Annotated in this window: 56 protein-coding genes, 1 tRNA gene and 1 pseudogene (2 of these 58 only partly in view); 38 read left to right on the forward strand and 20 right to left on the reverse strand. The window is 52.5% G+C overall.

The window, feature by feature from the left end; genetic code table 11:
- The 14 genes from traD to JQN59_RS20405 all read left to right on the forward strand — a co-directional run.
- A protein-coding gene (gene traD / locus JQN59_RS20340) for a type IV conjugative transfer system coupling protein TraD (protein WP_149607548.1) crosses the window boundary here: on the forward strand, positions 1–1,164 show its 3' portion. It extends 855 nt beyond the left edge of the window; the window shows 1,164 of its 2,019 coding nt (coding positions 856–2,019); its start codon lies off the left edge, out of view; its stop codon occupies positions 1,162–1,164.
- Entirely contained in the window at positions 1,161–1,793 is a 633-nt protein-coding gene (locus JQN59_RS20345; protein WP_149607547.1) for a DUF4400 domain-containing protein, read from the forward strand. Before traD ends, JQN59_RS20345 begins: the two co-directional genes overlap by 4 nt.
- A 211-nt stretch (positions 1,794–2,004) precedes the next feature.
- Positions 2,005–2,193 carry a hypothetical protein gene (locus tag JQN59_RS20350; protein ID WP_064151388.1) on the forward strand — a complete coding sequence of 63 codons (189 nt, stop codon included), beginning with the start codon at positions 2,005–2,007 and terminating at the stop codon, positions 2,191–2,193.
- A gap of 20 nt (positions 2,194–2,213) precedes the next feature.
- Positions 2,214–3,818, forward strand: a complete 1,605-nt coding sequence (locus tag JQN59_RS20355; protein ID WP_149607546.1) for an anti-phage dCTP deaminase — start codon at positions 2,214–2,216, stop codon at positions 3,816–3,818.
- Between the two features lie 175 nt (positions 3,819–3,993).
- Complete coding sequence (locus JQN59_RS20360; protein WP_149607545.1) at positions 3,994–4,302, forward strand: integrative conjugative element protein, RAQPRD family; 309 nt, start codon at positions 3,994–3,996, stop codon at positions 4,300–4,302.
- Positions 4,295–4,528: a TIGR03758 family integrating conjugative element protein gene (locus tag JQN59_RS20365; RefSeq protein WP_049106822.1), complete on the forward strand. Its 234-nt coding sequence runs from the start codon at positions 4,295–4,297 to the stop codon at positions 4,526–4,528. Before JQN59_RS20360 ends, JQN59_RS20365 begins: the two co-directional genes overlap by 8 nt.
- Before the next feature lie 9 nt (positions 4,529–4,537).
- On the forward strand, positions 4,538–4,855 hold the full coding sequence (locus tag JQN59_RS20370; protein WP_032214526.1) for a TIGR03745 family integrating conjugative element membrane protein: 318 nt from the start codon (positions 4,538–4,540) through the stop codon (positions 4,853–4,855).
- A gap of 46 nt (positions 4,856–4,901) precedes the next feature.
- Positions 4,902–5,210 carry a TIGR03750 family conjugal transfer protein gene (locus tag JQN59_RS20375; RefSeq protein WP_239484201.1) on the forward strand — a complete coding sequence of 103 codons (309 nt, stop codon included), beginning with the start codon at positions 4,902–4,904 and terminating at the stop codon, positions 5,208–5,210.
- The gene (locus tag JQN59_RS20380; RefSeq protein WP_149607543.1) at positions 5,207–5,866 is read left to right on the forward strand and encodes a PFL_4703 family integrating conjugative element protein; all 660 of its coding nucleotides are present in this window, start codon (positions 5,207–5,209) and stop codon (positions 5,864–5,866) included. Before JQN59_RS20375 ends, JQN59_RS20380 begins: the two co-directional genes overlap by 4 nt.
- Positions 5,863–6,630 (forward strand): TIGR03749 family integrating conjugative element protein, encoded by a 768-nt coding sequence (locus JQN59_RS20385; RefSeq protein WP_149607542.1) that lies wholly within the window; start codon positions 5,863–5,865, stop codon positions 6,628–6,630. Before JQN59_RS20380 ends, JQN59_RS20385 begins: the two co-directional genes overlap by 4 nt.
- Entirely contained in the window at positions 6,627–7,922 is a 1,296-nt protein-coding gene (locus JQN59_RS20390) for a TIGR03752 family integrating conjugative element protein (protein WP_149607541.1), read from the forward strand. Before JQN59_RS20385 ends, JQN59_RS20390 begins: the two co-directional genes overlap by 4 nt.
- Positions 7,919–8,278 (forward strand): TIGR03751 family conjugal transfer lipoprotein, encoded by a 360-nt coding sequence (locus tag JQN59_RS20395; protein ID WP_149607540.1) that lies wholly within the window; start codon positions 7,919–7,921, stop codon positions 8,276–8,278. Before JQN59_RS20390 ends, JQN59_RS20395 begins: the two co-directional genes overlap by 4 nt.
- Positions 8,275–10,914 carry a conjugative transfer ATPase gene (locus JQN59_RS20400; RefSeq protein WP_149607539.1) on the forward strand — a complete coding sequence of 880 codons (2,640 nt, stop codon included), beginning with the start codon at positions 8,275–8,277 and terminating at the stop codon, positions 10,912–10,914. The genes JQN59_RS20395 and JQN59_RS20400 overlap by 4 nt, the downstream gene beginning before the upstream one ends.
- Positions 10,915–11,045: 131 nt before the next feature.
- On the forward strand, positions 11,046–12,314 hold the full coding sequence (locus tag JQN59_RS20405) for a phospholipase D-like domain-containing protein (protein ID WP_149607538.1): 1,269 nt from the start codon (positions 11,046–11,048) through the stop codon (positions 12,312–12,314).
- 72 nt (positions 12,315–12,386) lie between these two features.
- On the opposite strand, the gene JQN59_RS20410 is transcribed toward JQN59_RS20405, so the two are convergent.
- A complete protein-coding gene (locus JQN59_RS20410) occupies positions 12,387–12,686 on the reverse strand; it encodes a helix-turn-helix transcriptional regulator (RefSeq protein ID WP_149607537.1) in 300 nt (99 codons plus the stop codon).
- A 171-nt stretch (positions 12,687–12,857) separates the two neighbouring features.
- On the opposite strand from JQN59_RS20410, the gene JQN59_RS20415 reads away from it, so the two are divergent.
- The 6 genes from JQN59_RS20415 (at position 12,858) to JQN59_RS20440 (ending at position 17,918) form a co-directional block, all read left to right on the forward strand.
- Complete coding sequence (locus tag JQN59_RS20415; RefSeq protein ID WP_149607536.1) at positions 12,858–13,133, forward strand: helix-turn-helix domain-containing protein; 276 nt, start codon at positions 12,858–12,860, stop codon at positions 13,131–13,133.
- 111 nt (positions 13,134–13,244) lie between these two features.
- Positions 13,245–13,766: a PTS glucitol/sorbitol transporter subunit IIC gene (gene srlA / locus JQN59_RS20420; protein WP_149607535.1), complete on the forward strand. Its 522-nt coding sequence runs from the start codon at positions 13,245–13,247 to the stop codon at positions 13,764–13,766.
- Positions 13,763–14,137, forward strand: a complete 375-nt coding sequence (locus tag JQN59_RS20425) for a PTS glucitol/sorbitol transporter subunit IIA (protein ID WP_088144763.1) — start codon at positions 13,763–13,765, stop codon at positions 14,135–14,137. Before srlA ends, JQN59_RS20425 begins: the two co-directional genes overlap by 4 nt.
- Positions 14,134–15,114 (forward strand): PTS glucitol/sorbitol transporter subunit IIB, encoded by a 981-nt coding sequence (srlE, locus tag JQN59_RS20430; RefSeq protein WP_149607534.1) that lies wholly within the window; start codon positions 14,134–14,136, stop codon positions 15,112–15,114. Before JQN59_RS20425 ends, srlE begins: the two co-directional genes overlap by 4 nt.
- Positions 15,115–15,124: 10 nt before the next feature.
- Positions 15,125–16,138, forward strand: a complete 1,014-nt coding sequence (locus tag JQN59_RS20435; RefSeq protein WP_149607641.1) for a Gfo/Idh/MocA family protein — start codon at positions 15,125–15,127, stop codon at positions 16,136–16,138.
- A 265-nt stretch (positions 16,139–16,403) separates the two neighbouring features.
- On the forward strand, positions 16,404–17,918 hold the full coding sequence (locus JQN59_RS20440; protein ID WP_149607533.1) for a hypothetical protein: 1,515 nt from the start codon (positions 16,404–16,406) through the stop codon (positions 17,916–17,918).
- A 117-nt stretch (positions 17,919–18,035) separates the two neighbouring features.
- Here JQN59_RS20440 and JQN59_RS20445 read toward each other — a convergent pair whose 3' ends face one another.
- The 5 genes from JQN59_RS20445 to JQN59_RS20465 all read right to left on the reverse strand — a co-directional run bounded on the left by JQN59_RS20445 (position 18,036) and on the right by JQN59_RS20465 (position 23,801).
- Positions 18,036–18,989 carry a fimbrial protein gene (locus JQN59_RS20445; RefSeq protein WP_149607532.1) on the reverse strand — a complete coding sequence of 318 codons (954 nt, stop codon included), beginning with the start codon at positions 18,987–18,989 and terminating at the stop codon, positions 18,036–18,038.
- The gene (locus JQN59_RS20450) at positions 18,986–21,508 is read right to left on the reverse strand and encodes a fimbria/pilus outer membrane usher protein (protein WP_149607531.1); all 2,523 of its coding nucleotides are present in this window, start codon (positions 21,506–21,508) and stop codon (positions 18,986–18,988) included. The genes JQN59_RS20445 and JQN59_RS20450 overlap by 4 nt, the downstream gene beginning before the upstream one ends.
- An 11-nt stretch (positions 21,509–21,519) precedes the next feature.
- On the reverse strand, positions 21,520–22,200 hold the full coding sequence (locus JQN59_RS20455) for a fimbrial biogenesis chaperone (RefSeq protein ID WP_149607530.1): 681 nt from the start codon (positions 22,198–22,200) through the stop codon (positions 21,520–21,522).
- Between the two features lie 103 nt (positions 22,201–22,303).
- The gene (locus tag JQN59_RS20460) at positions 22,304–22,828 is read right to left on the reverse strand and encodes a fimbrial protein (RefSeq protein ID WP_149607529.1); all 525 of its coding nucleotides are present in this window, start codon (positions 22,826–22,828) and stop codon (positions 22,304–22,306) included.
- 382 nt (positions 22,829–23,210) lie between these two features.
- Positions 23,211–23,801: a tyrosine-type DNA invertase gene (locus JQN59_RS20465; RefSeq protein WP_149607528.1), complete on the reverse strand. Its 591-nt coding sequence runs from the start codon at positions 23,799–23,801 to the stop codon at positions 23,211–23,213.
- A 211-nt stretch (positions 23,802–24,012) separates the two neighbouring features.
- Between JQN59_RS20465 and JQN59_RS20470 the strand changes: the two genes are divergently transcribed.
- The 4 genes from JQN59_RS20470 (at position 24,013) to JQN59_RS20485 (ending at position 28,786) form a co-directional block, all read left to right on the forward strand.
- Positions 24,013–24,945, forward strand: coding sequence for a TIGR03756 family integrating conjugative element protein (locus tag JQN59_RS20470; RefSeq protein ID WP_239484202.1), 933 nt, complete (start codon positions 24,013–24,015; stop codon positions 24,943–24,945).
- Between the two features lie 11 nt (positions 24,946–24,956).
- Complete coding sequence (locus JQN59_RS20475) at positions 24,957–26,318, forward strand: integrating conjugative element protein (RefSeq protein ID WP_149607527.1); 1,362 nt, start codon at positions 24,957–24,959, stop codon at positions 26,316–26,318.
- Positions 26,315–27,817, forward strand: coding sequence for a conjugal transfer protein TraG N-terminal domain-containing protein (locus JQN59_RS20480; RefSeq protein WP_149607526.1), 1,503 nt, complete (start codon positions 26,315–26,317; stop codon positions 27,815–27,817). Before JQN59_RS20475 ends, JQN59_RS20480 begins: the two co-directional genes overlap by 4 nt.
- 96 nt (positions 27,818–27,913) lie before the next feature.
- The gene (locus JQN59_RS20485) at positions 27,914–28,786 is read left to right on the forward strand and encodes a phosphorothioated DNA-binding restriction endonuclease (RefSeq protein WP_149607525.1); all 873 of its coding nucleotides are present in this window, start codon (positions 27,914–27,916) and stop codon (positions 28,784–28,786) included.
- 37 nt (positions 28,787–28,823) lie between these two features.
- Here the strand turns inward: JQN59_RS20485 and glgS are convergent, their stop codons facing one another.
- Positions 28,824–29,024, reverse strand: a complete 201-nt coding sequence (gene glgS, locus JQN59_RS20490) for a cell surface composition regulator GlgS (protein ID WP_188110094.1) — start codon at positions 29,022–29,024, stop codon at positions 28,824–28,826.
- Positions 29,025–29,357: 333 nt separating this feature from the next.
- On the opposite strand from glgS, the gene JQN59_RS20495 reads away from it, so the two are divergent.
- From JQN59_RS20495 to JQN59_RS20505, 3 genes are all read left to right on the forward strand, one after another.
- Positions 29,358–29,648 (forward strand): hypothetical protein, encoded by a 291-nt coding sequence (locus tag JQN59_RS20495; protein ID WP_149607523.1) that lies wholly within the window; start codon positions 29,358–29,360, stop codon positions 29,646–29,648.
- 64 nt (positions 29,649–29,712) lie between these two features.
- Entirely contained in the window at positions 29,713–30,618 is a 906-nt protein-coding gene (locus JQN59_RS20500) for an ArdC family protein (protein ID WP_149607522.1), read from the forward strand.
- Between the two features lie 65 nt (positions 30,619–30,683).
- Complete coding sequence (locus JQN59_RS20505; RefSeq protein WP_149607521.1) at positions 30,684–31,055, forward strand: hypothetical protein; 372 nt, start codon at positions 30,684–30,686, stop codon at positions 31,053–31,055.
- 177 nt (positions 31,056–31,232) lie between these two features.
- Here the strand turns inward: JQN59_RS20505 and JQN59_RS20510 are convergent, their stop codons facing one another.
- On the reverse strand, positions 31,233–32,135 hold the full coding sequence (locus JQN59_RS20510; protein WP_149607520.1) for an endonuclease/exonuclease/phosphatase family protein: 903 nt from the start codon (positions 32,133–32,135) through the stop codon (positions 31,233–31,235).
- Positions 32,136–32,500: 365 nt separating this feature from the next.
- Between JQN59_RS20510 and mobH the strand changes: the two genes are divergently transcribed.
- The 3 genes from mobH to mcrC all read left to right on the forward strand — a co-directional run bounded on the left by mobH (position 32,501) and on the right by mcrC (position 36,681).
- Positions 32,501–34,093, forward strand: a complete 1,593-nt coding sequence (mobH, locus tag JQN59_RS20515; RefSeq protein ID WP_149607519.1) for a MobH family relaxase — start codon at positions 32,501–32,503, stop codon at positions 34,091–34,093.
- 157 nt (positions 34,094–34,250) lie between these two features.
- Positions 34,251–35,639: an MrcB family domain-containing protein gene (locus tag JQN59_RS20520; RefSeq protein WP_239484203.1), complete on the forward strand. Its 1,389-nt coding sequence runs from the start codon at positions 34,251–34,253 to the stop codon at positions 35,637–35,639.
- On the forward strand, positions 35,632–36,681 hold the full coding sequence (gene mcrC, locus JQN59_RS20525; RefSeq protein WP_149607518.1) for a 5-methylcytosine-specific restriction endonuclease system specificity protein McrC: 1,050 nt from the start codon (positions 35,632–35,634) through the stop codon (positions 36,679–36,681). The genes JQN59_RS20520 and mcrC overlap by 8 nt, the downstream gene beginning before the upstream one ends.
- A gap of 6 nt (positions 36,682–36,687) precedes the next feature.
- Here mcrC and JQN59_RS20530 read toward each other — a convergent pair whose 3' ends face one another.
- Together JQN59_RS20530 and JQN59_RS20535 are read right to left on the reverse strand one after the other, a co-directional pair.
- Positions 36,688–37,335 (reverse strand): HNH endonuclease, encoded by a 648-nt coding sequence (locus JQN59_RS20530; protein WP_149607517.1) that lies wholly within the window; start codon positions 37,333–37,335, stop codon positions 36,688–36,690.
- Positions 37,336–37,446: 111 nt separating this feature from the next.
- Positions 37,447–37,713, reverse strand: coding sequence for a hypothetical protein (locus JQN59_RS20535; RefSeq protein WP_149607516.1), 267 nt, complete (start codon positions 37,711–37,713; stop codon positions 37,447–37,449).
- Between the two features lie 337 nt (positions 37,714–38,050).
- Here JQN59_RS20535 and fic point away from each other — a divergent pair, with 337 nt between their 5' ends.
- Positions 38,051–39,127 carry a protein adenylyltransferase Fic gene (gene fic / locus JQN59_RS20540; RefSeq protein WP_149607515.1) on the forward strand — a complete coding sequence of 359 codons (1,077 nt, stop codon included), beginning with the start codon at positions 38,051–38,053 and terminating at the stop codon, positions 39,125–39,127.
- A 510-nt stretch (positions 39,128–39,637) separates the two neighbouring features.
- On the opposite strand, the gene JQN59_RS20545 is transcribed toward fic, so the two are convergent.
- From JQN59_RS20545 to JQN59_RS20565, 5 genes are all read right to left on the reverse strand, one after another.
- Positions 39,638–40,093, reverse strand: a complete 456-nt coding sequence (locus JQN59_RS20545) for a hypothetical protein (RefSeq protein ID WP_149607514.1) — start codon at positions 40,091–40,093, stop codon at positions 39,638–39,640.
- A gap of 131 nt (positions 40,094–40,224) precedes the next feature.
- Positions 40,225–40,773 (reverse strand): 3'-5' exonuclease, encoded by a 549-nt coding sequence (locus JQN59_RS20550; RefSeq protein WP_149607513.1) that lies wholly within the window; start codon positions 40,771–40,773, stop codon positions 40,225–40,227.
- 100 nt (positions 40,774–40,873) lie between these two features.
- Positions 40,874–41,770 (reverse strand): ATP-binding protein, encoded by an 897-nt coding sequence (locus JQN59_RS20555; protein WP_149607512.1) that lies wholly within the window; start codon positions 41,768–41,770, stop codon positions 40,874–40,876.
- Complete coding sequence (locus tag JQN59_RS20560) at positions 41,770–42,258, reverse strand: HORMA-1 domain-containing protein (protein ID WP_149607511.1); 489 nt, start codon at positions 42,256–42,258, stop codon at positions 41,770–41,772. The genes JQN59_RS20555 and JQN59_RS20560 overlap by 1 nt, the downstream gene beginning before the upstream one ends.
- Complete coding sequence (locus JQN59_RS20565; protein WP_239484204.1) at positions 42,255–43,235, reverse strand: CBASS oligonucleotide cyclase; 981 nt, start codon at positions 43,233–43,235, stop codon at positions 42,255–42,257. The genes JQN59_RS20560 and JQN59_RS20565 overlap by 4 nt, the downstream gene beginning before the upstream one ends.
- Before the next feature lie 134 nt (positions 43,236–43,369).
- On the opposite strand from JQN59_RS20565, the gene JQN59_RS20570 reads away from it, so the two are divergent.
- A complete protein-coding gene (locus JQN59_RS20570) occupies positions 43,370–44,269 on the forward strand; it encodes a helix-turn-helix transcriptional regulator (protein WP_149607509.1) in 900 nt (299 codons plus the stop codon).
- 29 nt (positions 44,270–44,298) lie between these two features.
- Entirely contained in the window at positions 44,299–45,816 is a 1,518-nt protein-coding gene (locus JQN59_RS20575; protein WP_149607508.1) for a phosphorylase family protein, read from the forward strand.
- Between the two features lie 749 nt (positions 45,817–46,565).
- On the opposite strand, the pseudogene JQN59_RS20580 reads toward JQN59_RS20575, so the two are convergent.
- Both JQN59_RS20580 and JQN59_RS20585 read right to left on the reverse strand, forming a co-directional pair.
- Positions 46,566–47,813: pseudogene (locus JQN59_RS20580) on the reverse strand (tyrosine-type recombinase/integrase); the annotation flags it as partial.
- A 222-nt stretch (positions 47,814–48,035) separates the two neighbouring features.
- Positions 48,036–48,120, reverse strand: a tRNA-Leu gene (locus JQN59_RS20585).
- Between the two features lie 220 nt (positions 48,121–48,340).
- Between JQN59_RS20585 and ahr the strand changes: the two genes are divergently transcribed.
- Together ahr and JQN59_RS20595 are read left to right on the forward strand one after the other, a co-directional pair.
- On the forward strand, positions 48,341–49,360 hold the full coding sequence (gene ahr / locus JQN59_RS20590) for an NADPH-dependent aldehyde reductase Ahr (protein WP_048236253.1): 1,020 nt from the start codon (positions 48,341–48,343) through the stop codon (positions 49,358–49,360).
- Positions 49,361–49,507: 147 nt separating this feature from the next.
- Positions 49,508–51,010: a helicase HerA-like C-terminal domain-containing protein gene (locus JQN59_RS20595; protein WP_149607506.1), complete on the forward strand. Its 1,503-nt coding sequence runs from the start codon at positions 49,508–49,510 to the stop codon at positions 51,008–51,010.
- A 103-nt stretch (positions 51,011–51,113) separates the two neighbouring features.
- Here the strand turns inward: JQN59_RS20595 and lptG are convergent, their stop codons facing one another.
- The 3 genes from lptG to JQN59_RS27020 form a co-directional block, all read right to left on the reverse strand.
- Positions 51,114–52,196: an LPS export ABC transporter permease LptG gene (gene lptG, locus JQN59_RS20600; protein WP_008786067.1), complete on the reverse strand. Its 1,083-nt coding sequence runs from the start codon at positions 52,194–52,196 to the stop codon at positions 51,114–51,116.
- The gene (lptF, locus tag JQN59_RS20605) at positions 52,196–53,296 is read right to left on the reverse strand and encodes an LPS export ABC transporter permease LptF (protein WP_032942200.1); all 1,101 of its coding nucleotides are present in this window, start codon (positions 53,294–53,296) and stop codon (positions 52,196–52,198) included. Before lptF ends, lptG begins: the two co-directional genes overlap by 1 nt.
- A 62-nt stretch (positions 53,297–53,358) precedes the next feature.
- Positions 53,359–53,409: a hypothetical protein gene (locus JQN59_RS27020; protein WP_212723231.1), complete on the reverse strand. Its 51-nt coding sequence runs from the start codon at positions 53,407–53,409 to the stop codon at positions 53,359–53,361.
- A gap of 153 nt (positions 53,410–53,562) precedes the next feature.
- Between JQN59_RS27020 and pepA the strand changes: the two genes are divergently transcribed.
- The 3 genes from pepA to JQN59_RS20620 form a co-directional block, all read left to right on the forward strand.
- Positions 53,563–55,074 (forward strand): leucyl aminopeptidase, encoded by a 1,512-nt coding sequence (pepA, locus tag JQN59_RS20610; protein ID WP_003025870.1) that lies wholly within the window; start codon positions 53,563–53,565, stop codon positions 55,072–55,074.
- A gap of 119 nt (positions 55,075–55,193) precedes the next feature.
- Positions 55,194–55,637, forward strand: a complete 444-nt coding sequence (gene holC, locus JQN59_RS20615) for a DNA polymerase III subunit chi (protein ID WP_003830256.1) — start codon at positions 55,194–55,196, stop codon at positions 55,635–55,637.
- Positions 55,637–57,178 carry the 5' portion of a valine--tRNA ligase gene (locus JQN59_RS20620; protein ID WP_149607505.1) on the forward strand. Its footprint extends 1,314 nt past the window's final position, so the window shows 1,542 of its 2,856 coding nt (coding positions 1–1,542); the start codon lies at positions 55,637–55,639; its stop codon lies beyond the right edge, outside the window. Before holC ends, JQN59_RS20620 begins: the two co-directional genes overlap by 1 nt.

Here is a 57,178-nt window from a genome sequence, read left to right on the forward strand (position 1 = left end):
GCCTTCCGCGAGTTCGCCTGGCGCTTTGTGAATATCATCGCCCGCGCCCTCGTGGCGCTCGGACAGCGTCCCGACTATCAGTTAATTTCCCGCCATGTCGTCAATATCGACGCCCTGTTTATCGACTATGCCCGCATCGTGCTGCCGCGTCACAACGCGCGGGCGTGGGAAGTGGTGGCGCAACTGGCGGAGCGCGTTAACGACAAAAACACGCCGCGCCATATGCTGGGCCGCGATCCTCACGTGGTGGCGCTGGAGCAGTACCTCAACGCGGAGAAATTATACGATCCGATCCTCGACGGCCTGCTCTCGGCGGTGCGCTATGACAAAACCTACTTCGACAAAATTGTCGCCTCGCTGCTGCCGCTGCTGGAAAAGCTGACGACCGGCACGCTCGCCGCCCTGCTCGCCCCGGACTATCACGATCTGGACGACGAGCGACCGATCCTCGACTGGCAGCAGGCGATCCGCCAGAAGGCGGTAGTCTATGTCGGGCTGGACGCGCTCTCCGATGCGGTGGTCGCTGCCGCCGTCGGCAACTCAATGTTTGCTGACCTGGTGAGCGTCGCCGGACATCTCTACAAGTTTGGTCTGAATGATGGACTGCCCGGCAACAGTGAAAAACCGCCGCCTATCAACCTGCATTGCGATGAGTTTAATGAACTGATGGGCGAGGAGTTTATTCCGCTGGTCAACAAGGGCGGCGGCGCAGGTATTCAGGTCACTGCCTACACGCAGACGCTGAGTGATATTCAGGCCCGCATCGGCAGCGCGCCGAAGGCAGGCCAGGTGGTAGGTAACTTCAACAATCTGATTATGCTGCGGGTGCGCGAAACCGCCACCGCCGAACTGCTGACAAAGCAACTGCCACAGGTCGAAGTGCGCAGCCGCCAGGTGAGTTCCGGCGTCACCGACACGCCGGGCGGCATCAACAGCTTTACCAGCAATACCCGCGAGCAGGTAACCACCAGTAATGTGCCGCTACTCGATACCGCCGCGCTGATCCAGCTTCCCAAAGGCCAGGCCTTTGCCCTGCTTGAAGGCGGTCAGCTATGGAAAATCCGTCTGCCGCTGCCCGTAGCGGATAAACACTACCCACTACCGGAGTCCGTCGCGCAACTGGCGGCATGGATGCAGGCGCGCCAGCAGGGGCAGGTGGAATGAGTGAGCAGCGAACGCCTCCGTCACGCCCACCACAGGGACCGATTGGCTGGCTGCTGTCGCTGACCGGGCGGCTCATCGGGCTGGTTATTGGCGCGCTGGTGCTACGGGTCGTGCTGGAACTGGCGGGGCTCTATTTCTGGTGGCCGCATGAGGGAAGCGAGCATGTTTTCCAGGTGATGAGGCGGGAGCAGGTGGAACTGGTTAGTGCTTTGCAATCGCATCCATCGGGGAATGACATTGTGATACTGCTGGAAAAAGGGGCAACTCGCGTACTTATGGTCAACAGGCTCCTGCAAAAACCGCTCACCGCCCTGGCTTACACGCTGCTGAGTTTTATGTTGCGCCTGACATGGCTTGCCGCCATGCTCCCACTGATTTGCCTGTGTGTTGTAATCGGGCTGACCGAAGGTCTGGTACAACGGGATTTGAGGCGGTTTGGCTCCGGGCTCGAATCTACATTCCTTCACCGTTATGTCATCAGGTCCGGCAGTTCGGTCGCCACAACGCTTTGGGTGTGTTATCTGGCGCAGCCGCTGTTCCTGCCTGCAATGCTGATTTTACTGCCCACCGCTTTATGGTCCGGGATAACGGTATGGATGGCAGCAGGGAGTTTTAAACGGTGGTTATAAACACAATAAAACACTAAAAAATTCATATTGTTATATAAAAACACATTAATATATGCATCAACTGTTGTACTTAGTTGGAACCAAATGCACAACGATGAACTAATGGAATGGACAAAGGATGATTATAGGATTATAGGTGTAATAGATTACAGTGTAATCCTTGACATAAACTTGGGGATTTGTACTATGCACTGCGCTTACAGGAGGAAGTATGTCAGTTGAAAATGAAGGTGTTGTGTATGTCAATTTTAAATCGGTCTCGCAAAGTTCTGATCGTGAGAAAACGATTTTTGAAGGATATGAGACCACTACCCATTCAACGATAGTAACTATCGAAGAATATGAAAGAAAAAAAATTATAGATGAATTAGTAGAGCGGGCTGAAAGTATAATTTGGTAAATAATTTGGTGTAATCGCAAATGACGAACACAGCAATAGCGGAAAAAGAATCAAAAAACCAGTCGATGGATGATGATTCGACAAAGAAAAAATCCATTGATTTCATAAAATCCAGACAGTCAAAAACCCTTATAATTGGCATATGTGGCACTGTTGGTTCCGGTTTTAGGTCACTCGTCGAGACTGTAAAGGAAGAATTAGATATTTATGATTATGATACTCATACCATTAGAGTTAGTGATATAATCACAGATCTTTCTAAGAAACACTCGAAACTTGATGAACTAATTATTAGCAATGCTGCAGAGCGTTATCTAAAATTACAAAAGCAAGGTAACTTAATCAGGGAAACAATAGAAACCACTTATTTATCTCAAGCGGTAATTAGCGAAATAACCAGAATAAAAGCTGAAATAAAGGTAAAAAAAAGTATTCTTCCTGAAAAAAAAGATATTGGTAAAGTTGCATTTATTATTGACCAATTAAAACATCCTCATGAAGTTGAGCTACTTCGATTAATATATCCACATAATTTTTATCTGTTTGGTATGCTTAGAAGTGAAAGCGAACGAATTATAAACTTAAGAGATGAGGGTATATCAACAAATGATATTTACAAGATAATTACTGAGGATAAGAAGTCCGAGAAAAAAACCGGCCAGCAAACTGAAAAAACGATATTAGATTCCGATTTTTTTATCAACAATAATTCAGGTAATAAGTCATTACAAAAACAAGCAATTTCGCGATGCATTGCATTGATTCATGGTAAGAATGGCATAACTCCTACACGTGATGAGAAAGGCATGTATACTGCTTTTTCTGCTTCTCTAACATCTGCCTGTCTTTCAAGACAAGTCGGAGCAGCTATTTTAAACGATGATGGCGATATTATAGCCACAGGACGTAATGATGTCCCTAAATCTTTTGGTGGGCTATATTATGAAACGGGAAACATTGCTGACGATCATCGCTGCATTCATAAGGGAGGCCATTGTTTCAACGATGAACATAAAAATAAAATCAGAGAGAAGTTTGAATCAATTTTAAAAAATTATAACATTTTTACTAACGAAGATCCGAGATCTTCTGAAGATGAACTACCTCGTATGCCCAAAGCGGTCTCATCTAGCGAAATTGCTGACCTATTATTTAATGAAACGCCGGTGTCTTCTATAATAGAATACTCACGAGCGATCCATGCAGAAATGGATGCAATTACTTCTCTAGCAAGAAACCCTAGTGAAAGTACAAAAGGCAAAATTTTATATTCTACAACATATCCCTGCCATAATTGTGCACGGCATATTGTGGCATCAGGAATTAAAAAGGTTGTTTTTATAGAACCTTATGAAAAAAGCTTAGCATTAAGATTACATAACGATGCTATTAGTGAATTAAATGAAGCAGATAAAGTAAACTTTTTGTTATTTGAAGGTGTATCACCAAGACGATATCAAAAATTCTTCTTGGCCACTGGAGATAGAAAAGACGAAAATGGAAAAGCTAGACAATTAACATCTAAATATGGAAATCATATAGACATCCAATTTCTTGATGCTCCAGATGATTATGAATTGAAAATTCATGAAGATTTCACGAAAAGTTTTTCGTCATCTGATTAACTTATGATCCATGGCTCGCAAACGTGTTGACGCGAGCCAGAATAAAATGCAACCCATTGTTTTAATTGAACTTCAACATACCAATCAAGCATCTTTTATTATTGAATAATAATTTACAGATCCCATCTGATTGAATTTTTCTTATTATCACTCCGGTATTCACGGAGTGATATAAATGAACAGAATTACACTACTAAATGTATCTATTCTTCTTCTCCAAGGAGTTGCAATCGCCTCCCCGGAATCCACCCAGCTAGCCCTCGCGCTAAAGCAACTCGACGGCGTGAAAACCTCGCTGGAACGCGCCCAAACCAGTGCCAGTACCGATCCACAGTCGCGCTACCTCTTCGACTACTTACAGGCACAGCAGGACATCGCCACCGTTGAGCAGGGCATCCGCCGTTACCTTGCCCCGGAGAGGGCGCAGCCGCGCGCTATTCAGCCCCTGATCACCAGCTACCAGCGGGAGCATCCCGATGACTGACTCGCAACTCGCCGCCTTTCAGGCCGCCAGCCTGAGCAAACCGGAGACCGTCAGCCTGCTCATACTCGGCCTGTTTACCAGCGTCCTGCTGCTGTGGTGCGCCTGGACGCTAATGGTCGCCTGGCAGGGTGTCTGCCGTCAGCGCCTGAGCTGGCAGAGTTTTGGCGCGGTGGCGGCCCGTTCACTGTTACTGGTGCTGGTCAGTTTCTGGCTGGTACTGAGCTGAGGAGGTATCATGCGCTGGCTTCTGTTACTGCTGTTCGCCGCATTTAACGCCCTCGCCGACCTGCCGACGATGGAAGATCCGTCGCGCGGCCAGGGCCAGGGCATTATGGAGACGCTGCAAAACTACGGTTTTGATATTGTGGTGCTGCTGGCGCTGGCCATCTGCGCCGTCGGTTTTCTGGTGGTGGCGAACAACTGCATTGCCACCTACTCGGAGATCCAGAGCGGACGCAAGCAGTGGAAAGATCTGGGCTCGATGGCGGGCGTCGGCAGCATTCTTCTGGTGGTCATCATCTGGCTGCTCAACCAGGCTTCGGACGTGCTGTGATATGGCGACTATCCCCTTTCTCCCCGACCGCCTCAACCGCGAACCCGTGGTCTGGCGCGGCCTGACCACCAGCGAGCTGTTTCTGGCGCTGGCGAGCGGTCTTGGCGGCGGCTGCGCGTTCGGCATAATGCTGGCCCTGATAACCCACTACTGGCCGTTGATCCCCGGTTCGGCACTGACAGGTGCGGCATTACTGATTCAGGGTGGCGGGCGCATTCTGGCCCGCGCCAAACGCGGCAAGCCCGACAGTTGGCTACCCCTAGCAATCCTCGCCTGGCTGGAACGTCATCATCTTCGGGGGGCACACCTGGTCCTGCACAGCACCGTGTGGGTGGTACGCAGGAGTCCGCGATGAGCCGCTTTCGCCATGCGCTGGCCGAACGCGATAACCATATTCTGACGCTGCGGGCGGTGATTGTTCTGCTGTGCCTGTGTCTCGCGGGCGTTGGCTACGGCTGGTACAGCGCCCCGCAAAAGCTCACCCTCTGGTTCCCGCCGGACCTGCGCAGCGGCAGCACCCGCCCGTGGTGGGAAGTGCCGCCCGCCAGCGTCTACGCCTTCACCTTCTATATCTTCCAGCAGCTTAACCGCTGGCCGGATAACGGCGAGGAGGACTATTCCCGCAACCTTCGTTCGCTGCGTGCCTACCTGACGCCCGCCTGTTACACCCGGCTGGAGCACGATTTTCAGGTGCGGCGCAACGGTGGTGAACTGCGCGAGCGTACGCGAGGCGTGTATGAGCTTCCCGGCCACGGCTACAGCAGCCCGGTGCATGACGGTGATAAACGCCCCTTCCCCCGCGTTGAGACATTAAGCCGGGACGCCTGGCAGGTAACGCTGGACTTGGCAGTTGAAGAGTATTACCAGAACGAACCGGTGAAAAAGGCGCTGGTGCGCTACCCGTTGCAGGTGGTGCGTTATGCCATTGATGCGGAGAAAAATCCGTGGGGACTGGCGATCGACTGCATCGACGCCGCACCGCAGCGTCTGGTGGCGGAGGAAAAAGAATGAAGTACATCTTCTTTGCTTGGTTATTCAGTCTCCCGGCCTTCGCCACGGAAGTGGTGCAGTGGGAAAACATTCCCCTCCCCGTCACGCTGCATATCGGGCAGGAGCGGATTGTCGACGTGGGGAAAGCGGTACGCATCGGCTATCCCGCCACGCTGGAAGGCAAAGTGCGTCTGCAAAGCGCGGGTGGTAAGGTCTTCCTGCTGGCAAATACGGCGTTCCCGTCCACCCGCATTCAACTACGAGATACCGGCAGTGGTGAACTGATCCTGCTGGATATTCAGGCCATCCAAAGCACTTCGCCACTTGAACACGTGCAAATTAGCTATGCGCCGCAGACGCCTACCACAGCAAAAACGTCCGTCCCGGTGACAGCATCAACCGAGCCCCTGCCCGTCCTGCTGGTGCGCTATGCCGCGCAGAATCTGTATGCGCCACTGCGCACCGTTGAAGCCCTGCCCGGCGTCACGCCAGCCCCCGTTCGACTGACGAAGCGCATCACCACCTTACTACCACAGCAGCCTGTTACCGCGACTCCACTGGCAGCATGGCAGGTCAACGCCACCACCGTCACCGCTATTCGTCTGCAAAACCAGAGCGGGCAGCGCATCACGCTCGTTCCCCGCGAACTTCAGGGGCAGTTGACCGCCGCCGCGTTCCAGCATGACTGGCTCGGCCCGCGCGGTCTGGCAGAAGATACCACGGTGGTGTACCTGGTGACGGAAGGCCCTGTTTCCCGCGCCCTGCTGCCGGAGCCGAAACCATGATGCCGCGCCAGAGCCTCCTGCTGAAAATCCTGCTGCCTGTGATTATGCTGGTAACGGTATGGCTGCTGCTGCGCCCGGCCAGCAAAAACACCGCAGAGAAATCCCCGTCCCGCAGCGTGGCAGCATTAACGCCGCAGGAACTGCGCGATCTGGGTATCGATGGCGACACGCCTGCTGATACCGTCGCCACGCTAGTCGGCCAGATGAAGCAGTACCGCCAGCAGCTTCAGACGATTCAGAACGATAACGAAAGCCAGCAGGCCCGCGAAAAGCGGCTGAAAGCGCAACAAACCACGCTGGTATCGGAGTTGCGCGGGGATATGCGCAGGCAGCAGGATCAGATGCGCGACGAACTGCTGAAAAGCCAGCAGGGATTGCTGGATAAGCTCGATCGCCTGATGGCGAAACGCCCGGACGATATCCCGCCAGGTCTGGGGCTGACGCCCGGCGAACTACCTGCCGACGTTCAACCCGATATCCGCTGGCTGGAGCCGCTGGATGCGCTCCAGCCTGTGGATGAAAAGCTGCTGCGCGTCCCCCTGAAGGCAGCGGACAAACCGCCACCGAAACCTGATGTGAAGGTCTACACCCTGCCGCAGAACGCCACGCTGACCGGATCGGTGGCGATGACGGCGCTGATTGGCCGCGTGCCGCTTAACGGCACCGTCAGCGATCCCTACCCGTTCAAACTGCTGATTGGCGAGGACAACCTCACCGCCAATGGCATTGAGCTGCCGGACGTGGCGGGCGCGGTGGTCTCCGGCATCGCCTCGGGTGACTGGACGCTCTCCTGCGTGCGCGGGCAAATCACCTCCATGACCTTTGTGTTTCACGACGGCACCATCCGCACCGTCCCGCAGGGCGGCAAATCCGGCAATAAACAGCAGGAGATCGGCTGGCTCTCGGATAACCAGGGGCTGCCGTGCATTCCCGGCGAGCGCAAAAGCAATGCGAAGGAGTACCTGACCTCGCAGTTCCTGCTGGCGGGTTCCGGCGCGGCGGCGCAGGCCTTCGCCAATGGCGAAAGCACCACCGTGGTGGAGGACGGCAGCATCACCAGCGCAGTGACGGGCAACAACGGTCAGTACGTGCTCGGCCAGGCCATCGGCGGCGGATTAAAAGAGACCGCCGACTGGATGAAACAGCACTACGGCCAAATGTTCGATGCGGTGTACGTGCCTCCAGGCCACAAGGTGGCGGTGCATCTCACCGAACTGCTGACTATCGACTACGAGCCGGAAGGCCGCAAAGTGAAATATCAGCAGGCCAGCACGCCGGGGGGACTGGAATGATACGCGCTATATTGATGCTTATGTTTTTGCTGGCCGGATGCAGCACCTCGCAGGAAGAACTGATGCCGGTCGACCCCGATGCCAGTATGCTCTCACTGTGGCAGCAGCAAAGCGGCGGCAGCGCGACTCTGCTGGATGCGCGCGCCCGGTTGCGCCGCCCGCCGGATGGTCCGGTGTCGCAACCCGAAGCGGATACCATCCGTAGCCAGTTTCCGCGCCTGCCCAATCCGGATATGGTGTTGTACGTTTTCCCGCACCTTAACGGCAACACCCCGGTGCCTGGTTACAGCACCGTCTTCCCCTTCTATACCCGTCCGCAGTATGCATTACCGGGCGAACGCCTGACGCCGCCATGAGTGAACAGGCGCTGAATGCCAGCTACCGCAAGGGCCCGTCATTTGTCGACTGGCTGCCGTGGGTGGAATTTTTACCGGATTCACAGACGCTGCTGCTGGAAGATGGCCGTTCGGTGGGAGCAGTGTTCGAACTGACGCCTGTTGGCACCGAAGGCCGCTCGACGACGTTTCTGGAACAGGTCCGCGATACCGTCACTGACGCATTGCAGGATGCCTTTGATGAGCACGAACGTGCGCCGTGGGTGGTGCAGTTTTTCTGCCAGGATGAGGACGACAGCGAGGCATGGCTGGAGACGCTGGCGACTTACGCCGCGCCGGAGATCCGCGATTCCGCCTTTACCCGTGAATGGCTCACACAGATGGCAAACCATATGGCGAATCTCACCCGCGATGAGGGGTTGTTTCTCGATAACACCGTTACCCGTACCCGCTGGCGGGCGACGTGGCGGCGCACGCGGATGGTGGTGTACCGCTGGCTGCCCGGCCTCTCGCCGGATGAACCGTCGCCGGAAGAAACGCTGAATAATATCTGCGAGCGTCTCACCGCCGGGCTAAAAGCGGCGGGCATCAGCGCAGTCCGTCAGAATGAGCAGGACATTCACCGCTGGCTGGTGCGCTGGTTTAACCCCTCGCCGCCCGTTGAAGATAAAAAATCCTTCTGGCGACAACTGGATTTACCGGAAGCTGAATCCCTGCCCGTTATCACCGATTTCGCCGAACGCCTGCTGACAAGCGAACCGCGCTCAGATGCGGAGAACGGCGTCTGGTGGCTGGATAACCGCCCGCATAAAGTGGTGGTCGTCGACCGCCTGCGCAAAGCGCCGCCACCCGGCCTGCTGACCGGAGAAACCCCGCGTGGCGACGGTATCAACGCCCTGTTTGATCTGCTGCCATCGGGAACCATCATGAACCTGACGGTGGTGGTATATCCGCAGGACAAGCTGGAGCAGCATATCAGCCATCTCTCCGACCGGGCGATTGGCGACAACACCGATTCCGAATACACCCGCCGCGACTGTCACGAGGTGCGCAGCTATCTGAAAGACGGCCATAAGCTCTACCGCAGCACGCTGGCGTTTTACCTGCATGCGCCCGACACCGACACCCTGTTTCGCCAGCAGCGCCAGCTACACAGCCTGTTGCTGAATGCCGGACTGGTACCCGTACAGGAGCAACACGAAGTCGCACCACTCAGCCACTGGCTGCGGTGGCTGCCGATGTGCTTCGATCCCCTGCGCGATCCGCGCGGGCTGTATACCCGGCTCAACTTCGTTCAGCATATTGCCGGGCTGCTACCGGTGTACGGACGGGAAACCGGCACCGGACATCCGGGGATTTGCTACTTCAACCGCGGCGGCGCGCCGCTGTGCTTCGATCCGCTGAATAAGCTGGATCGTGCCCAAAACGGCCACCTTTTACTTCTTGGGCCAACCGGAGCGGGCAAATCCGCCACCCTGAACGCCAAAATCGCGCAACTGATGGCGCTGCATCGCCCGCGCCTGTTTATCATCGAGGCCGGAAACTCATTTGGCCTGATGGCCGACTACGCCGCCGCCCACGGCCTGACGGTGAATAAAATCAGCCTGCGCCCCGGATCCGGCGTCACTCTGCCCCTGTTCGCCGATGCGTGGCGACTGGTGGAACAGGCGGTCACTGATGCCGAACCGCCGGAGGACGAAGAGAGCGAGGGCGACAACCAACGCGACGTGCTGGGCGAAATGGAAATCACCGCCCGGCTGATGATCACCGGAGGCGAAGCGAAAGAAGATGCGCGCCTCACCCGGCCTGACCGGGCGATGATCCGCCAGGCCATTATCGCCGCTGCCCACGCCTGTTATGAGGAAAAACGCCAGACGCTGACCCAGGATATCCGTGATGCGCTGTTCGCCCTTTCGCGCGATACCAGCCTGCCGGAAGCCCGTCGCCAGCGAGCCTACGAGATGGCGGAATCCATCAATCTGTTCTGCGCCGGGTTTGAAGGTGAACTGTTTAACCACGAGGGCCAGATGTGGCCGGAGGCGGATATCACCCTTGTGGATCTCGCCACCTTTGCCCGTGAGGGTTACGAAGCCCAGCTTGCCATCAGCTATATCTCGCTGATTAACCATATCAACAACCTCGGCGAGCGCGACCAGCATCTGGCACGCCCTATCGTCAACATCACCGATGAGGCGCATATCATTACCGTCAATCCGCTGCTGGCGCGCTTCCTCACCAAGGGCTCGAAGATGTGGCGCAAACTCGGTATCTGGCTGTGGCTGGCGACCCAAAACCTGGCGGATTTTCCCGACGAGGCGAAGAAGCTGCTCAATATGATCGAGTGGTGGGAACTGCTGGTGATGCCGCCGGAAGAGATCGAGCAGGTATGCCGGTTTAAGGCGCTGACCGAAGAACAACGACAACTATTGCGCTCAGCGGTGAAATCGCCGGGGCAGTATACCGAGGGTGTCGTGCTGTCGCCGCGCGTGGAAGCGCTGTTCCGGGTGGTGCCGCCAGCGCTCTATCTGGCGCTGGCAATGACCGAGAAGCATGAGAAGGCCGAGCGGATGCGGATTATGCGGGAAACGGGGTGTAGTGAGGTGGAGGCGGCGGTGATTACAGGCATTAAATTGATTGAACCCAGCATTGATAATTGATTCTTATCCTCATTCTACATCACATATTATCATCATCATCCATATCTTCTATTGTATAAGAATAAAACTTCAAATAGATTATGTAATTACGATTACAGAGATAATTCTAAAAGATTTAGTAAGGGAGTGGCATGACAGACCTATATACTAACAGAAATTCGCAGCAGGATTTTGTTAAACATGGATTTACGCATCATATCCAAAACAATATGGATGTATTTATTGCTTCTGCTTTCTTTACCGAATTTGATATAATTGAAAATCTCCTAGAAAAAGGATGTCATATTAGGATTGTTGTAAGATTAGGCTTCCCTACATCGCCATTTGCTTTAGAGAAGCTACTGTTACATAAAAACATTGAGGCAAGATTTTTCACTAACAATTCGTTCCATCCTAAACTTTATATTTTTGGAGACAGAACATTATTAGTAGGCTCTGCCAATTTGACCAGCGCAGCACTCCTTACAAATCAAGAAATAATGGTTAGTTTAAATTCAGAAGATCATAGATTCGAAGAACTAACAACACTTTTTTCGCATTATTGGGAATCTGCACATGTACTTAGCAAAGAAGCGATAAGAGATTATAAAAATATTTACAACAAACATTCAAAGCTATCATCTCAGATAAAAAATTTCGACAATGAAGTCTTAGATAAAATAGGGGATATAAACTATTCAAATATCAATCGAGGGAAAAAATACATCTCGCAAAGTTCTATTTTTCTAGAATCTTATCGAAAGTCATATCAAACATCTGTATATGCGTTTAAATGCATCGAAGAAATATACTCCTCTTTTGCAAGAAAAGTGACAGAGAAACAGATTCCTTTACGACTTGAAATTGATTCGTTTTTTAGTTTTGTGCGCGATTTTCATGCAACTCAAGAAACCTGGGCAGCTCAGCCAATAGGATGGACTGATATGCAACAATCACATCTCCGCACATTAATAGATGAATGGTTATCCACTCCATGGGAGCATTTTGAAGAAAGAATTGTGCCCATAAACTACCCTCTCATTTACAAAGTATTCAACTCACCACAATCAATTGAACAAAGCGATATCGACGAAATAGTTGAAGCACTATGTGTACTCCACTCTTTCCATGATCGCTTACGATTCTATAAAGGTGGGTTAGATACATTAATAGAAGAATTTTCAACAAGCAATGAAATTGCACAAATCAAAAAGACAATTACATACTTATTATATGGGAAAGGAGACATTATTAAAAGAATGTCTGACTGCATCTACAATGAAGAGTATAAGCTTAATGCTTTTGGACAATCTAATGTTCAAGAGCTAATTGGATGGATAAATAAAGAAAACTTACCTGTTATCAATGGTCGAACAACTAAAGTGCTTCGCTATTTTGGTTTTGATATACGCCAACTTTGACGGACTAATAATAAATCTACCCTTGTGATATTATCAAGCGAGGGTAGCCATTTAAAGGCATTGTAGAGCTTATTACGCTGTAATGCTGTTTTTAGCATAAGCAATAACATCTGCACGCTTTTGTTCTGACGCTGACCACAGGATTAACATCAGTTCCGCCAAATCATCCTCAACCGTATAGAAATAGCAGGCCGGAACGTTCAATACCTCGGCAAATTTACAAGCCAAGGAAAAATCAGGTGCATGCGTTCCCCGCTCATACTGATTCATCCTTGGGCTGGCCGTGGCTTCGTCAATCCCTGCGAGTATACCTAAACGTTCCTGTGATAAACCTGCCCTAATCCGCGCTTCTTTTAGACGATGCGTCAACATGAGATCCCCCTTCCATTTCCAGTAAACAGGGGAATTTTCAGTGTTGCTTTGACAAATATTACTAAGTTATCCTTAGTATCGATGTTTTAGATCTCCTTTTAACAACTTATTACAGCAAACCTAAAGGGCCACAATTTTTAACCTAAATAACAATTAGTTGAGGTAAATGGAATGGCTAAAAAAGACTGGCACCCCGCCGACATCATCGCCGCCTTACACAAGCGCGGCACCAGTCTGTCGAAACTCTCGCGGGAAGCGGGACTGGCGTCGTCAACGCTGGCGAATGCCCTGACGCGCCCGTGGCCGAAAGGTGAGTGGCTGATTGCCATCGCGCTAGAGCTTCATCCGTCCGAGATCTGGCCCGGCCGTTACCTCAATTCCAGTAACAAACGTGAACCCCGAAAACCGCTTTACCTCATGACAACAACAGAAAACTCCGGGACATAACGACCCGCGCTGTGAGTGGCAGGACGCATTAACCAACACACCTGACAGGAGAGTTGTTTATGCACACCGAACCACAACCCAACACCATCGCACTGAGTACAGGAGGCCGCCATGTTTCTGGTCTCCCTGGCTGAAGGCTTTATCCACCTGTTCCAGGCAGCAGGCAAGATCTTCCTCGACATGATGACCGGGCTTATTCCGATGCTTATCTGCCTGCTGCTGGCCATCAACTTCCTGATGAAGCTGGTCGGCACCATACGGATGGAGAAGGTCGCCGCCCTGCTCGGCCGTTCACGCATCCTCACCTACGGCGTGCTGCCGGTACTCAGCTGGTTCTTTATGAGCAGCCCCGGCGCGCTCACTTTAGGCAAACTGTTGCCGGAGAAGAGCAAACCCGGCTATGAGGATGCGCTCGGCACCACCGCCCATCCGCTCACCAGCCTGTTTCCCCACGTGGTGCCGTCAGAGCTGTTTGTCTGGCTCGGCGTCGCTGCCGGGATTAAGGCGCTCGGCCTGCCCGTCACTTCACTGGCGCTGCGCTATATCGCTGCCGCCATGCTGATTGGTTTAATCCGCGGGATTATCACCGAGTACCTGTTCCTGCGCCTCAGCAAACGGGGGAACGAACCATGATGACCTACTGCGCACGTATCGTCGCTATCGGCCTGTTTGTCGCCGACGGCCTCACCGACAAAATGCTCATCACCTTCGACAGCAACGGGCCGAAGGACTGTCTGGACTACTCCCTGTCACTGGAACCGACCATGCGGGAAGAAAATCTGTTCATTCTGCCGGGCGATACCCTGCTACTGGCCGGATACAGCTACCTCATTACGGCTGTGGGCAGAGAAGCACAGCAGTCGCTGTTTGAGCTCGGCCATCTGACGATGAAATTTGACGGCAGCCTGAATGCCTTCCATCCCGGTGTGGTCCATCTGTCCGGCCCGGTGCCATTACTCCCGGCCCTGCATGGAGAACTGATGATTGCGGAGGGACGGCCATGAAAACGGTGCTCATTCCTCCCGGCCCCGGCGGTTACGGCAAGGGGCTGTGGCTGCCCACAGGCAGCGGCAAAAAGGTGCTGTCACTGACCGGACGCGAGATTCATCCGGTAGCGATAGAAATCGGCGCACTCACCGAGTCGGAAATCGTCAACGGCTTCGCCGATATCCCACCGGATAACGACATCCTGTGCGTGGTGATTAACTGCGCCGGGTCCCTGCGCTGCGGCCTGTACCCGCAGAAGGGTATTCCGACCATCAACGTGCTCCCCACCTGGCGCGCCGGGCCGCTGGCGCAGTTTATTAGCGAGGATAACTACGTCTCCGGCGTGACGATGGAGCAACTGGTTCTGGTCGATACCGCCGAAGCCCCGGACGGCGAGCCAGAGGCCATTCCGGAGCCTGCACCACGGGTTATCAGCACGCCACCACCTGCGCATGGCGCGGAGAAACTGGTGCGCATGGTCGAACAGACCGGTACCGCGGTCGGTCACGTTATCGCCCTGCTGTTCGCCGCCAGCCGTGAGGCGGTGGACGTGTCGCTGCGCAACGTTATCCCGTTTATGGCCTTTGTCTCACTGCTGATTGCCCTGGTGCAGGAAACCGCGCTCGGCAGCCTGATAGCCCACGCCCTGACGCCGCTGGCGAACTCGCTGTTGGGACTGGTGCTGCTGTCGCTCATCTGCGGCATTCCGTTCCTCTCTCCGGTGCTCGGCCCGGGTGCGGCCATCTCGCAGGTAATTGGCGTGATGATTGGTACGCAGATTGGCGCAGGGGCAATATCCCCGGCCTTCGCCCTGCCCGCGCTGTTTGCCATCAACGTGCAGGTCGGCTGCGACTTCGTGCCGGTGGGGCTCTCCATGCAGGAGGCAAAACCGGAGACCATCGCGAAAGGTGTCCCCGCCTTTCTGCTCTCGCGTCAGTTAACCGGACCACTGGCCGTCATCATCGGCTGGCTGTTTTCCCTGGGCTTATTCTGAGGACTCAATGATGAACAAAATCAGAGCCGCCGTGGTCGGCGCAGGTATCTACGGCAAACACCATATGAATACGTACCGCCAGAATCCGGACACGGTGCTGGTCGCCATCTGCGATACCGACGCCGAACGCTGCGACGACCTCGCCATGGCCTACGGCGTGATGGGTTACACCCGGCTGGATGTCCTGTTGCAGGAGGAATACATCGATGTGCTCTCGGTGGCGACGCCGGACCCGTACCACACCGAATCCATCCTCACCGCCCTGCGCCACGGCAAACATGTGCTGGCGGAAAAACCGCTCGCCACCTCAGTACGCGAATGTGAGCTTATCGTGGAGATGGCGCAGCAGCGCGGTCTGTTGGTCGGCGTCGATTTTCATAAGCGCTGGGACCCGGCGGTGATGCGCATTAAAACCGAACTGGAAAGACCGGAGAGCGGGCGCATCCTGCGCGGGCATATCAGCATGGACGACGTGATTAGTGTCCCGACGGCGTGGCTGAACTGGGCGGGCGCAAGCTCCCCGGTGTGGTTTCTCGGCTCACACTGCTTTGACCTGGTCCGCCACCTTTCCGGTCAGGAAGTGGTGTCGGTGTATGCCGTCGGGCAGAAGCGTCTGATGGCTGAACGCAGCCTCGACACCTTCGACAGCGTGCAGAGCCTGCTGACGATGGCCGACGGCAGTTCGTGGGTGGTGGAAAACTCGTGGGTACTGCCGGAAGGCTTTCCGAAGGACAACGACGGGCGTATCGATATCCTCTGCGAGGCAACCTATATCCGCAGTACCTCGCAGCACCGGGGGCTGGAAATCATCACGCCGGGGATGACGCTCACGCCCAACAGCTATTTCATCAACTACCGCAACGGCGTTGCCAGCGGTTTTGGTATCGACCCGATCAATGACTTTGTGCACTCCGTCAGACATAAAGCCCCCTACCCGGTCACCGCAGTGGACGGACTGGCGGTAAGCCGGATCTGCGAGGCGGTGCACAAAAGCCTGGAAAGCGGCCAGCCCGTCTGTTTATAACCAACACAGCCACGGTCATTTCACTGTGGCTGTTCTGCCTCAGCCAGCTCATCGCATAGCCGCACATTATTCGACGCCCCAAATTAACACCTTAAAAATCAATTAAATAAAATTTCTTCTATTTTACTGGCGAACCGTTAAGCCCTGATTATACTTAGTCCACGAGCCCAAAATACTGTACATATAAACAGTATAATTGAGTTCAATATTGGGCCTGAACCAGAGCACAGGGCGGCCCGTTATACAGATAAAATCGAGGAGATACATGATGAATCCTGCAGTGAATACCTGGCTGGCCGCCGAAAAAGCCGCCATCACTCATTTTGACTCTTCCCAGTCCGACTCGCTGCCCTTCTCTGTCCCGGCTGGCGACAGTACCGTGCACTCGTCAATCCCGCTCGCCCCGGTATTACCACAGGCCATTAACGGGCCGATCAACATTATGACGCTGGCCTCGCCATCCCCGGATTACATGTGGGGCGTCACCTGGTCCGGCATTACCTACATCAGCACCAGCAACGGTGCTTTTACGCCACTGGCGCGCCTGCCCATCCCCGGCATCACCCAGTTCCCGCTCGAGCTGCTGACCACGCTGCTCACCCAGCCGCTGAATACCCTGAGCGTGGTGGAGGGCATCACCTCGCAGCTGTCGCCAGCCACGCCAGCCGGCGGCATCAACAGCGCCTATTGCCTGGTGGACAACACCAACACGATGTTCGCCAACTACGGCACGAAGGTGTACGCCGTCGGGCTGAATGTCCCCGGCCTGCCGCTGCTGGGGATTGGTATTAAGCGCACGCTGGATACGTCGTCGTTTATCCCGGCAGGCGAGGCCATCACCGGCCTGGTGCTGACCTACGATGGCAACCTTGTCGTGATCGGCACCCGCTCGGTTTCCGTGGTGGCGCGCTCCTTCTCCGGCCCGGTGCATACCATTGCGCTGGGCGTGGATGAATACGTTTCCAACTCGGCGGCGGTGGATGAAAACGGCGGCATTTATGTGGTTTCCGACAAGAAGATGCGTAAGGTTGTCTGGACGGGCACCACGTTGTCCGACAATCCGGCGGACGGCGCATGGGTCTCTGATTATCCCACCGGCGATACCTATCCGACCCTTTTTGGCTCCGGTTCAGGCGCCACGCCAACGCTGATGGGATTTGGCAGCGGCGCGGATAAACTGGTGGTGATCACCGACGGCAAAAAGCGCATGAGCCTGGTCGCCTTCTGGCGCGACGCCATTCCGGCTGGATTTACCAACCGTATCGCGGGGATTATCCCGGTCACCTGCGGCCTGCCGCTGTCGACCGAGTACATTCAGAGCGATCAGTCAGTCGCCGTGCAGGACTATGGCGCATTTGTCGTCAATAATGTCGGCGCGGATCCCAGCTCCGGCAACCGTCTGACCGATGCGCTGGCGCGCGGCCCGCTGCTTGACTCGCCGCTGGGCGTGGAGCGTTTTGAGTGGAACCCGGTCAGCCACAGCTGGAGCTCAACGTGGACCAGGGCGGATATCTGTTCCAACACCATGATCCCGGCGATAAGCTCGGCCAGCAATACCGTCTATACCAATGGCTATTTCCGTGGCGATGGCGGCTGGAAAGTGGTGGGAATGAACTGGCTGACAGGGGCAACCGTCCATAACACCATTTTTGGCGACAATATCTGCGGCAACGGGATTTACGCCCAGATGGAGTTTATGCCGGATGGCGATTTGCTGATGAACAGCATTCTTGGGCCAACGCGCGTACAACTGCCGGGTGGTGTGGTACAGCCGTTATGATTCAGGGCGGATGATCCGGCACCCCGTCTGGACAGGCTGCCGGAAAGGGTAAAGCTCAAGAGGACGCGTGGGGCGTCCTCTTTTGTTATGGCCTGTAAAACAAGAGTGGCCAGCGGGCTATTTATACGTCAGCGTAAACGTCGCCGTCGCACTGGCTGGCCCCGCCGTCACAGCAGAGGCCGTCTGGTAGTACCGTGCCCGGTACTGTATGGCTTCCAGGCCACCGGCGGACGACGTGCCGTAATATTTCACCTGGCCAAACTGTACCGCGCTGTCGTCCGGAACAGACCAGAGCTGAACGCCGACGCCGGTGGCCGCCATCTCCCCGCTTCCGCCGTCCAGCGCCATCACGCCGGGCGCCTCTGACGGGTCCGCCGTGGCGTCAATCCGCACATTTATCCGCGCGCCGGGGTCGCACTCCAGCCCGATGCTGAAGGTCTGCCATCCGGTTCCTGACCCCACGCCGCTAAACCCGCTTTTATCATGATCGCCCAGCGGCACATTCACATCCGGGGTGGTGACAGTGCAGGCCGTTGACGTCACCGTACTGGTCCCGTTGAGGGTCACATTAGCAAAATAGAACTGGTTCACCACCGAGGCGCGGGCCAGCACGCCCGGCGTTAAGGTACCGCCGGTGATATCACCGGTTTTTATCAGTTCGGCCTTAATGCCGTCGCCGGTAATCACGACATCCACAACGCCCCGGCTTTCATCATAAGGGATGACTTTACCGGAGCCGGTGTTCGTCAGCCGGATGCCAACGCCAGGAAGGTTGGTGTTATAGATACTGTTTCCCAGCGCGCTCAGGGTGCCCCACTGCGTTATCTCCCAGCGGTAGGTCCACGGTTCACTGCAACCGGCAAGCCGGTTGCCGCCGTTGTAAGCCCCGGTCGTCGATGTCGCCAGCACCGCCCCCACGGGCGTGTCCCTTTGTACCATGACAGTGCCGAAGCTGACATAGCCCGGAACTTCACCTGAAACGCCGTCCCCCAGGTAGCATGACGCCTGTGCAACAGCCGGCAGTGCCAGCAGCACCCAGGCCAGCACGCTGATTCGGTCAATACGCTTCATTCCCGGCACTCCTGTTCTGTTTCTGTGACCGGCGTATTCCCGGCATTTTCCGGCAGGCGGTAATGCGCCACGCACTGCCGCGCCCCGTTCCAGCCCACCGCGATATCACCTTCATCCGGCACGCCCGTCAGATACACCTGGCCGTCGTCGCCGACAATGCCGCTGCCCCCCTCTTTCAGCGTCGCCTTCGCGCCGAACGGTACCGGCAGCCCGCGATACAGCAGCGTCATCAGCACCCGTCGCCCGACGCGCGTGCTGAACGCCGCCATCACCACCGCCCCCTGCGTGGGCGTCACAGTCTGCACGGCGGTGTCGATATCCACCTCATCGCCGAGCGTGCTGGTGTCCAGCGCAATACGGTTTTTCTTGTACGGGTTGACGTACGGCACCACCGCGTAGCCGCGCCAGTCGGTATACACCCCGGTGTTGTTCTGCACTTTGGCGTCATCCGCGCCGGGCGCTTTGACGACAGCCAGCGACTCGCCGAGCGGCTGGGAAAGCGTGAGCCCGTGTGGATGCACCACTACGCCGCCTTTCAGGCCGTAGTTGACCTGCTGCGAATCATCGTCATAGTTGTAGCCGCCGGTGATTTCCCCCTGGCCGCCCTTGTAATCGGCATTGATGTTGCCGGAGCCGCCGGTGCCGTGGTTGGTGTAGCTCTGCTGGAGGCTGTAGCTTAAGTTGTTGTCAGCAAGCGCCGTGCCGTTGAGCCCGGCCTGCTGGCGGGTATCGCCATGTTTAGCGGTGTTGACGCTGTAGCTGGCCCAGGCGTTATTTGCCGCCCCGCCGGAGAGGAATTTGCTGAGCGGCACCTGGATGTTAAAGGCCAGTTGCCGATCGGCAGGCTGGGTGCTGTCCGGGTAGTCGCTGTAGCTGTAAGTGATGCTGTAGCTGATCCCGTTAATATTCCCGTTCCAGCCGGTGCTCAGGGTGCGTTCATAACCGTCCTCTTCCCAGTAATCCTGCTGGTAGCCGGAAACAAAAACCGATCCGTAGCTGCCCATACTCTGGCTGAGATCCAGCTGAAGCCGCTGGCGTTTGTTCCAGGTCATCCGCCAGCCATCATCGCCGTCCGGGCGCAGGTCGTTCGCCTCCTGGAAGGTGTAGAAACCCTCTGTGGAATAGCGGTACGCCGCGAGGGTGAAGCTGGTATCAGTGGTCTGAAAATCCTTCGAGTACTGAACCCGGTACGACTGGCCGTTATGGGTCTCGCCGTTGTTGAGCGTGGTCTGCGCGGCGGTGATGTCGGCAGAAAGCGAGCCAAACGTACCAAGGCCGAAGCCCAGCCCCGCCGCGCCGGACTGGTAATCCTCCGAGTACAGCGTGCCGCCATAAACGGTGATGGCATGTGGCAGGCCGTAAATTGCGGTCACCAGGCCGAACTGCGGTTCGTCGCTGTCCTCATTGCCGCTCCGGTACTTCCCGGCGGTGAGGGCATATTTCAGATGCCCCTCGCGCTGCATAATCGGTACCGCGGAAAAGGGCTGGACGAAGGTCCGTTCGCTGCCGTCAGCTTCTTTGATGGTCACTTCCAGGTCACCGCTGCCCGAGGTCGGGTACAGGTCGGTGATGGTAAACGCCCCCGGCGCAACATAACTCTGGTAGATGATGTAGCCGTTCTGCTTAATGGTCACCTGGGCGTTTGACTGCGCGATACCGCGGATCACCGGGGCGAACCCGCGCAGGCTATCCGGTAGCATGTTATCGTCGGAGGCAAGCTGCGCGCCGCGAAACTGCACGCTGTCGAAGATGTCCGACGGGGTGTAGCTGTCGCCGAGCGTAAGCTGCCCTTTCAGGCGCTGGATATCCCGCTGGAGATACGTGTTCACCGAATCCCAGTGGCTGCCGTTGTCCTCGTCGTAATTCCAGGTGGAATAGTTGCGCAGCCGCCACGCGCCGAAGTTCAGGCCGCCTTGCAGGTTAGCGTAGTAGTTGTCATCAGAGCCGTTTTCCCCGTTGCGCCAGGTATTGCTGCCGCTGAGGTTATAGTTCAGCAGCGCGGCAGGCACCCCTTCGTCCCATTCGGACGGGTCCACTGCGCCTCTGGCGCTGGCATCCATTGCCGCCTGCGGGATACTCACATTCAGTTGCAACTGGCTGAAACGCAGATCGGTGGTGGCCATCGGGATGTAGCGGCCAATATTTTCCAGCGGCTTCTCAGGAGGCAGCGCCGCCAGCGCGGGAAAGACGTCCGTTTTGACGCCCCAGGCTTTCAGCATCGCGGGCGTGACCTGCGCGCTGAGCTTTTTGTCTGGCCCGGAGATAAAGGCAATATCCTGCGCCTGTCCCTGCCGTTCACCATTCACATAAACCGTGACCCGGTAGGTGCCGGGCAACTGGCCGTCTGATTCAGCAAAGGCGGACAAATCCGCCACCGGCTGGCCGGGGTTGTCGATTTCCAGCGCGTGGGAATTGAAGGTTTCACGGGCCTGCGCGCTGCGCAGGCATAGCCGGAACAGCAATACCGCCAGCAGAAGAACCAGCAGGATAATCATCAGGCGGGGGGCCGGATTATTCATCGTATCCTCCCTCACAGCCTGCGGCTTTCGGTCTGGCTGATACCACCGTAATCGCTGATGGCCTGCCAGGTGACATGGGTTATGTTCGCCGCTGGCAGCGTGAAGCTCACACTGCCTTTCGGCGGCACCATATCCGCGTCTTTAATCTCCTGGCCGTCCACCTTCAGGGTGAACAGCGTGACGTAGTAAGAGCCAGGGTTACTGACGGTAAGGCGGTTGCCGCTGCGGGCGACGGAGAGGTGGTGATACGCGCTCTCCGGCTGTCCCTCCAGACCGGCGGGACGGTAAAAGAGCTTAATCCGCGACTTCACCACCACCTGCAACACATTCGCGCGCGGTTTGCTGTCGTCGGTGGCGGGGATGGATTTTACATTCAGCCAGAACACCGATTCGCGGTCCTGCGGCAGGCTGCCCCCGGTGCGCACAATGCGCAGCATATTCTCTTCGCCGGGATTGATGCGAAACAGCGGCGGCGTGACGATAAACGGCGCTTTAGCGCCCTGTTCGCCGCTGTCCACCCAGCTCTGTACCAGATACACGCCGGATGTCTCCGGGTTACGGATGGATGCCGACGTCTCTTTTTTATCGCCGTCATAAATCACCCGCGTACCGCCGATGACAATACCGGCCTGTGCCTGTGCGCTAAAGAAGGCCAGCAACAGTACCGGCACAACATCTGCATACCTGTTCATTTTGTTATCTCCGGACAAAAAATACGCATCCCTGCGAAAAGCTCCCTGTTATGCGGCGGCGCATGGGCAGGAGGAGGAGAATGCGCCCCGCGGCGGCACAGCGTTATTTGTAGTTAATGGTGAACTGCGAGGTGGCGTTGGCAGAGCCGGTTGTCACGGTGTCGCCAGTGGCGATATACCGGGCGGTGAACAGCAGGTCGTTTTCACCTTCGGTCAGGGCATACGCCGGAGAGTCGGTGTGTATGGCAATCGGGGTGCCTGCGTTGTCGGCAATCACAATCCCCACGCCCGTGGCGGTGCTGTCGCTGTCAAGCTTCAGGATGCCGGAGCCTGCGGCTGCGTTGTCCGCGTCACCGTCAAACTTTATCGTGGCGCTGGTTACGGTATCCGGACAGCCGTCAAGCTGAAGGGTAAAACGGGAGGGCGACGCAACCGTACCCGCCCCACCCGCCAGCGCAGAGGCGCCCACATTGCCCATCGGCACCTCCATGCTCTGTGAGGTGCTGTCCACGGTACAGGTCTGGTCGGTGATATTGCCGGTAAAGTGGATAGTGCCATCAGCGGCCTGTGCGCTACCCGCCATTCCTGCCGCTGCCATAAAGAACACGCTTAACATTGTTTTTTTCATCACTGTCTCCTTGCTACACATGACGCGGGACCGCTATCCCGCCCGTTTCTGGCAACGGGAGCCGGACGGCGAAAAAAAACGCAGAAAACTGCCCGTTTCGTGCCAAAAAGGTGAGTTCAGAAGAACATGCTGCTGAGTATGAATGGATGGATTAAACAGGGTAATTTTGTTCGGGCTTCAGGATTAAAAGACAAATAACCGCATAACGGCAGGAGGAGATAAAACTGGCAACACCATCAGGTCTGACGTGTTGCCAGTGGGTACAGAGGCATTTGTATTTCAAATTTAACATCGTAATAATTTGAAAATTAAAAGATATTCCGTCATCAAAAAGAGGTCTCAGAAAAATTTTGACACTTTGCTAAATTTTTCTGATACTACTTTACATTCTGGCACGAATTGTGGGGTTTTCTCTCACATTTCCCCACATATTCACGAACCTCAGCGTGTTCGTGGCCGTATAAAGCACCGTATGCCGGATGTCACGGTGCCCGAGATAGTCCTGTATCAGCCGCGTATCCTTTCCCAAATCCGCCAGCGCGTAACCGCAGCCATGACGCAGCATATGCGGGTGTGCCGGAATACTCACCCCCGCCATTTCGCCATAGCGTTTCAGCAGTAGCCTCACCTGGTGGCGCGACAGCGGCCCGCCCTTCTGCGACAAAAACAGCCAGCCGGAATCCGCATCCCGCCAGCGACTGCGCACATTAAGCCAGCGCGTCAGCGCCGGAAGCTCCTCATCAAACAGCGGGTGTTGGGTGGAAAGGCTGTTTTTCAGCCGCCGGACATAAACAGACAACCCGCCCAAATCAAGATCCGACAGCTGTAGTCTGCACAGCTCACTGACCCGCAGGCCGTGCAGGAAACACATCTGGATCATGCAGTAATCACGTTCAAAATGGATCCCCCGGTCAGCCGCGTGCAGTATCAGCCCCACCTCATAACGGGTGAGGTGTTTTCGTTTTACAGGCATATGCCTTTCTCCTTAAACATAATGAAAATGAAGAAAAAACTGGCCGGAGCCACATTTGCAGCCCGGCCAGAAACAGAGAATAACACCACAGGGCACGGCGGGTGGTGATTCTGAACACAACAATTTTTGGGGACAGGCTCCAGTTTTGTGCAGAGATTTAAAGGGCATTGCGCTACACCCGACAGAAGAAAACCCTGTTACCGGAGGCGTTATGCCAGACCGCTCTTCTCTTCTGTTGCCCCTGATGCTGTGCGCCGCTTTCCCGCTCAGAGCCATTACCACGCCGGAAATTGCCGCTTCTGCCCTGTCGCCGGAGTGCGTGCATTACCGGGTGGTCGGCCTGTGCTACTGGCTGTACTGCACACCGTTCGGCTGTACGGTGCGCACGTCGGTGAAGGTCAGCCATTTCCGCCCGGATCTGGTGGTGTCGGCGTACAGCAACACCGGGCAAAATCCGTGGGCGGAGATGTCGTTGCTCAGCCCGGCATTACCGGGCATTGCAGAAGGTGGCGGTGATACAAATCCCCGCGCAGCAAACCAGCACAGCAAGATCCGCTTCAAGAATGCTGATGCCATCGGCTTCCCGGCGGGTGATGAACTGGCAAAATTTTTCACCCGGTTTGGCTATATCTGCTCGCCCTCATCGCAGCCTTTTCAACCGTACTTTCTGAGTCAACTGGATGCGCTGGCGTGGCGTAGCGGGGTGCCGGAACTGACCTGGCCGGAGGCGCTGACGCCAGGCATGCGGGAAGTCGGTCAGAACGGCGATATGTGGGGCAATATCTACCCGCGCGCCGGAGCCATCAGCCAGACCCACGACTATAAAGCCGCCGCCGTTATCGCCCAGCGCGTGGCCGATCTGGTGACGCGTACCGGGCAACCGCATCTCTACACGCCGCTGACCGCCTCATCCCGCGCCGGATACTGGCCGCCCTCCCCGGTTACCGAAGGCGACAGCGATAACCATCGCTGGCAAATGCTCACGCCGAAAAAATCCTCCGCCTGCACGGTGTTCCCGGATGGCAGCGCCACCGACACTTACGCCGACAAGCTGGCAGAGAACGGCGCGTACGCCTGGACGCTGTGGCGGCCCTATAAATGCTGTCCGCGCCGGGGGCAAACCTTCCTCGGCAGTACGGGTTAACGGAGGCGGTGATGAGAGTCCTTTGCCTGGTCCTACTGTTTTTCGCCTGGGTTTGCGTGGCGGCAGACGACTACAGCTTCCGCACGCGAGGCGCGGTTGATGACCTGCTTTACTACCAGATTGGCGGCGGCGAGGCGGTCATGCCGCCTCCGGTACGCCGTAGCCCTTCACCGCTTAACGTGGGCATTGGCTGGAACGCCGATATGATGTGCGGCAATTTCGATATCGACACCACGGTACGCAATCAGCTAAACGGCATCACCGACGGCTTCCAGCAGCTGATGGGTAACGTTATCCAGAGCGCCACCGGCGCGGTTGCCAGCCTGCCCGCGATGATTATCCAGCGCGCCAATCCGCAGCTTTATGATCTGCTGACCAACGGCGTGCTGCAGGGGCGGCTGGATTTTGATAAGTCGCTGCTGAACTGCCAGAAAATGGCGGAGAAGATGACCGATTTGGCGGCCGATTCCGCCTGGTTTTCCGGAGCCAAAGCGGAGAACTACCAGTCCCTCGCCGCCAGCGATAATGACGCCATTCGCACCGACCACAAAGCGGCAAAAGAGGCCGCCGAAAAGGGTAAACGCTGGGTGGGTGGCGAAAAGCGAGGCGGCAAAGGCCAGCCGCCAATCAAGGTAGTCCATGACGCCACCGCCGCAGGCTGGAATATCCTCAACCAGCAGCCTGCCACCAGCACCACGTCTCTTACCGCCTCCGAATGCGACGGGGAACTCTGTAGCACCTGGACATCTCCTGAAGAAGCCGCCAAATGGATGACCCGTGTGGTTGGCGAGCAGACCATCAGCGTGGCGCAGGCCACCGACGATCCGGATGCACGTTCCGGCGCACAGGCAGGGATCGGCCTGCATCCGCTGATCGACGAAGAAAAGGCGAAGATCCTGCCCCTCCTGAGAGATCTGGTTAATGGCAGCCAGAAACCTGGCTTCGACAACCTGGCGAAAGCCTCCGGCGGATCCATGCAACTGACCCGCGGCGTGGTCGAGGCGCTGCGCGACGACCCGGACGTTGCCGTCCTTACCGAACGGCTGGCGGGAGAACTGGCGCTGGCCCGCGTCACCGAACAGGCGCTGCTGGCCCGGCGCACGCTGCTCGCAGGTATGCGCGAACCGAATATCGCCAACGTCAAAGAGGCGCAGGACAGCTTAGGCAAAACCACCGCCCAACTGGATGAAGAGCTGAGCCAGTTAAAGCTGGAACTCGATTTCCGCCAGGCGCTGACGCGCAATACCACAAGCCTTATCCTGCAACGCAAACAGCAACGCGACCAGCTTCAGGGCCAGGCGGTGGAGGTGCCGGACGACAGCGATCGCCGCCTGCACAACCTCAATAATCCGCAGCCGGACAGTCCGCGATGACCGCCAACAGCTATTTCGAGTACGTGCTCACCCTGCTCGGCTGGCTGGTGAACAACGGCGTGTGGCAGACGCTGACCGCCACCGGGCTGTTCGCCCTGCCCCTGCTGGCAAAACTGGTTGCCCTGTGGCTGAAAGCGCGCGGCCAGGGGGCGGATGAAGGCAACGTCGCCCGCCTGCTGGTCGTCTGGATGGAGCACTCGCTCTACAGCGCCCTGCTGGTGATCCTTTTTGCGGGTGTGCCGTTCCTCAATGTCGATATCAATACCCTCACCTACGACAGCCAGCGCACAAAGCAGTGCGGCTGGTCGGTGGTACAGCCCGGTGATTCCGGCTATGCGCCGCTCATCAACGAACTGAGCGGCCAGAGCGCTTCCGTGCCGGTGTGGTGGTACTTCACTCATGCGCTTGGCAAAGGCATCACCAGCGCCGCCGTCGCGGTACTGCCCTGCAAGCCGGACTTGCGCCAGTTACGCTTTGAGGTGCAACACACCCGGATCGCCGATCCGGCACTGGCGCAGGAGCTACAGGATTTCGTTAACGACTGCTACGGGCCGTCGCGGGCAAGGCTCAAGCGGCTGGGCAGCGATATCAGCGAGGAACAGAGCCGGGAGGTGGACTGGGTGGGATCGTCTTTTTACCTCTCCACGCCGGGCTATTACGACCACGATCATTCCCGTTCGCCCCGCGCCGCCTGGCCATATGACGCCAGCCGCGATGATGGCCTGAACGATACGGGTGGCGGTGGCTATCCCGCGTGTAAAGAGTGGTGGTCCGATGGTGATGCGGGGCTGAAAAATCGGCTACTGAAACAGGTCGATACCACGCTCTGGCAGCAACTACAAAAACTGGGACAGTCGAAAGAGGAGTATGAAGAGGCGGTACTGCGCTCGCTGGTGAGCCCGCGCAATATGCAGGTGTCACAGGGCGGGCTGGTGTACAACGGGTTTGGTGGGAGTGCGGGGGATAATCTCAGCCAGACGCAGTTACTGAGTCGTGTAGGCGGGATCATCGGCGCGGGGCTTTCGAGCTACGCCCTTTTTCCGGCGTTTGATAACGTCCGTCAGGCGCTGCCGATGGTGCAGGCATTCCTCGAAATGGCGCTGGTGATTTGTATTCCGGTGATCCTGTTGTTCTCGGCATGGGATCTGAAGACCGTGATCACGCTGAGCTTTGTGCAGTTCGCCCTGTTCTTTCTCACCTTCTGGTGGGAGCTGGCCCGCTGGCTGGATAACTGGCTGATGCAGATGATGTACGACAGCGACACCCACTCGTACTTCAACCTCTGGGGCCTGCAAAACACCTCCGACGATCTGATTGTGAATATCATTATGGGCGTGATGTTCCTGGTGTTACCCGCTTTCTGGCTGGGCGCGCTGACGTGGGCGGGCGTCAGGATCGGCGCGGCCATCGCCGGAGTGATGGGCAGCGCGGTCGGCGATATCAAAAGCGCTGGTGAACAGGTCGGGAAAATGATCGTCAGTAAAACACGCATTCCCTGAAGATTTCGTACTGACGGTGTGATGAACGGGGCTTGAGTCACCGGTATTTTGCGAGCATGATCGCAATAACATCAGCCTGTTACCCGGTTCATTCTTATGATCTCTCCTGAAATGCTGCAATCCGCCATCTCTAACGTCTCTGTCTGGCGTCAGGGTGACGTATGCGCGCCGCATAAACCGCTGCTGCTGTTGTACGTACTGTCGCAGTACAAAGCAGGCCATCCACGCCTGTTTAACTACGGCCTGGAGATCCACGAACCGCTCACCCGCCTGCTGAAAGAGTTTGGTCCTAAGCGACGCACCGATTACCCCAATATGCCGTTCTGGCGGCTGCGAACAGACGGCTTCTGGGAGATCGCTCACGCAGAAGGTTGCAAACCGCGCAGGGGAAATACTCAACCGACAAAGAAAGAACTGATTGATAACCAGGTGGCGGGCGGCTTCAATGAAGCGGCTTATCAACAATTGCTGGCACACCCTGAGATGATCGACCGGTTGGCCCAGAAGATCCTCACCGATCGCTTCCCGGAAAGTATTCAGCGGATCCTGGCCAACCAACTGGGATTCGATTTTATCGATCGCTCCAGGAACCGCGATCCGCGTTTCAGGGATATCGTTCTTCGCGCTTACCACTCACGGTGTGCGTTCTGCGGTTACGATCTCAGGCTGGATGGCGCGCTGGTTGGTATTGAAGCGGCGCATATTCACTGGAAAGCATATGGCGGTCCGTGCGTGGTGAACAATGGCCTGGCGCTCTGTACGTTGCACCACGATGCGTTTGATATGGGGGCATTCGGGCTGGATGAGAGTATGACCATCCGCATCTCCGGCGGCGTCAGCCGTAGTCCGGTAGTTGACCATCTGTTCTGGCACCGGGACGGCCAGCAGTTATTCCTTCCTTATGACAAAACGCAGTGGCCTGCTGAACAGTATGTTGGCTGGCACAGAAAACAGATATTCAAAGCCTGAAAAACGCAACGGGCCGTTAGGCCCGTTGTTCGTTATATCACCGCAGTTCTATCACTCGCGCCCGCTCAGCCTGCTTTCGGTAGTGGTCGTATCGCTCCCGGAACCATGCTTGCTGTTCATCACTCATATTGCCGGTCACGGCATCGATATCCACTGGCTGGCCCAGGGCGTACATACGAGCAAAGCTGCGCGCCAGAAAATCAAAATTCTTCAATCCGTGTGGGTCTTGTTGGTTCATTCGCATATCCCTCCAGTCATTGTGTTTACTGTTCAAGGTCATATGCTTTTCTAATTCCAGTATCTTCCTGAAAACGATCATTTTTTGATCAAAATGTGCGCGTCAATCTGCCTGTGTTCACATTTCAGGAACGACAAAACTCTTCAGCCCCGGTAATGATTTTCCCCTCCCTTTTATCACCCGCGCAGAAAACACTACCGCCAGCCATGCAGTAAGTTCGCCATGTATCCGGAAGGCGCGAACGGCGCAAATGCGCAGGATACCCGTACCATTCCATCCCGCAGGGAAACGCCCTGCGAAGGGTGTTCCCTGCTCATTTACAGGAGAAACACCATGTCGCTTTTCGATAAAAAACCGTCGTTAATGCCGGTGGTTATCGCCCCTGATGTCTGGCAATCTGCTGTGGAATTTCCCGCCGACCCGCAGCAGGTGGAAGAACGGCTGGGCAATCTGTTGCTCGCCGTACTGCTGACCCTGCGCACCGCCGGGGCATCCCGCAAGAAAGTCACCTTTACGATCTACTGCCAGCCGCCGCAGGGCGATATGAAAGTCCCTGTCGCATTACCGCTGTTGCTCAACTATCACGACCACTATGTGCAGGTCTCGATGGCTGAACAGGCATAACCTCTCTCCGCCGGAGTCACTTCCGGACGGAGGTGGTTCCGGCTTCTTCCATGAGGATCGCACAATGGACAGAAGCAACGATATCTACCAGAAAGTCACCGACCAGATTATTGCTGAGCTGGAAAATGGCAATGTACCGTGGATCCGCCCGTGGCGCGATGGCGAGCCGCCGTTCCCGATCAATGCGTTATCCGGTCGTCAGTATCACGGCATCAATATACCGCTGCTGTGGAACAGCGCCGACAAGCAGAGCTTCGCCAGCGACCGCTGGCTGACGTTCCATCAGGTCAGCGCGCTCGGCGGGCAGGTGCGTCGTGGAGAGAAATCCTCTCTGGCAGTGTTGTATCTGCCGCGCACGCAGGAAGAGACCGATATACTCGGCCAGCCGTTGCTGGATAAAGACGGCGAGCCGAAGGTACGGCATTTTGGGATCATTCGAGAATTTCGGCTGTTTAACCTGTCGCAGTGCGACGGCCTGCCGCAGTCGCTGTTCGAGCCGTTTACCCGGCCCGCAAAGCCTGTGGAGATGGCCGAAGCCATTGCAATGAACAGCGGCGTGACGCTGCGCCATCGCCGCCAGTCGAAAGCGTATTACAAACCCGCGACCGACCTGGTGATGATGCCGCACCCGCAACAGTTTGAAAGCAGCGAGGCGTACTACGCCACGCTACTGCATGAACTGACGCACGCTACCGGACACGCTTCACGCCTCAACCGCCCCGGTATTGCCGGAGCGGAACGCACCGAAGCGCTCTACGCTGCTGAAGAATTAGTGGCGGAGATGGGGAGCGCCTTCCTGTGCGCCCATTGCGGCATTCAGGGCAGGCTCCAGCACGCCAGCTATATCGGCTACTGGCTGGATATTCTGCGCCAGGACAAGCGGGCAGTGATCCGCGCCAGCGGTATGGCGCGCCACGCCAGTGAATGGCTGCTCAACGCTGTACCACAACCCTGTCAGCTTAGCGCCTGACAGCCCACCCGCACGGGGAGTCTTCCCCGCCGGGAAGTTGCTCCCCTTTTTCTGAGGATCAATGTATGGGACTCGATCTCTTCTTTTTCGAACGGGCAAAAAACGCGCCCGATGAAAGCCAGTACGATAGAGTGGGTTATTTCCGCAAGGTGAATCCGCTGCTTAAGTGGGTGGATAAACACGTTGGGCTGGTGCGCAACCAGGTGCTGTTAGAAGTCACCAAAGCACATTTGCAGGCGCTTCTGAGCGACCTGCAGAGCCTGACGCCGGATAACTGCGGCGCGGTTTATCCGACGATTGACGGCTTTTTCTATGGTTATACCGATTATGGAGAACACTACTGGAAAGATGTCCGCGCCGTCACTCTCTGGGTGAAGGAGACGCTGGAAACGTTTGATTTTGAGCGAGACAGGCTGATGTTTTATGCCTGGTGGTAAGTGGAACGGAGTGGCCGGTTTCGATCGGCCACTTTATTCTTATATGACAACTGCATTAAGACATTGCATCGCACGACACAGACGATTGAGAGGGGATGTCACAACCATCTGAAATATTTTACGATGTTCCTTTGTGGCTTAACGAGCAGCTTAAAAACCCTATTTCCAGCCCAAATATTATTGTTCGGTCAGTTCCATATGTGCCACAACAGGCAGGTGATCACTCGCTTTAGACCACTGGAATGAAGTCGAATCATGTGGGATCGTTAACTGGGTAATGTTCCATTTTTGCCCTTTGAATGTAAATATATGGTCAATATCAATCGCCGGGTTAACGGCTGGCCATGAGCGGTAATCCGTCCCTTTTTTAAGAACCGGATTAAAGAAATATTCAATTTCTTTGATCGGTTGCTCATCCGCGGTTGAGTTAAAATCACCGGCAAGAATTTTAACCGATGATGCTATGTCTTTAAAATCAGAAGGAGCATCACCAATAGCCACATCCAGAATACTGCGAGCCTGAGCGGTCCGCGTGGCAGGATCTTTCTGCCAGTCGAGGTGAGTAACCATCATAGTGACAGGAGTCTCAAAACCGGGAAGTGAAATCTGTGCCAGCAGTAATACACGTTGTTCGGCATCACCTGAAGGGAGTTTAATCACCTGAGAATGAGTGATTTTATATTTTGACAGAACGCCCAGACCATATTCGCCACCATCAAAATCGAGTGATTTACCAAAGGCGTAATACATGTGGTTGGCGTCAGCAATTGTTTTCAGCTGGTCAATATTTTTGCTTCTTCCCGTTTTATTATCAACCTCAGGAACGGCGATAATATCAGCCTTAAGATTTTTGATAGCGGTATTCAGTGCCGTAAAATCCGATACATTTTTTGAAGCTTCGTTTTTACCTATATTGTATGTAGCGACTACCAGTTGAGGGGCATCATGAGTATAAATTTTATCTGGCACCCCACCCTGTTGTACTGAAAGAATTTCATTACCAGCCAGCGTAGTATTTGCCATTGAATATGCAGAAAAGCAACTGGTCGTGAGCAACGTAAGAACAAACAGTTTTTTCATGTCGAAAATAATCCATGTGAATATTGATAGTAGAAGCGATCTTAACCGCTATGGCGATAATGAATTCGTGACAAATAGCCCATACTTTCATTGCAATGAAAATTAAGTTGTAAAAAAACATATCACTCGCCAAACAAGCAATACCAATAGCGGTTGCCACCCCAGCGCACTGTCATTCACGGGCTCGATGACATTGGCCTTACCGATTACGTTTTTTCAACCTCCAGCAGCAATCCGGAAAAATGGGAGCAATCATCTACTATTCTTTGTTTTAAAAAAAAGCCTGCTGCATGCAAAAGGCCCAAAGGGAGAAACTGCAAAGGAAGGGCGACAAGGGCAAAGGGGCCTGCCCGGAAAGGGGAAATATGCTGAAATGGCTACAAAGACCATCCCGGAGCCAGTCACCTGCGCCAGACGCTGCGCTGCCGGAGGGCTGGTTTGCGCCACTATCCGCAGAACAGTTGCTGGCAACGCCGTTACGCCAGTCCTGTTTGCACCAGTTACGGCAACTGACCCCGCTGCCGGATCCCCTGTTTGATAGCTGGATCCTCACGGCGATTCACCGCTTTGCCGCACTGGTGCAACAGCTTCCCGCCTCACAAAGCCATCACCATTCCATTCCCGGTGGGCTACTGGATCATTCGCTGGAGGTTGCCTGCAACGCCATCCGGCTGCGCCAGGGTTACCTGCTGCCACCGGAAGCGGGTGCAGAAGAACAAGCCCGGCAGGCCAGTGCATGGACGGTCGCAGTGGTCTGCGCGGCATTGCTGCACGATACGGGAAAAATCGCCGTGGATATGGAGATTCATCAACGTGATGGCACCCGCTGGCATCCGTGGCAGGGTAATCTGGCACAGCCTTATCGCTGGCAGTACCAGAGCCACGGTCGCGACTATCATCTGCATCCGGCGGCTGGCGCAATGTTGATTAATCAGTTGATACCCTCGCCATTACTGGACTGGCTGGCCGGATACCCGGCGGCTTTTACGTCCCTGATTTATCAACTCACCGGACACTACGAACGGGCTGGCGCACTGGCTGAACTGGTGCAGCAGGCCGATAAAGCCTCTGTCGCCCGATACCTCGGTGGCAATATCAAAACCGCGCTGGCGCAAAAGTCCTCGTCCTTCCCCCAGCAGCTTCTTACAGCCTTGCGGTCGCTGGTACAGAACGAGTACCGACTCAATAATCCCGAATGCGGATCCGATGGCTGGCTGACGGAGGATGCGCTGTGGCTTATCAGCAAAACTACTGCCGACCGGGTTCGCGCCTGGCTGCTCCAGCATGGCGTAGCCAGCGTACCGGAAAATAATAACCGCCTATTTGACGAACTGCTGGCGCATCAGCTTATCGTTGCCAACGAAGATAAAGCGATTTGGCGCTGCATTATCCGATCGGATAAAGGCTGGTCGCCCGTTGAACCGCTGACGCTACTGCGCCTGACACCATCTGCAATCTGGGAGCCAGGCGAACAACGTCCCGCCTGTTTTGTCGGTGATGTGACGCCGGTAAGCGAAGCGGAACCCGTCCCTGAACTTAGCGCACCCACTCAACCGCTGCCGGAGATAGCAGACGACCCGAGACTTGGTGACAATAATAATTTCCTGCAGTGGCTGAAGAACCACACCAGCCCTTCAGCCACGGTGAATACCCGGAACGGCAAGGTACATGTGGTGGAAAACCATCTTTTCTTGATTTCACCGGGGATCTTTAAGATATACGCATCAGAAACCACTGGAGACACCGGCGACGGCTGGAAGCTGGCACAGCGAATGTTTCAGGAGTCAGGACTGGCCCTGCGCTCTAATGATGACAGTTTTATCTGGACCTGCGATGTTCACGCGCCACAAAAGAAAAGTAGTCAGTTGAAAGGGTTTCTGATGGAGGATCCGGGGCTGGTGTTGGGGGAGAAAGTGCCGGTGAATAATCCGTGGCTGAAGTTGACAGTCTCAAAATAAAATAAATAACCAATTGAAAAATAAGTGCATTTTAACATTCCCAAGACATTTTATATTAGATATTTATTTAAAATAGTTTGGTTACTTGTTTTATCAGGTTAGACTAAAGCAACTTGTTGATTTGACTCCTTTAAGTTATATTGCAGAGGATTTGCACTTGATCGCTGAACTCATCAAAAATTTTCTTAAGCAAGCAGACGAAAAATCATCACAAAGCACGTCTTCATACAATAAAGAATATCGTAATCTAAAAATAACGCTGAGCTTTGGAAAAGGAAGTTACGCAGATGTCCCATGGATCGCATTTCTTGGTGGTGGGCAAACACCGTCAAATGGGATTTATCCTGTAATATTATATTATAAAAATTACAATGAATTAATCCTTGCTTATGGTGTTAGTAGTATTACAAAACCGGAACTATCATGGGAAGGGTTGCCGCCTAAGACCATCACCATTAATGATTACTTTAAGGAATACCATAATAAACCTGCAGAGAAATATGGCACTTCATTATTTCACTCTGTTTACCAAACCAATAATGAAGTTGATTATAATTCTCTAGTATCTGGACTGAATGAAGTAATTGATAAATATAATAATTTAATAAACAAAGAAACCAATACCAACAAGTTAAATAACAACAATAATGAAATCACCACATATAATTTCAATAATGCCAGCGAAGATTTATTCCTTCCAACTGACACACTCAACAAGATAATTAAAAAGCTGAACAACAAAAAAAACATAATACTACAAGGTCCTCCTGGAGTTGGTAAATCTTTTATTGCCAAGAGATTGGCATACCTCCAAATTGGAAGTAAAGATATTAATAAGGTTGGTATGATTCAATTTCATCAATCTTATAGTTATGAGGATTTTATTCAAGGCTTTCGACCTAATACGACCGGTTTCACTAGAAAAAATGGTATTTTCTATGAGTTTTGTCAGAAAGCTAAAGATGACCCCGAAAATAATTATGTATTTATCATTGACGAAATTAACAGAGCGAATTTGAGCAAAGTATTGGGTGAGCTAATGATGCTCATTGAAGCAGACAAAAGAGGCCCCGAGTGGGCAATTCCTTTGACTTATTCTGAAGATGAAAAGGACACTTTTTTCGTCCCGGAAAATATATTCATTATAGGATTAATGAATACTGCAGACCGTTCTTTGGCTGTTGTTGATTATGCATTACGTCGTCGTTTTTCATTTATTGATATAGCACCGGGATTCGATACTGAGCAATATCGCTCCTATATGTTATCCAAAGGTGTAAGCGAAGAAGTTATTAATCTCATTCGTACCAGCATGCACAAATTGAATTTAGAGATCGGTCATGACAAAAATAACCTTGGAAAAGGATACATGATTGGCCACAGTTTCTTTTGCCCTTCGAGTAATATCGAAAAAGGATTAGACTATGAATGGTATAAAGAAACCATCATGTCTGACATTGGCCAATTATTAGAGGAATATTGGTTCGATGAACCAGAAAAATATGAAAAATGGTTAAACATACTCTTGGTGAATATCGATGAATGAAAACACCATTCCAATTAAAAACATTTATTACATGCTCTGTTATGCTTGGGGGTATATCAGGCAAGCAAAAACAATAAATTTATCGTCGCTAAAAGGAGATAATATCTATGATCTTCTCAGCATTGTATTAATACAAGGAACGCAGCATATTTATAGAAGAGGATTCGAGTTAGGATACAAAAATCATAATGATATTCTAAGCGGTGTTAAAGGAAAAATTGACATAACAAATACAACCAAGCGTTTCTTAACACATAATGGTAAATTGCATTGTGTCTTTGATGAACTCACCGTCGACGTTATTACAAATCAAATAATAAAAAGCACGCTTAAATTATTATATACAAATAAAAATATTGACAATGACTTAAAATTAAAAATTAGTTCTGTGTTGAAGTATATGCGTCCTATTAGAGAAATTGACTTAAACTCAAAAATTTTCAGAATAATACAACCCAATGGTAATAATAAATTTTATAAATTTATTATTACCATTTGCCAATTAGTATACACTTCATCTTTTATATCGCAAGAAAAAGGCCCTGTTAATTTTTATGATTTTATACGAGATGAACGTGAAATGTCACGGATATTTCAAGAGTTCTTGTATCAGTTTATGAAAAAAGAATACATTGGTTGGAGTGTAAACCGACCACATATAAAATGGGATGCTTCTAGTGATACTGATCCAGAATTAAAACTCTTACCTAGGATGGAAAGTGATATAATAATGTCAAATGCAAATAAGACCATTATCATAGATGCCAAATACTATAAAAACATGTATGCCAACAGGTACAATATAGCAAAGTTCCGCTCAAACAACCTTTATCAATTAATGTGTTATTTGCATAATTACAATTTTCAAGAAACAAAAAAAAATAAGAACATAGATGGCATGCTTATATATCCAATGACAGGAGATAATGTTAATGAAATATATACAATAAACAATTATAAAATTACTCTCAGAACTCTTAATCTCAATCAGGAGTGGAACAAGATTCATGATGAGTTATTAAATATTTTCATCACTCCTTGAGTTAATCTAATAGTTCTGAAGAAGAAAGGCCCTCAACTCATCTGGAGTAAATGGAGGTTTTTTCCTATGTAACATGGCATGGCAATTAGGGCAGACAGGAATAAGATCTTTTTTGGGATCCAGAGAATAATTCTCTTTGATGTCTGAAAGCGGAATCAGGTGATGTATATGGATAAAACCTTTTGCTATCTCGCCATACACCTTCATCATATCAATACCACATACTTTGCACAGGCAGCCATGCCAGGCTAATGCGGCCTGTCGAGCCATACGGTCGCGTTCATAGCGGTTAACCGTTACCTGCGTAGCGGTACCTTCAGTAAATACGCTATGCGGCGGTAGTTCATCAGGAAAAATGCTGATGCCGGGCTGCTCGTTACCCAAATTTTTCTCAACGATCTGGAACCCTTGATCGGTAAGCAACTTGACGCATTTCGACTTGATACCACCACTAAAATCTTCAGGGGAAAACTCAACGCCGGTCATATTTGAAGCAGCAATACCGACTATCGCTTTCGGTGGATAACTGCGCCCTTCAAAGACCACATTATACAGCCGGGACTCGCTGAATTGATGGCGTACACCTTCATCATAGGCGCGCATAGCCGCAATAATGCATTCCCTGGAAAGCTGGTCTGGCAGTTTCTTCTTCATTTATAACTCATCATCCCTGAAACGACATATGCTAACTCTTTATTTTATAGCATATTAATTTATCCGGGGATAAACAGCACTCTTCATTTTCGCGTTACCGGGATACGAGCATCAGTGCAGCGGCAGCGTAACGTAGCGGCAAAGAAACCGAGCCTCCTGCTGGTTGTCCAGCCGTACCTGAAAGATATCGTGTGTATCCTGCAAGGATGCGTCCTCACGCCACGCCAGCAGACCCTGTTGATTCATGCGGATAATAATCTGATCGGGCGTTTCGCCCTGATTCAATGCTTCAACTACCTGTTGCAGGGGAAGCGGTAGCATCTGAGCAGGCCACATCACTTCAACACTTACGAGCTGGCGGTGTGTCCGGGGTAACATCGGTAGTTTCCTCCATGGCTATAATTTCGCGGTTAATTAGCCATGAAATAGGGGCGTTTTTTGCGGTTGCAAGGTTTGCTGAGAGACCTCATTTAAAGGTCGAGATATCTCAGGTAGTGAAGTCTCTTCCCAAGCAAATCCAGATAGTCTGCACCAAGAGTCTGAGGATATGTCGATAAAAAGCATTTTTTAAACATATAGCCAAAACATGTTTATGCCATCGACACGTTGCGGCGATATGTCGATAAAACACGATTTTTTAAACATGATGCCGTGACATGCTTATAGCATCGACATATGATAACTATATGTCGATGAAATCGGTTTTTATAAACATATGAATTGGAATCCTGAAGCTCCTTACAACGATCTGCCAAAACTGCCGCCTGATTTGCAGCAAATTGAAACACGCAATGTACTAAAAGCGTGTATAAATGCGCGCGCGGCAATTGCAGAGCTGAAAACGGTGGGTGAGTTGATCCCCGATCAGGGATTGTTGATTAACATTCTCCCGATGCTGGAAGCGAAAGATTCCTCACGCATTGAGAACATCGTAACGACCAGCGATCAGCTCTTTCAGTATGCTGATCGTGCAGACGGAGCAGATCCAGCAACCAAAGAAGCATTGCGCTATCGTACGGCGCTTTATGATGGTTATACCCATCTTGAGACCTATCCACTTTGCACAAACACCGCAATCGCTATCTGCACCAAATTACGCGCAGTTCAGACCGATATCGGGAAAACACCGGGCACGGTACTGCGCGATCAGAATAACAGCGTGGTGTATACGCCCCCGGTGGGTGAAGATACCATCCGTAACTTATTGGCGAACTGGGAGCAGTTCATACATGGCGATGATGATTTAGATCCATTGGTGAAAATGGCTATTGCGCACTATCAGTTTGAGTGCATCCACCCTTTTCCAGACGGGAATGGGCGAACAGGTCGTATCCTGAATATTCTTTACCTGATTCAAAATGAATTGCTTTCACTGCCTATCCTGTACCTGTCCCGCTTTATTCTGGAGAGACGTAGTGATTACTACACGCTCTTGCGTAGGGTAACAGAGGAAGGAGACTGGGAATCATGGATATTATTTATGCTGGAGGCCGTAGAAAACACGTCCCGATGGACGACTGACAAGATTGCGGTTGTTCGGGCATTGATGGCAGAAACGACCGAGTATGTACGTGAGAAGCTACCAAAAATTTATACCTATGAACTCATCCAGGTGCTCTATGCGCAACCGTATTGCCGGATCGATAACCTTGTTGAACGAAGTATCGCTAAACGCCAGACGGCATCAGCGTACCTCAAACAGTTGGTAGATATAGGCGTGCTGGAAGAAATGAGCGTTGGTCGTGAAAAGCTGTATATCAACACCAGGTTGGTGCAAGAATTGAATCAGTAAAGCTTATTAGTTAGTGTTAGTTCAGATATTTGCCGGAACTATTGATGATTGTAGCGCATCTTAATGTGGCTATTGGCTTTCTATCTTGTCATCGTTCACAAAAATAATGTTCATGATTCATGAACAAAATAATTTTATGAACAAATTCAGAGAGAGGCAACATCAGGGTTACCATGGTTAAAAAAGCGTGAGTTGTCTTAGTCACCACTTGATCTGAGTTAATACAACTTGCGTTGCTTGCGAGCATCCCTGAGTACCGGAACCAGCATTTTGGGTGAAGCTACTTCATTTTATCCCCCATGACAGATATTTTTGGCATATCCGCTCTAGAGGATATTTCAAATCTGCCCTCTGTATTGGGTGATAAAAACCTTATCCTTGGAAGATGATAATATTCTTCTTTTAAGAGGTGATGACAATATAAAAGCATCTATCATACTTTCTCTGACCGATGCTTTTATATAGATAGTAAGATTGTACATGGGAATTTAGAGTAGGATATAAGTCTGCTTATGAACCTGATATTCTTAAAACAAATGGTATGATTGCAAGTATTAATCCCGAAATTCCAACTATTGCAAATGAAATACGAAAACATTTCCCATAAGTCCAAATGGATTGTATTCCTGAGTTCAACATATTATAACTTCCATCTTTGGATATTATCCTTAAATTTGCATTGGCGAATTGTGCTTCAAGCTCTTGCAAAGCAAGTTCAGCATTTTTTATTAAGATTGATACTCGCTGATCTAATTTCCAAAATATAAATGAGATAAATAAAATAAATACTCCCATTACCGATGTGAAAAAAGCGAACTTCTCTCCCTGTTGAAGAGTAAACCCAATGCCTGCTGCAAGAAGACCTGTAATCGCAATGTAAAAATTGAAAACAGTCATTCTCTGTTGAGCATGTAACTCAAAATATCTCCAGACATGTTCATTAGCACGACTTAATTCTTCATTCATATTTTGCTCTCTTGAAACGATGTTAGTAAGCTTTAGAAAAGCAGAAATATTAAATAGGGCCACCTATCTAATATAGTATAGATTATGGGCCGTATAAGTTATTTATATAAAAATGGCCCAATAAATACAAACTACTTCCTGCCTAAATTATAAATTAGGCGGAATAATTCTGCTTGGTACTGGGCATCATGTAATGCATCATGATCACCAGATGTTTCGGGTTTAACAACCTTTGCTATTTCACTAGATCGGGTCGATTTCCACGAAACTGGAGACATGCCAAAATACATTGACTTGATATCTAGAGCCGCTATACCAAAAGGATTGTCCCCCACATAACGGTGGAAGTAATAATTGATGAAGCTCCAGTCAAAAGATGCATTGAATCCCACAAAAACTACGGTTTCATCATCATTAGCAATTGAATTAATCCAGCTTTTAAACTGCACCATCGCGTCAGCAGGATCCAGACCATCTTTACGTAGTTGTTCCAGCGATAAGCCTGTTACTTCCATTGCTGTAGGGATAAACTCATCAGATATTGGTTTCAAATAGCACGTAAATTGCTTTGTTGGTTCAAATGCTACACATGCACCAATGGACAGCAAACTGTACTTCCCGGGAATAGGGCCTGATGCTTCAACATCGACTGAAACGAAAATTTCTTTATTCGTTCTCATATGCTCTCCTACAGTGTAAGCGGTGCACAACGATTCAGCTGATACACCTTATCTGGAGTTACTTTACTGCTGGTACATCAGATCACCAAGATTTCTATCGTTACATATCTTCCATGACGGGAGAAGGTTGCATTACCTTTAGTGATTCGATTAAATCACTAAAGTCTAAAGCCCGTTCAGGGAACGCTCTAGACATTGCCGCAGGATAAAGGCGGGTTCGAATATCAGAATATGTCCAAGAGGGCTGATTTTCTCGTTCGCCAGTCGCAACAGCTAATTGGCGATATTGGATATCTGATAATCCCATCCCTTCAAGATCCATGCGAAAAAGAGCCTCTCGTTCTGTAGGTCCGGGGCGAGTGAACTCTTCTACAATAGCAGCTCGTCTACGAAGTGCAGCATCAAGAACGGAGAGTCTGTTGGTGCATAAAATCACCACAACACGGCCACCATATTTTCGCAGGTCATCCACACCTTGAATTAAAGTATTTACTGCGACTTTATCTTCGTGATGGCTGTGGCTTTGAGAGCGAGAAGCAGCGATTGAATCCCCTTCATCAATAATCAGTATAGCTCTACGATTTTTGCCCGCAGCCTCGCATACTTCTGCCCATGCTTGAGTTAACAGCGTACCCATTTCTCCTACTTTCCCAGAACCACGAACCCGGTTGCTGAGTTTAAATAGAGCAGAATCCTCCGTACGTGACTCTCGAACAATACGATTCGCGATGCACTCAGCTGTTGCTGTTTTACCTGTGCCAACATCACCATGAAAAATAACAAGTGGGTACTGTTCAGAAACAAGTTTACAGATTGGTAAAACGCTTTTATGGTACTTTTTACTCCAATCAAGAAGTTGTCCTTGATTTAGGAGCAGACTGAGTTGGTTATGGACGCTTTCATAGCGATCTTTGAAACCAAGTAAAACTTCTTCGCGTTCTGTCAGCGTTTGCTGAGGAAGGTCAATCACAGAATCAAAAACACTGCTTTTACTCATCAATTGTAATCCTTACGTTGCATACCGTAGCCATTGCTGGAATATTCGCGACCACCCTTCCGAGTTAAACCTGAATGGCTGATATCGTCACTGGATGGCGACCAGGAAACTTTCATTTTGCTTGAAAGTTTTTGTTCTGCCGCCTGATCATAGGAATCCAGATGATTTAGAATAATTCGCAGTCGAGCACCATCAATTCTTGGCCAACGGGCATCCCCTGGCCTGTCATTCGCGAGCCCACCCGAATCATTGACATAGAAACGGGTAGCTTTTTTTTCGACGCCATTACTTATGAGAGTCAAATCGACATAATTTAGATAACCATTTTTTGCCAGAAGCTCTATGTCATGAGCCCAATTGCGAGCACAGGTTTCAGTTACTGCGCCAGTACTAGCTGCGATCATGACTAAGTCAGCCGTGATACGTCGCATAACTGCTTCAACGTCCGTTGCGGTATAAGTCGATGTTTCAGTCGAGGAATAACTCATGCTGCATCCTCCACTTTGAATGAACGACCAAATAATTCTTTCCAGAGATCGTAATCTCCTTCCTCAGATGCAAAATTTGCGGTTGCCCAGCTTTCATCTGCAAGTCGAACGATTTCTTTTCGCTCGTTTTCAGTAATGCGGCTGGTTACATTGTTGGTATCGCAAACGGGGTCCAGTATGACAACAGAATCATTGAATGTCGGTACAGTGCTATTTTCCGGAAATGAGATGACTTCCTGTAACCCTGATTCAGCAATGTATAACAGGAAATCCCGGAATCGTTTCTCCAGCGATTCCTCCTTCCCATTGATTTCCAGCACATGGGCCATGATCAGTTCTATATGAAATGACTTGAGCGGGCATTCCATATTAGTACGCCAACGTTTAGCCAAGCGTACCAACGTACGGAAATCTGGATCCTGATCTTTGCGATCTTTAATAAATTTGATCTGACAGGGTGCACAAGTCTCTGTCTTCGAACCATCAAAACGGTCAAATTGCCAGCCATAACCCTCCTTGTCCGGATTTTCGATTACGGGGACAATGTCGACATCTAACCCCGTACCGACAAAGGAAACAGTCGCCGCCTTACGTTGAATTTTAAAATCCTCTACAGCTTTGCTGGGATACACTTTCAGCAGAGCTTCGTGGATTTTTTCACTCAGACTTGCGTAAGATTCCTCTGCAACCTTTTTCCCGCTAACGTAAAATACAACATCCACATCAACCGGGTTGTCTGACGTTTTGCGCAAAATAGTATGTTTCGCAAAGGACCCAGCTTTTACAACACGCTTGATTGTTATTTTATCCTGTTCTTTCAACTTCTTACGCAGCGCTGTAATAAGCCGATCTACCTGAGCATTGTAAGTTTCACGTTTATCTTTAGGCAAACGTAACACATTACTGTCGTAGTACCGGATCTGAGTATTAGTAAGCGACATCCACATCCCCCCGAAAATCATTGATAAAAACTGCAACAGTCTTCCTCAGCATCATCTGAGGTGATGGTTGCGCCTTATAGCTCTATAGCGTAGCATTACTATACGCCTATTTTTTATATTGAGTCTAGTTTTTATATTGCATCTACTTTTTATATGCTACCGAGGGCAACATGTCAGATAAGTTCAGAGAAAAAGATAAGTTAGCAAGCCAAAAAGGACGGCAGGGAGCACGTTGGGGACAAGAACGGCGGCTTGAATTCATTGACTATAGGCTCCGGTGGGATGGACAAATCAACCGTAGCAGTCTTACTGATTTTTTTGGGATTTCAGTACCGCAAGCTTCCCTAGATCTTAACGAATACGCAAAGATGGCCCCTGGCAATCTTGAATACGATATGCGTGCCCGGGTTTACCGTTCAACCAAGTTGTTCAAACCAGTCTTTGCTGCCAGTTCTCTGGAGTGCTATCTGAATGATTTGTTGCGTGTAGCCGTCCAACCAGAAATTCAATTTGGAAGCTTTCTAGGTTGGCGTTCCCCCGTTTCTGCTGTCCCGCGACTTCTACGAAGGCTGGATACGGATATAGTGAGTCAAATATTGCGAGCTATACGAGAACGTGAGGCCGTTCAGGTCATTTATCAATCGATGAGTAATCCTGAGGGCAGTGAGCGTACACTAACACCTCATTCATTAGTCCATGATGGCTATCGCTGGCATACAAGAGCATGGTGCCATAAGCGTAGAGAGTTTCGGGACTTTTTATTGTCGCGGATTGTACAAGCTCAGAATGCTGGACCGGACGAAGAACGAACTAATTGCGATACGGCCTGGAATACTTACATCAAAGTTATTCTTATTGCTCATCCTAAACTGCAACCAGCCCAACGAAGCCTTATTGAAAGTGATTACGCAATGGTTGACGGAGAAATTCATCTGGAATGTCGGCAAGCGCTACTGCACTATCTTCTCTTCCAGCTCAACCTGACTGAGGCTCAGTCGAACCAAACTCCGGAAGCATTGCAGCTAGCATTAAAAAACAAAGACGAAATCTATACCTTGCTCAAACGATAAAAAATAACGGACCTTTAGGAACCATTGCGATGGCAAATACTAATAACGAATATGTTCTGATCGCTGGCAGCATCTCTAAAAATACAGAAAAGCGAAATATTGACCGAGCTCATAACTTCGTTCGTGCGCTTACGCAAAGCATCCTTGATGCGAATGTGGGGTTGGTTGTCTACTTGGCAGGAAAACCTGTAAATGAAGATGGGGAGCTTCTAACCTTCGACTGGACCGTGGTAAATGAAGCGGAGAAGTTGATGGAAAAATATACACCAGCTAAACAACTCCTAATCGTCACATCACGTTCAGCAATGCGGGAAAAGATGACTGAGGAGGAACGAATGTTAATTCGTAAACTCTTGATGACTAAATTTGCTGTTGTAAATTATCTGGATGATGATCTCATTACTGGCGGAAATATAGGAGATGAACAGGTTGGGGCTGCCACGGGCATGATCGCCTTAGGTGGGGGGAAAGGTGTTTCCGACCGTGCGTACAAAATGCGTAAAGCTAACCACCCTGTATTACCGTTTGATATAGAGCTTGGTGGAATTTGTGATGATGGGAAAGGGGCTTTAGGCCTGCATGCTCGTTTCTACAGAGAACCACTTACTATGTTCTCTTGTACCGGGGAGTCCGTGAGAAACCAGCTTGATACTTTATCGTTGCAAGAACCTTGTTATGAGCTGGGGCAACTTTCAGAAATAGCGGTTGAACTGCTTAAACATGAATGGGCTACACAACAATCATTACGCGCTCCGGATGTGTTGATACTGACAGCCTTACCAGTTGAGCTTGCTGCAGCAAAAAAAGCGTTTGATATAGCTGATGACATCCCCCCTAGCCTGACATCAAACGGAATACATTTCTGGACCACCGTGATCCAACGTTCAGACGGCCCTATGACGTGCATAGTGGCATCTTTCGCCGGTGCCGGAAATGTAAATGCGTCAGCCATTACCACCATTCTATTATCTGAGTTTAAACCCAAAAAAGTTATGATGATGGGGATTGCTGCAGGGTTACGAGATAAAATGGTGCTGGGTGAAGTCATTATCTCTGATCGTGTAATCTATTATGAAAGTGCGGCCGCGTTAGAAGGTGGAAAGCTTGCACATCGGCCTGAAATGCTACGTCCCCACATGTCAACTCAGCAAAACCTCAATACCTATCTTGCAACATCGTCGCTATCTGTTCGTCTTGGTGAACGAGCAAAAACTATGGGACTCGAGATTCCTGCAAACTCGCAGGCTGGCAATGTAGCCACTGGAATAACAGTGTCTCTTGCCACCGTAGCATCAGGAGAACTTCTTATACGTGATCCTGATTTGCAGAAAAGCTTCAGATCCCTTCATGACAAAGCCTATGTAGCCGAAATGGAAGCTTATGGTGTGTTTGATGCTTGCGAGAAACAGAAAATTCCAGCTCTTATTGTGAGAGGGATCAGCGATTTTGGTGACAGCACTAAAGACGACGTTTTCCATACAGTTGCATCGGTAGCTGCGGCCATCATCACGATTGATTATTTAATTCACGGATGGACACGCGCATAAATCTTTATGTTTTTCAGTCTAAAGCTGAGAATAGTCATTTTATTTGACTGCAACAATCAGCGGTCGAATATATTAAATACCGGCCGCTGTTATTCTACTAATTAACGGGAATAAGTAATAAAAGCATTATGTTCATTAGTGTAGTTTTGGCAGTTTGAAGTGCGTGCAGCGGTCTCGGCCCGGATCAGTATGAAAACCAGAACTTCGCTTAGGGCTGGGTCCACTTTACATAGGTAAGATCATTGTGCGTGATTTCCAATGATTGCGAGTCAGGGGAATTTCGATTGCGCATTACTACTATTTGCATATCGGTATTAACTTTACTCCCCCGACTCAACCTCATCCTGCGCCGCCATCAGAACCAACTCTGACTTCGAAATCAGCAAATCTTTCGGCTTCACACCTCTCAACCTGCGGTTTGCCGAACCGAACCAGATAGCCAGCCCCCACGGCGTTTTGCGTTCCTTGAACAGCGAGAGTATCAACCTCACAACCTTAAGAGGCCGCATTTTCTCATCCAGAACATAATCCGGGTACAAATCCTCACCATCGACCTTCAGCGAGAATATCTTCCCGACCGCTTTCCAGCCTTTGGGGCCCGCCTCAGGATCGGCGGAACGAAAACCCGCTTTTGCGGATAATTCTGACGCCGTCAGCCATTCCGAGTCGGCCAGTATTCTGGCTTTCAGTTCCTCTAGCTGCCGGTCATTGCGCTCCTGGAAACTCATATGGTCGAGTGCGCCTCCCGGCGACTTTTTGAAGCCATACGGCACAACATGCCTGAACCGGTTTGCATCCAGATAATCCGCCCACCACTGCATCATCTCCCGACGTTCTTCGAGATGCTGCGCCTTGTGGATATACGCCGCCCGCACGCGCTTGCGCTCCTGATGGCTCATCTGGCGCTCTACCGCGTCGCTTGACCACAGGCCCGACTCCACCAGCGCGCTACAGGCCATAGTGCGAAAACCGTGGCCGCAGACGTCTTTCTGGGTGTCGTAGCCCATCACCCGCAGCGCTTTGTTGATGGTGTTTTCGCTCATCGGTTTGCGGTAGTTATGATCGCCGGGGAACACCAGTTCAGTTCCCGGTCGGCAATGCTGCCGCACCTCGTGCAGCAGTTCGATGGCCTGATATGACAGGGGTACCAGGTGAGGAGAACGCATCTTCGCCCCACGCGCTGAATATTTAACGCCGGGGATCGGCTCACGCTCGGCGGGGATTGTCCACATGGCGTTACGCAGGTCAATTTCATCCCAGCGGGCAAAGCGCAGTTCGCTGGAACGGATAAACAGCAGCAGCGCCAGCTTTACCGCCAGTTGAGTCAGTTGACGGCCTTTGTAATCGTCGATTCTTTCCAGGAAATCAGGGATAAGATTCAGATCCAGCGCCGGGTGGTGACGAACTTTGGGCGTGGAGACCGCGCCGGTTAAATCTGATGCGGGGTTATGATCGATAATGCCATTCTGGACGGCGTAGCGCATCACGCAGGCAGTGCGCTGCTGAAGCCGGGAAGCAACATCCAGTTTACCCGCTTTCTCCACCTCCTTGATGGGTACCAGCAGGTCTTTAACCTTCATTTTGGTGATGTCGCAACTGCCGTTCGTGGGGAATACGTAAAGCTCGAAATAACGCAGCACCCGCTTCTTATGTTCCGCCGACCAGTTCACGTTGCTGGAGACCCATTCGCGTGCTACGGACTCAAACGTATGTTCCGGCGTTACAGCAAGGCGTTCAGCCTTTCGGTGTGCGCTCGGATCGATACCGGAAATCAGCAGTAATTGGGCCTCTTCACGCATGCGTCTTGCCTGCGCAAGCGTCAAAAGCGGATAAGGGCCTAAAGCGAGCTTTTTCTCTTTGTTTACAAAGCGGTACTTGATGTACCAGCGTTTTGAACCGTTAGGGTTAACCAGCAGGTAAAGTCCATGCGAGTCACTGAGCTTATACGGCTTGCCACAAGGCTTGGCGTGGACTATAGCGCGATCTGTTAGTGCCATTTGGGGGCCTCACTATTATCGAACTACGTCTAAGCCCCCAATTTGGCCCCCAAATAGCGTGGATGTCAATGGATAAAAAACGACCAATACGGAAAGGCCAAAAAATAAACATGGTTATAATCGAAAAATAAATTATCTTTGAATTACAGACAGATATGGACGAATTTGGACGAAAATGGACACAAAAAAAGCCACCCTTAGGTAGCTAATTATTGCATCACTTGGTGCCGAAGGCCGGACTCGAACCGGCACGTATTTCTACGGTTGATTTTGAATCAACTGCGTCTACCGATTTCGCCACTCCGGCACGGAAGGGATGCGGAAAACGTTGTGGATTATACCTGTCATGCGCCACCATGCAAGCGCCAGCGTGTGTCTGGCTCGCTAAGTGTTGAAAATTTCAGCATTACCTTTCTTACCTGTAACCATCATCACAGTTTGCCCCCTCCTTAATCCCCCCTTCTGCGAAGCGTCCCGTTTCCCCATGCTCTACACTTCCAGTTCAACACCATACTGAGGGAAATACGATGTCGATGATAAAAAGCTACGCTGCAAAAGCTGCGGGCAGCGAACTCGAACTCTATGAATATGATGCGGGCGAGCTTAAGCCGGAAGATGTCGAAGTCCAGGTCGATTACTGCGGTATCTGCCATTCTGATTTGTCGATGATCGACAACGAATGGGGATTCTCTCAGTATCCGCTGGTTGCCGGGCATGAGGTGATTGGTCGCGTGGCGGCGCTCGGCAGCGCGGCGCAGGATAAAGGTCTGAAGGTTGGTCAGCGCGTCGGCGTTGGCTGGACGGCACGCAGCTGCGGGCACTGCGACGCCTGTATCAGCGGTAATCAGATCAACTGCCTTGAAGGGTCTGTTCCCACAATTCTTAATCGCGGTGGCTTTGCCGAGAAGCTGCGGGCCGACTGGCAGTGGGTGATCCCGTTGCCGGAGAGTATCGATCTGGCGGCCGCTGGTCCATTACTGTGCGGCGGCATCACGGTGTTCAAACCGCTGCTGATGCACCATATCACCGCCACCAGCCGCGTCGGGGTGATCGGCATCGGCGGCCTGGGGCATATCGCCATTAAGCTGTTACACGCGATGGGCTGCGAAGTGACCGCGTTCAGCTCCAATCCGGCGAAAGAGCAGGAAGTGCTGGCAATGGGTGCGGATAAGGTGGTCAACAGCCGCGATCCGGATGCGCTAAAAGCGCTGGCGGGCCAGTTTGATCTCATTATTAATACGGTTAACGTCGATCTCGACTGGCAGCCCTATTTTGAAGCGCTGGCCTACGGCGGTAACTTCCATACCGTCGGCGCGGTGCTGAAGCCGCTGCCGGTTCCGGCGTTCACCTTAATAGCCGGCGATCGCAGCATCTCCGGTTCGGCAACAGGTACGCCGTTCGAGCTGCGCAAGCTGATGAAATTTGCCGGGCGCAGCAAGGTGTCGCCCACCACCGAACTGTACCCGATGTCGCAAATTAACGAAGCTATCCAGCACGTGCGTGACGGTAAGGCCCGCTACCGCGTAGTACTTAAAGCCGACTTCTGATCGTCTTTGCCGGGTGGCGTAAGCTTCCCGGCTATTCTCCCCGCTATTCCAGACAGGTTAAATTCTCCTCACAATCTCCGCAATTTAGCGGTGAAGAGTGCGTCACGGTTGCCTATACTCCAGGCAGGATAAATGGAGGAAATCTCAATGAGCGCACCCCTGCTAATTGCCCGCACGCCGGACACCGAATTGTTTTTACTGCCAGGTATGGCCAACCGTCACGGGCTGATTACCGGCGCGACCGGGACCGGTAAAACCGTCACGCTACAGAAGCTGGCCGAATCGCTGTCCGAGATTGGCGTTCCGGTATTTATGGCCGATGTGAAAGGTGACTTAACCGGCGTGGCCGAGGAAGGGCAAGCCTCTGAAAAGCTGCTCGCCCGCCTGAAAAATATCGGCATTACCGACTGGCAACCGCATGCTAATCCGGTCACGGTGTGGGATATCTTCGGCGAAAAAGGTCACCCCGTACGGGCCACGGTATCAGACCTCGGACCGCTTCTGCTGGCCCGTCTGCTGAACCTCAACGACGTGCAGTCCGGCGTGCTGGATATAATCTTCCGCATTGCCGATGACCAGGGTCTGTTGCTGCTCGATTTCAAAGACCTGCGGGCCATCACCCAGTACATTGGCGATAACGCTAAATCCTTCCAGAATCAGTACGGCAATATCAGTAGCGCCTCGGTCGGGGCTATCCAGCGCGGACTGCTGTCGCTGGAGCAGCAGGGAGCGGCACACTTCTTTGGCGAACCGATGCTGGACATCAAAGACTGGATGCGTACCGACGCCAGCGGCAAAGGGATGATTAATATCCTCAGCGCCGAGAAGCTCTACCAGATGCCCAAACTGTACGCCGCCAGCCTGCTGTGGATGCTCTCCGAACTGTACGAACAGTTGCCGGAAGCGGGTGATCTGGAGAAGCCAAAACTGGTGTTCTTCTTCGATGAAGCGCACCTGCTGTTCAACGATGCCCCGCAGGTGCTACTGGATAAAATCGAACAGGTGATCCGTCTGATCCGCTCGAAAGGGGTCGGCGTGTGGTTCGTCTCGCAAAACCCGTCGGATATTCCGGACAACGTGCTTGGTCAGTTGGGGAACCGCGTGCAGCACGCCCTGCGCGCGTTCACCCCGAAAGATCAGAAAGCGGTGAAAACCGCGGCGCAAACCATGCGCGCCAACCCGGCATTTGATACCGAAAAAGCCATTCAGGAGCTGGGAACCGGTGAGGCGCTGGTGTCGTTTCTGGACGCCAAAGGCAGCCCGTCGGTGGTTGAACGGGCGATGGTGATTGCGCCATGCTCACGGATGGGACCGGTGACGGACGACGAACGCAACGGGCTGATTAATCACTCTTCTCTGTACGGTAAATATGAAGAAGATATCGACCGCGAGTCCGCCTATGAACGTTTACAGCAAGGCGTACAGGCCAGTACCGAGCAGCAAAATACGCCTCCCGCCAACGGTAAAGCCGTCGATGTGGATGGCGGTATTCTCGGTGGGTTGAAGGATATTCTGTTTGGCAGCACCGGACCGCGCGGCGGTAAGCGCGATGGCGTAGTGCAGAGCGTGGCGAAAAGCGCGGCGCGACAGGTTACCAATCAGATAATTCGCGGCATGTTGGGGAGTTTGATGGGCGGGAGAAAACGCTAGCCCCGTGTTACGTTGCCGGATGGCGGCGTAAACGCCTACTCCGGCCTACGGATCCGGAGTAGGCCTGAAAAGCACAATGCCATCAGGCCTACGATTACTGTGATTACGACTTACGTAGCATCAGCCACAGGCTTATCAGGAAGAAGCTGGCGCTTGGCAGCAGCGCACCAATAATCGGCGGAATGCCGTACACCAGCGTCAGCGGGCCAAAGATTTGGTCCAGCACATAGAACACAAAGCCAAAGCTAATCCCTGTCACCACGCGCACGCCCATCGGGACGCTACGCAGCGGACCAAAGATAAACGACAGCGCCATCAGCATCATGACCGCTACAGACAGCGGCTGGAAGACTTTGCTCCACATATTGAGCTGATAGCGTCCGGCATCCTGGCCGCTCGACTTCAGGTACTTCACGTAGTTATGCAGACCGCTAATCGACAGCGCATCAGGATCCAACGCCACAACGCCGAGCTTGTCGGGTGTCAGGTTGGTTTTCCAGGTGCCGCTCACCGTTTGCGAGCCGGTGATTTGCTTCGGATCGGTCAGGTTGGATTCATCCACCTGCGACAAACGCCAGACCTTCTGTTCCGGGTCAAACGTCGCGCTCGCAGCGTAGCGTACAGACTGCAGACGGCGCTTGTCGTTAAACGAGTAGATGCTAATCCCGCCTAACTCTGCGTCGCCTTTCACCCGCTCGATGTAGACAAAGCTGTCACCGTCTTTCGCCCACAACCCCTGCTGGGTAGAGAGCAACGAGCCGCCGTACATCTGCTGCGCACGGTAGTTACGCGCCATCTGTTCGCCTTGTGGCGCGACCCATTCGCCGATAGCCATCGTCAGCAGCACCAGCGGAATCGCGGTTTTCATCACCGACAACGCCACCTGCATACGGGTAAAGCCAGAAGCCTGCATCACCACCAGTTCACTGCGCTGGGCCAGCATGCCCAGCCCCAGCAATGCCCCCAGCAGTGCCGCCATCGGGAAGAAGATCTGGATATCTTTAGGCGCACTGAGCAGGGTATACAGCCCGGCGCCCATCGCATCGTAGCTCCCCTGCCCGGCTTTTTTCAGCTGGTCAACGAACTTGATGATCCCGGAGAGCGACACCAGCATGAACAGCGTCATCATGATGGTGGTGAAAATGGTTTTACCGATATAGCGGTCAAGTACACCAAAAGGCTGCATTATACCGCTCCTTTACGCATAAAACGGGCACGCAAGCGGCGCATCGGCACCGTATCCCAGAGGTTAAGCACAATCGCCAGCGCCAGATACGCCAGGTTAACCGTCCACATCCAGAACACCGGATCCAGCTTACCTTTACCGCCGTTCGACTTCAGCGACGTCTGAACCAGGAAGAACAGCAAATAGAGCAGCATTGCTGGCAGCATCGACAGCACGCGCCCCTGACGCGGGTTCACCACGCTCAGCGGTACGACCATCAGCGCCATCATAAATACGGTGAATACTAACGTGATACGCCAGGTCAGCTCCGCGCGGGCACGATCGGTGTCGGTCGTCCACAGCGTACGCATGTTCATCTGGTCGGTATCGTTTGGATCCAGCGCCACGGCCTGATGACCGATAATCGCCTGATAATCCTGGAAGTCGGTAATGCGGAAATCGCGCAGCAGCGCAGTACCTTCGAAGCGCGTCCCCTGGTTCAGCGTCACGACCTGAGAGCCATCACGCATCTGGGTAAGATGTCCGGAATCGGCTACGACGACCGAAGGACGAGCGTTGCCTTTCGGGCGGATTTGCGCGAGGAACACGTCTTTGAAATTGCTGCCGTCAACGCTTTCGATAAACAGCACCGAACTGCCGTTGGTCGCCTGCTGGAATTGCCCCTGAGCAAGCGCCGCCATACCGGGGTTCGCTTTCGCCTCCGCCAGAACTTCGTCCTGATGTCTGGAGGACCACGGCCCGGCCCACATCACGTTGACCGCCGCAATAATACTGGTAAACAGCGCCAGCACCATCGCCGCTTTCACGAGCACTGCCTTGCTCAGCCCGCAGGCGTGCATGACCGTAATTTCGCTTTCGGTATACAGTTTGCCCAGCGTCATTAAAAGCCCGAGGAACAGGCTTAAGGGCAAGATAAGTTGCGCCATTTCTGGCACGCCCAGCCCCAGCAGCGAGAGCACCAGATTTGCCGGGATATCACCGTCAACAGCCGCACCAAGGATCCTGACCAACTTTTGACAAAAGAAGATCAAAAGCAGGATGAATAGGATCGCAAGTTGGCTTTTGAGCGTTTCCCGAACCAGATATCTTATGATTATCACTTTAAATACGCCCGTAAAAACCCGTCTTTTGCCGGAATTTAGCTTGTTTCATGGCTTAAACGTCATTTATTCTCTTGAGTCGTCGAAATCGTCGCTAAGATCATTATACTCAACGGATCCACCTCTCAGAAATTGTTCTGACGTGCCAATGCCGTAATAACGTTAAGATTAACACGAAGTCACCGCAACAGCGGGTATGAGTTACGAAAGCTTGCAATTCTATCCGTAGCCACCGCCGTTGTCTTTAAGATTCAGGAGCGTAGTGCATGGAGTTCAGTGTAAAAAGCGGTAGCCCGGAGAAACAGCGGAGTGCGTGCATCGTCGTGGGTGTCTTTGAACCACGCCGCCTCTCTCCGATTGCAGAGCAGCTCGACAAGATCAGCGACGGGTACATCAGCGCACTGCTGCGTCGCGGCGAACTGGAAGGCAAACCGGGTCAAACCCTGTTGCTGCACCATGTTCCTAACGTTCTGTCTGAGCGAATTCTCCTTATTGGTTGTGGCAAAGAGCGCGAACTTGATGAGCGCCAGTACAAGCAGGTCATTCAGAAAACCATCAATACCCTGAATGATACAGGCTCAATGGAAGCCGTCTGCTTTCTGACTGAGCTGCACGTCAAAGGGCGCAATAACTACTGGAAAGTGCGCCAGGCCGTTGAGACGGCACAGGAAACGCTGTACAGCTTTGATCAACTGAAGACCAACAAAAGCGAGCCACGTCGCCCGCTGCGTAAAATGGTCTTTAACGTGCCGACCCGCCGCGAACTGACCAGCGGTGAGCGTGCGATCCAACACGGTCTGGCGATCGCCGCCGGCATTAAAGCGGCAAAAGATCTTGGCAACATGCCTCCGAACATCTGTAACGCCGCCTACCTGGCCTCTCAGGCGCGCCAGCTGGCAGACAGCTACAGCAAAAATGTTGTGACCCGAGTGATCGGCGAGCAACAAATGAAAGAGCTGGGCATGCACTCTTATCTGGCCGTCGGTCACGGCTCGCAGAACGAGTCGCTGATGTCGGTCATCGAGTACAAAGGCAATCCGTCCGAAGACGCGCGTCCGATCGTGCTGGTCGGTAAAGGGTTAACCTTTGACTCCGGCGGTATCTCCATCAAACCAGCCGAAGGCATGGATGAGATGAAATACGACATGTGCGGCGCAGCAGCGGTATACGGCGTGATGCGCATGGTGGCCGAGCTTCAGCTCCCCATCAACGTTGTCGGCGTGCTGGCGGGCTGTGAAAACATGCCGGGTGGCCGCGCGTATCGCCCAGGCGACGTGCTGACCACGATGTCTGGACAGACCGTTGAAGTGCTCAATACGGATGCCGAAGGCCGTCTGGTGCTGTGCGACGTGTTAACCTACGTCGAGCGCTTTGAGCCAGAAGCAGTGATTGACGTCGCGACCCTGACCGGCGCATGCGTGATTGCGCTGGGCCATCACATCACCGGCCTGATGTCGAACCACAACCCGCTGGCGCATGAGCTGATCGGTGCGTCCGAGCAGGCTGGTGACCGCGCGTGGCGTTTGCCGCTGGGTGATGAATACCAGGAGCAGTTAGAGTCCAACTTTGCGGATATGGCGAACATCGGCGGACGCCCTGGCGGTGCCATTACCGCGGGCTGCTTCCTGTCACGCTTTACCCGTAAGTACAACTGGGCGCACCTGGATATCGCTGGTACCGCATGGCGTTCAGGGAAAGCCAAAGGCGCAACCGGTCGTCCGGTCGCGCTGCTGTCGCAGTTCCTGCTCAATCGTGCCGGTTTTAACGGCGAAGAGTGATGTAACACGCCGGGTGGCGGCTTCGCCTTACCCGGCCTACAACGTCACTCAACCGTAGGCCGGGTAAGCGTAGCGCCACCCGGCTTTGCATTTAAATCCACAACAAGAAGCCCCATATCATGAGAAACGCAACGTTCTATATTCTGGACAATGACAACACCGTCGATGGCTTAAGCGCCGTTGAACAACTGGTGTGTGAAATTGCCGCAGAACGTTGGCGTGCTGGCAAGCGCGTGCTGATCGCCTGTGAAAACGAAAAGCAGGCTCTTCGACTGGATGAAGCTCTGTGGGCGAGACCGGCAGAAAGTTTTGTTCCGCATAATCTGGCGGGAGAAGGCCCCAGAGGCGGCGCGCCGGTAGAGATTGCCTGGCCGGAGAAACGCAATAGCAGCCCGCGCGACCTGCTCATCAGTTTGCGCGTTGGCTTTGCAGATTTTGCCACCGCTTTCACAGAAGTGATAGACTTCGTTCCTTACGAAGATTCTTTGAAACAATCGGCACGCGATCGCTACAAAGCTTACCGCGTGGCTGGTTTTAACCTGAATACGGCAACCTGGAAATAATGGAAAAGACATACAACCCACAAGATATCGAACAGCCGCTTTACGAGCACTGGGAAAAGCAGGGCTATTTCAAACCTAACGGCGATGAAAGCAAAGAGTCCTTCTGCATCATGATCCCGCCGCCGAACGTCACCGGCAGTTTGCATATGGGTCATGCTTTCCAGCAAACCATCATGGATACCATGATTCGCTACCAGCGCATGCAGGGTAAAAACACCCTGTGGCAGGCCGGTACCGACCACGCGGGTATCGCTACCCAGATGGTGGTTGAGCGTAAGATTGCCGCTGAAGAAGGTAAAAACCGTCACGACTACGGTCGCGAAGCGTTTATCGACAAAATTTGGCAGTGGAAAGCGGAATCTGGCGGCACCATTACCCGTCAGATGCGCCGTCTCGGCAACTCCGTTGACTGGGAGCGCGAGCGCTTCACTATGGACGAAGGTCTTTCCAATGCCGTGAAAGAAGTCTTTGTTCGCCTGTACAAAGAAGATCTGATCTACCGTGGCAAGCGTCTGGTCAACTGGGACCCGAAACTGCGCACCGCTATTTCTGATCTGGAAGTGGAAAACCGCGAGTCTAAAGGCTCCATGTGGCACATCCGCTATCCGCTGGCTGACGGCGCGAAAACCGCAGACGGTAAAGATTACCTGGTCGTCGCCACCACCCGTCCGGAAACTGTACTGGGTGATACCGGCGTAGCCGTTAACCCGGAAGATCCGCGCTATAAAGATCTGATTGGCAAATTCGTTATCCTGCCGCTGGTTAACCGTCGCATTCCGATCGTCGGCGATGAACACGCCGACATGGAAAAAGGCACCGGCTGCGTGAAGATCACCCCGGCGCACGACTTTAACGACTACGAAGTCGGGAAACGTCACGGCCTGCCGATGATCAACATTCTGACCTTTGACGGCGACATCCGCGAAACCGCGGAAGTGTACGACACCAAAGGCGAAGAGTCCGACGTTTACTCCAATGAAATCCCGGCTGAGTTCCAGAAGCTGGAACGTTTTGCTGCGCGTAAAGCGGTGGTTGCCGCCGTTGATGCGCTGGGGCTGCTGGAAGAAATTAAACCGCACGACCTGACCGTACCTTACGGCGACCGTGGCGGCGTGGTTATCGAACCGATGCTGACCGACCAGTGGTACGTCCGTGCCGACGTGCTGGCAAAACCGGCGGTTGAAGCGGTTGAGAACGGCGACATCCAGTTCGTACCGAAGCAGTACGAAAACATGTACTTCTCCTGGATGCGTGATATTCAGGACTGGTGTATTTCCCGTCAGCTGTGGTGGGGTCACCGCATCCCGGCATGGTATGACAACGACGGCAATGTCTACGTTGGCCGTACCGAAGACGAAGTGCGTCAGGAAAACAACCTCGGTGCCGACGTTGCGCTGCGCCAGGACGAAGACGTTCTCGATACCTGGTTCTCTTCTGCACTGTGGACCTTCTCTACGCTGGGCTGGCCGGAAAACACCGATGCGCTGCGTCAGTTCCACCCAACCAGCGTGATGGTTTCCGGCTTCGACATCATCTTCTTC

This window comes from Citrobacter sp. B72, assembly GCF_016894305.1.
Lineage (GTDB): Bacteria > Pseudomonadota > Gammaproteobacteria > Enterobacterales > Enterobacteriaceae > Citrobacter > Citrobacter portucalensis.

What these genes read in the sequence shown, in the direction of transcription:
- JQN59_RS20345 (WP_149607547.1), top strand. Translation starts at nt 1,161, where the DNA reads ATGAGTGAGCAGCGAACGCCTCCGTCACGCCCACCACAGGGACCGATT.
- JQN59_RS20350 (WP_064151388.1), top strand. Translation starts at nt 2,005, where the DNA reads ATGTCAGTTGAAAATGAAGGTGTTGTGTATGTCAATTTTAAATCGGTC.
- JQN59_RS20355 (WP_149607546.1), top strand. Translation starts at nt 2,214, where the DNA reads ATGACGAACACAGCAATAGCGGAAAAAGAATCAAAAAACCAGTCGATG.
- JQN59_RS20360 (WP_149607545.1), top strand. Translation starts at nt 3,994, where the DNA reads ATGAACAGAATTACACTACTAAATGTATCTATTCTTCTTCTCCAAGGA.
- JQN59_RS20365 (WP_049106822.1), top strand. Translation starts at nt 4,295, where the DNA reads ATGACTGACTCGCAACTCGCCGCCTTTCAGGCCGCCAGCCTGAGCAAA.
- JQN59_RS20370 (WP_032214526.1), top strand. Translation starts at nt 4,538, where the DNA reads ATGCGCTGGCTTCTGTTACTGCTGTTCGCCGCATTTAACGCCCTCGCC.
- JQN59_RS20380 (WP_149607543.1), top strand. Translation starts at nt 5,207, where the DNA reads ATGAGCCGCTTTCGCCATGCGCTGGCCGAACGCGATAACCATATTCTG.
- JQN59_RS20385 (WP_149607542.1), top strand. Translation starts at nt 5,863, where the DNA reads ATGAAGTACATCTTCTTTGCTTGGTTATTCAGTCTCCCGGCCTTCGCC.
- JQN59_RS20390 (WP_149607541.1), top strand. Translation starts at nt 6,627, where the DNA reads ATGATGCCGCGCCAGAGCCTCCTGCTGAAAATCCTGCTGCCTGTGATT.
- JQN59_RS20395 (WP_149607540.1), top strand. Translation starts at nt 7,919, where the DNA reads ATGATACGCGCTATATTGATGCTTATGTTTTTGCTGGCCGGATGCAGC.
- JQN59_RS20400 (WP_149607539.1), top strand. Translation starts at nt 8,275, where the DNA reads ATGAGTGAACAGGCGCTGAATGCCAGCTACCGCAAGGGCCCGTCATTT.
- JQN59_RS20405 (WP_149607538.1), top strand. Translation starts at nt 11,046, where the DNA reads ATGACAGACCTATATACTAACAGAAATTCGCAGCAGGATTTTGTTAAA.
- JQN59_RS20410 (WP_149607537.1), bottom strand. Translation starts at nt 12,686, where the DNA reads ATGTTGACGCATCGTCTAAAAGAAGCGCGGATTAGGGCAGGTTTATCA.
- JQN59_RS20415 (WP_149607536.1), top strand. Translation starts at nt 12,858, where the DNA reads ATGGCTAAAAAAGACTGGCACCCCGCCGACATCATCGCCGCCTTACAC.
- srlA (WP_149607535.1), top strand. Translation starts at nt 13,245, where the DNA reads ATGTTTCTGGTCTCCCTGGCTGAAGGCTTTATCCACCTGTTCCAGGCA.
- JQN59_RS20425 (WP_088144763.1), top strand. Translation starts at nt 13,763, where the DNA reads ATGATGACCTACTGCGCACGTATCGTCGCTATCGGCCTGTTTGTCGCC.
- srlE (WP_149607534.1), top strand. Translation starts at nt 14,134, where the DNA reads ATGAAAACGGTGCTCATTCCTCCCGGCCCCGGCGGTTACGGCAAGGGG.
- JQN59_RS20435 (WP_149607641.1), top strand. Translation starts at nt 15,125, where the DNA reads ATGAACAAAATCAGAGCCGCCGTGGTCGGCGCAGGTATCTACGGCAAA.
- JQN59_RS20440 (WP_149607533.1), top strand. Translation starts at nt 16,404, where the DNA reads ATGATGAATCCTGCAGTGAATACCTGGCTGGCCGCCGAAAAAGCCGCC.
- JQN59_RS20445 (WP_149607532.1), bottom strand. Translation starts at nt 18,989, where the DNA reads ATGAAGCGTATTGACCGAATCAGCGTGCTGGCCTGGGTGCTGCTGGCA.
- JQN59_RS20450 (WP_149607531.1), bottom strand. Translation starts at nt 21,508, where the DNA reads ATGAATAATCCGGCCCCCCGCCTGATGATTATCCTGCTGGTTCTTCTG.
- JQN59_RS20455 (WP_149607530.1), bottom strand. Translation starts at nt 22,200, where the DNA reads ATGAACAGGTATGCAGATGTTGTGCCGGTACTGTTGCTGGCCTTCTTT.
- JQN59_RS20460 (WP_149607529.1), bottom strand. Translation starts at nt 22,828, where the DNA reads ATGAAAAAAACAATGTTAAGCGTGTTCTTTATGGCAGCGGCAGGAATG.
- JQN59_RS20465 (WP_149607528.1), bottom strand. Translation starts at nt 23,801, where the DNA reads ATGCCTGTAAAACGAAAACACCTCACCCGTTATGAGGTGGGGCTGATA.
- JQN59_RS20470 (WP_239484202.1), top strand. Translation starts at nt 24,013, where the DNA reads ATGCCAGACCGCTCTTCTCTTCTGTTGCCCCTGATGCTGTGCGCCGCT.
- JQN59_RS20475 (WP_149607527.1), top strand. Translation starts at nt 24,957, where the DNA reads ATGAGAGTCCTTTGCCTGGTCCTACTGTTTTTCGCCTGGGTTTGCGTG.
- JQN59_RS20480 (WP_149607526.1), top strand. Translation starts at nt 26,315, where the DNA reads ATGACCGCCAACAGCTATTTCGAGTACGTGCTCACCCTGCTCGGCTGG.
- JQN59_RS20485 (WP_149607525.1), top strand. Translation starts at nt 27,914, where the DNA reads ATGATCTCTCCTGAAATGCTGCAATCCGCCATCTCTAACGTCTCTGTC.
- glgS (WP_188110094.1), bottom strand. Translation starts at nt 29,024, where the DNA reads ATGAACCAACAAGACCCACACGGATTGAAGAATTTTGATTTTCTGGCG.
- JQN59_RS20495 (WP_149607523.1), top strand. Translation starts at nt 29,358, where the DNA reads ATGTCGCTTTTCGATAAAAAACCGTCGTTAATGCCGGTGGTTATCGCC.
- JQN59_RS20500 (WP_149607522.1), top strand. Translation starts at nt 29,713, where the DNA reads ATGGACAGAAGCAACGATATCTACCAGAAAGTCACCGACCAGATTATT.
- JQN59_RS20505 (WP_149607521.1), top strand. Translation starts at nt 30,684, where the DNA reads ATGGGACTCGATCTCTTCTTTTTCGAACGGGCAAAAAACGCGCCCGAT.
- JQN59_RS20510 (WP_149607520.1), bottom strand. Translation starts at nt 32,135, where the DNA reads ATGAAAAAACTGTTTGTTCTTACGTTGCTCACGACCAGTTGCTTTTCT.
- mobH (WP_149607519.1), top strand. Translation starts at nt 32,501, where the DNA reads ATGCTGAAATGGCTACAAAGACCATCCCGGAGCCAGTCACCTGCGCCA.
- mcrC (WP_149607518.1), top strand. Translation starts at nt 35,632, where the DNA reads ATGAATGAAAACACCATTCCAATTAAAAACATTTATTACATGCTCTGT.
- JQN59_RS20530 (WP_149607517.1), bottom strand. Translation starts at nt 37,335, where the DNA reads ATGAAGAAGAAACTGCCAGACCAGCTTTCCAGGGAATGCATTATTGCG.
- JQN59_RS20535 (WP_149607516.1), bottom strand. Translation starts at nt 37,713, where the DNA reads ATGTTACCCCGGACACACCGCCAGCTCGTAAGTGTTGAAGTGATGTGG.
- fic (WP_149607515.1), top strand. Translation starts at nt 38,051, where the DNA reads ATGAATTGGAATCCTGAAGCTCCTTACAACGATCTGCCAAAACTGCCG.
- JQN59_RS20545 (WP_149607514.1), bottom strand. Translation starts at nt 40,093, where the DNA reads ATGAATGAAGAATTAAGTCGTGCTAATGAACATGTCTGGAGATATTTT.
- JQN59_RS20550 (WP_149607513.1), bottom strand. Translation starts at nt 40,773, where the DNA reads ATGAGAACGAATAAAGAAATTTTCGTTTCAGTCGATGTTGAAGCATCA.
- JQN59_RS20555 (WP_149607512.1), bottom strand. Translation starts at nt 41,770, where the DNA reads ATGAGTAAAAGCAGTGTTTTTGATTCTGTGATTGACCTTCCTCAGCAA.
- JQN59_RS20560 (WP_149607511.1), bottom strand. Translation starts at nt 42,258, where the DNA reads ATGAGTTATTCCTCGACTGAAACATCGACTTATACCGCAACGGACGTT.
- JQN59_RS20570 (WP_149607509.1), top strand. Translation starts at nt 43,370, where the DNA reads ATGTCAGATAAGTTCAGAGAAAAAGATAAGTTAGCAAGCCAAAAAGGA.
- JQN59_RS20575 (WP_149607508.1), top strand. Translation starts at nt 44,299, where the DNA reads ATGGCAAATACTAATAACGAATATGTTCTGATCGCTGGCAGCATCTCT.
- ahr (WP_048236253.1), top strand. Translation starts at nt 48,341, where the DNA reads ATGTCGATGATAAAAAGCTACGCTGCAAAAGCTGCGGGCAGCGAACTC.
- JQN59_RS20595 (WP_149607506.1), top strand. Translation starts at nt 49,508, where the DNA reads ATGAGCGCACCCCTGCTAATTGCCCGCACGCCGGACACCGAATTGTTT.
- lptG (WP_008786067.1), bottom strand. Translation starts at nt 52,196, where the DNA reads ATGCAGCCTTTTGGTGTACTTGACCGCTATATCGGTAAAACCATTTTC.
- pepA (WP_003025870.1), top strand. Translation starts at nt 53,563, where the DNA reads ATGGAGTTCAGTGTAAAAAGCGGTAGCCCGGAGAAACAGCGGAGTGCG.
- holC (WP_003830256.1), top strand. Translation starts at nt 55,194, where the DNA reads ATGAGAAACGCAACGTTCTATATTCTGGACAATGACAACACCGTCGAT.